The following is a 55,804-nucleotide window of genomic DNA, read 5'->3' on the forward strand; positions in this document are numbered from 1 at the left end:
CTGGGTGGCTCGCGCCCCCGGGGGGCCCTGACACAGACCACGTGCTCGAGAGGCTGGAGGGGGAAAAACACGATGTGAGAGGGGGGTCCGGGCGCAGCCCGGGGAACGGGCGAAGGGCGGGTAGGGGAACTCGCCCCCGCAGGGCACGGCCAGCCGCACCCGCCCACCGGCCCCCGCCCCGACGGCCGTGGCGGCAGGGCCGACCAGCCACCGCCGGACGGAGTTCGGCGCAGCGCGGCGAAGCCGGTAAGGCCCCAAGGGGCCGCACCGCGCGAGCCGCGCATTGGAGGGGTGACATGAAGGGATTCAGTCCGTAGGGTGCTGAATATGGATATGCACACTGTCGTGGTGGGAACGTCCGGGACCACCGCCGAAGACGTGATCGCGGTCGCCCGCGGCAACGCCCGCGTCGAGCTTTCCGGCGAGGCCGTCGCCGCGCTCGGGCGGGCCCGGGAGATCGTGGAGGCGCTCGCCGCGAAGCCCGAGCCCGTCTACGGGGTGTCCACCGGGTTCGGGGCGCTCGCCTCCCGGCACATCAGCCCCGAGCTGCGCGCGCAGCTCCAGCGCAACATCGTCCGCTCGCACGCCGCCGGCATGGGCCCGCGCGTCGAGCGCGAGGTCGTGCGTGCGCTGATGTTCCTGCGGCTGAAGACCGTCGCCTCCGGGCACACCGGCGTCCGGCCCTCCGTCGCGCAGACGATGGCCGACGTGCTCAACGCCGGGATCACCCCGGTCGTGCACGAGTACGGCTCGCTGGGCTGCTCCGGCGACCTCGCCCCGCTGTCGCACTGCGCGCTCGCGCTGATGGGCGAGGGTGACGCGGAGGGTCCCGACGGGACCGTGCGGCCCGCCGGGGAGCTGCTCGCCGAGGCCGGGATCGAGCCGGTCGAGCTGCGCGAGAAGGAGGGGCTCGCCCTCCTCAACGGCACCGACGGCATGCTCGGCATGCTGGTCATGGCCCTCGCCGACCTCGGCAAGCTGTACACCTCCGCCGACATCACCGCCGCGCTGACGCTGGAGGCGCTGCTCGGCACCGAGAAGGTGCTCCAGCCCGAGCTGCACGCCATCCGCCCGCACCCGGGCCAGGGTGTCTCCGCCGCGAACATGGCCGCCGTCCTGAAGGGTTCCGGGCTCGTCCGGCACTACCAGGAGGAGACCGCCCCGCGCGTCCAGGACGCCTACTCCGTGCGCTGCGCCCCGCAGGTCGCCGGTGCGGGCCGCGACACCATGGCGCACGCCGCCCTCGTCGCCTCCCGCGAGCTGGCCTCCGCCGTCGACAACCCGGTGGTACTGCCCGACGGGCGCGTGGAGTCGAATGGAAACTTCCACGGCGCCCCGGTCGCGTACGTCCTGGACTTCCTCGCCATCGCGGCAGCCGACCTCGGGTCGATCGCCGAGCGCCGCACCGACCGGCTGCTCGACAAGAACCGCAGCCACGGCCTGCCGCCGTTCCTCGCGGACGACGCCGGCGTCGACTCCGGGCTCATGATCGCCCAGTACACGCAGGCCGCGCTCGTGAGCGAGATGAAGCGGCTCGCGGTTCCGGCGTCCGCCGACTCGATCCCGTCCTCCGCCATGCAGGAGGACCACGTCTCGATGGGCTGGTCGGCCGCGCGCAAGCTCCGTACCGCCGTCGACAACCTCACCCGGATCATCGCGATCGAGATGTACGCGGCCACCCGCGCCATCGAGCTGCGCCACGGGCTCACCCCGGCGCCGGCCAGCCGGGCCGCCATCGCGGCGGCGCGCGCGGCCGGTGTGGAGGGTCCCGGGCCGGACCGCTTCCTCGCGCCCGACCTGGCCGCCGCGGACGCCTTCGTTCGTTCGGGTGCGCTCGTGGACGCCGTCGAGGCCGTCACCGGCCCCCTCGCCTGACGAGTGGATGAGTAGTCGTTCGAGCACGCGCGAAGGGTGCGGCCCCGGGGACATCCCCGGGGCCGCACCCTTTGCGCGTGTCTGCGGCGGTCGTTACGCCGTGCGCGAGCGGCGTACGGAGAAGGCCACGAAGCCGGCTCCGGCGCCCAGGAAGAGCGTGCCGCCGAGCAGGTAGGGCGTGGTGTCCACGCCGCCCGTGTCGGCGAGCTGGAGGGCGGGTGCGGGCGTTGAGGCGGCCTGGACCCGGGTGTTCGCGGCGGAGGGCGCGCCGGCGGCGGCCTTCGCGTGCTCGGGCGCGGTGGCGCCCGCCGAGGGGACGAACCACAGCGCGGCGAGGAGGGTGGTCGCTCCGAGAGCGGTGAGTGTTGATCGGCGTGCGGACACGGTGCGATCCCCCTTGTGGCAGCAGCGAATTGGCCCCGTGCGGTGATGCTACGGAAAGGGGCGGGTCGTGGGAAAGTCGGGGCTGCCGCGGGATTACTCTCCGTCGTATGGAACCTTCTGAGACCTCACGATACGTACGCCTTCGGGTTGATTTGGTACTTGAAGTGCCGGACGTCGACGCGCTCACCGGAGCCGCCCTCGCGCACATCAAGGCCGACGAGTTCATGCCGGACGAGGAGCGCGGCCACGCCGAGGCGGCCGTCCGGGAGGACGAGTCGGAGGCCCTGGCCTACCTGGTGGACCCCACTGACCTGGTCGCGGGGATCCCCGGGGTGGAGCTCGCGCAGGCCTCCTGGAGCAGCGAGCCCGTGGAATACGACCCCGAGTCCATGGAGTGGGACCTCGACGAGGAAGATGGGGAGCTCGAAGAAGAGACTGACAACGCCTGACGGTGGGGTTGACCACATTCGAACGGAATGTGGCAGCACCTCGGGGTGTAATGCGTTGTCAGGACGAGGCAGGGGGGTCATGCCCCCTGCCCGGGGAGTTCGGGGTTCCGGCAACGATGGAGTGGCGTGTGAGGACGGACAGTAAGCGTCGGAGAAGGTCCCTGGTGGCCATATCCGCCGTACTCGGCGGCGTACTGGTGCTCGCGGGATGCGGCGGCGACGACGGCGACAAGACGCCGAAGGGCAACGGTGAGGCGTCGGCCAAGTCCCAGGCGGACGTGGACGCGGCTGCGGCCAAGGACGCCTCCAAGGCCAAGATAGCCATCACGCCCAAGGACGGCGCCACCAATGTCGGCCTGAACGACTCGGCCAACGTGGCCGTCAGTGACGGCACGCTCACCGCGGTCGAGCTGAAGAGCTCCGAGGGCACGAAGGTGGCGGGCAAGATAGCCGCCGACGGCAAGAGCTGGAAGCCGGACGCCGCGCTGAAGCGCTCGACCAAGTACGCCCTGTCGGCGACCGCGAAGGACGAGGCGGGCCGCGAGGCGCACGAGAACGCCTCCTTCACCACCGTCTCCCCGCAGAACAGCTTCGTGGGCTCCTTCATCCCGGACGCGGGCCAGACCGTCGGCGTGGGCATGCCGGTCTCGATCACCTTCGACAAGTCGATCAAGGACAAGAAGGCCGTCCAGGCGGGCATCACCGTCACCTCCAGCAGCGGCCAGGAGGTCGTGGGCCACTGGTTCAGCACGCAGCGGCTGGACTTCCGCCCGGAGAAGTACTGGAAGGCCGGTTCCACCGTCACGCTGAAGCTGGCGCTGGACGGGGTCCAGGGCGGCCCGGGCATCCAGGGCGTGCAGAGCAAGACCGTCACCTTCAAGATCGGCCGGAGCCAGGTCTCCACGGTCGACGCGAAGAGCAAGAAGATGACGGTCACCCGCGACGGCGCGGTCCTCAAGACCATCCCGATCTCGGCAGGCTCTCCGGAGAACCCGACCTACAACGGCCAGATGGTGATCTCCGAGAAGTTCAAGGAGACCCGGATGAACGGCGCCACCGTCGGCTTCACCGACGACGACGGCAAGGGCGAGTACGACATCAAGGACGTACCGCACGCGATGCGCCTGTCGACCTCCGGCACCTTCGTCCACGGCAACTACTGGGGACCGGACTCGGTCTTCGGCAGCGCCAACACCAGCCACGGCTGTGTCGGCCTGAACGACGCCAAGGGCGCGAACGACCCGAACCAGCCCGCGGCCTGGTTCTACGACAACTCCCTCATCGGGGACGTCGTCACGGTCGTCAACTCCCCGGACAAGACCATCAAGCCGGACAACGGCCTCAACGGCTGGAACATGAACTGGGCGGAGTGGAAGGCCGGCTCGGCAGTCTGATCCGCCGGCACCGCAGCTGAACCCCGCGACGGACGGCGGGGAGCCCCGACCAGGGGGCTCCCCGCCGTCCGTCTGTGTGTGACCTGTGAGTTCGCGTTCTCATCCGGCTCTTATGGACGGCTTATCCGGCCGTCACGGGTGCTGCCTACTTTCGGCCGCATGTTCTTCACCTATCTCCGGCGCGAGCTGCGCCGCCGCAGGAAGGCGGCGCTCGTCGTCGCCTCCGGACTCGCGCTGGGCATCGCCCTCGTCATCGTCGTCACCTCCGTCTCGGCGGGCATGACACAGGCCCAGGGCAAGGTCCTCCAGTCGCTCTACGGCCTCGGCACCGACATGACCGTCACCAAGGCCCAGACCCCGCCCGCCGAGGGCGACACCGCGGCCCGGCCCCGCTTCCAGTTCGACGCGAAGGGCGAGAGCGACACCGACGCCGAGGCCGAGCAGAGCAGCGACCTGGTCATGCCGCAGGGCTTCCAGACGCTCGACGCCGCGACCGTGACGAAGGTGTCCGGGCAGACCGGCGTCGCGCAGGCCGTCGGCGGCCTGAGCTTGCAGGTGATGAAGGTCAACGGGCAGTTCAAGCGTGGCGAGTTCAAGCGCGCGGAGGGCGGCGGTACGGCCGCCAAGCCCGGCGCCACCGGAGGCGGTGGTGGTGGCGGTTCGACCGGCACGGTCGAGGGCGGCGGCGCCGACTTCGACGTCAACTCCTTCTCCGTGTACGGCGCGGACGTCACCCGGCCCGAGCTGGGCCCGCTCACCACCTCCAAGATCACCTCGGGTCGCACCTTCGCGGCCGGCGAGACGGACGCGGCCGTCGCCGTCGTCGACAGCGCCTACGCCACGAAGAACAAGCTCGCCGTCGGCTCCGAAGTCACCATCAAGAGCGTCAAGTTCAAGGTGATCGGCATCGCCACCGCCGACAGCGGCGACGCGGCCGCCAACGTCTACGTCCCGCTGGGGCAGGCCCAGACCCTCGCCGCCACCCCCGGCAAGATCACCACGGTCTACGTCCAGGCCGAGGACTCCCAGGCGATCGGCTCGGTCAAGCAGGCCATCCAGAAGAACGTCCCGGACACCACCGTCACCACCTCGGCCGACCTCGCCGACACCGTCTCCGGTTCGCTCTCCACCGCCGCCTCGCTCGCCTCCACGGTCGGCACGTGGCTCTCGTACGCGGTCCTCCTCGCCGCCTTCCTCGTCGCCGGCCTGCTGACCTCCTCGGCCGTGTCCCGGCGCGTCCGCGAGTTCGGCACGCTCAAGGCGCTCGGCTGGAAGAGCGGCCGCGTCACCGGCCAGGTCGCCGGCGAGGCCCTGGTCAACGGCCTCATCGGCGGAGCGCTCGGCATCGGCCTCGGGCTCGCGGCCGCGTACGCCATCACCGCGATCAGCCCGCAGCTGACCGCACAGCTCGCGGGCGGCGCCGGCCGGGGGCAGAGCCAGGGCGGCGGGGGCGGCGGGGGGATGATGCGCTCCGCGCAGCAGGGTGCCGGAAAGGCCCTCGACATCGCGCTCACCGCGCCCGTCTCGCTCTCCACCATCGGCCTGGCCGTCGCGCTCGCCGTCGCGGGCGGACTGATCGCAGGCGGCTTCGGCGGCTGGCGCGCTTCCCGGCTGAGGCCGGCGGACGCACTGCGCCGCGTCGAATAGCCCGCGGCCGCAGGTCCGTAAGGCCGTTGTCCGTGTGTCCGTACGGACGCCCCGTGCGCCTGCCCGCCCGTCTGCCCGTCCGTCCCACCGCCCCGCAACCCGAGGGAACGAACCAGAGATGTACCAGCTCACCGGAGTCACCAAGCGCTACCAGCGCGGCAAGGAATCCATCGACGCGCTCGCCGGCGTCGATCTGACCATCGAGGACGGCGGCCGGCTCGTCATCCAGGGACCCACCGGAGGCGGCAAGTCCACCCTGCTCCAGATGCTCGGCGCCCTGGACCGCCCGACGGCGGGACAGATCGTCCTCGACGGACTCGACCTCGCCACCGTCTCCGAATCCCGCCTCACCCGGGTCCGCGCGGAGAGCATCGGCTTCGTGTTCCAGTCCTTCAACCTGATCCCGACGCTCACCGCCCAGGAGAACGTCGAGACGGCCCTCGTCCCGCTCGGCCTGAAGGCCCGCGAGCGGCGCGACCGGGCCGCCGAGGCGCTGGACTCCGTGGGCCTCGGCGAGCGGATGGGCCACCTGCCCGGGGAGATGTCCGGCGGCCAGCAGCAGCGCGTGGCCATCGCGCGGGCGCTGGTGAAGCGGCCGAAGGTGCTGCTCGCCGACGAGCCCACCGGCAACCTCGACGAGTCGATGCGCGACGAGGTCATGGAACTGCTCGAAGGGCTGTGGAAGGAACACGGCCTGACCTTCGTCATGGTCACCCACGACAGCGCGCTCGCGAAGCGGGCCCCGCGGGTGGCGACGATCCGCCGGGGGAAGGTGACCGTCACCGAAAACGCCTGAGCGCTCCGCCGTGCTCCGCCGCGCTCCGGTTTAGGGTCCGGATCATGACGATCAACCCGCTCTCCGTACCCCCGACCGACACCGAGATCGACCACTGGTGGGCCGTCCTGGCCGCGGCCCGGACGGCGGACCTGCCGGGAACTCCGCCGCCCTCCCGGACGGAGGTGGCCGGAGCGCTGCGGGTGCCCTCGGTGCGGGGGCGCGAGGTGCGCTGGGCGACGGAGGACGCGGTCGCCTCGCTGGTCCTCTTCACGGACGGCGCCAACGACCACACGGCGTTCCTGGACGAGCTGACCGTACGGCCCGACGCGCGGCGCCGGGGTGTGGGAACGGCCCTGTGGGCGGCCGTCCGCGAGGAGCTGCGCGCGGACGGCCGGACCTCGGTGGCGGTGGAGGTGGACCTGGGGGGCCCGGGGCAGGCGTTCGCCGAGGCGGTGGGCTTCGAGAGCGTCCTGTCGATGGCCTGGTACGTGCAGGACGTGCGCGAGGCGCGGTGGGTGCAGGGGGCGAAGGCCGCGGAGGCCGGCCAGGGAGGATCCGCGTCCGCCCCGCCCGGCTACGAGCTGCACTGCTGGCCCGGGCTGGTGCCCGCCGACTGGGCGGACGCCGTGGCCGTGGCCCACGGGGCGATGGAGGACGCGCCGATGGGGGAGCTGGACCAGCAGATCCAGACCTGGACGGCGGAGCGCCTGCACGCGGCCCAGCGCAAGATCCTGGACCGGGGAGGCGCACTGACCACGGTCGCCGCCGTCACCCCGGACGGCGAGGTGGCGGCCTATACGGAGCTGGTCCTCCCTGACCCGGCCGGCCCGCGCGCGCTCCAGTACGACACCGTGGTGGTCCCCGCCCACCGGGGCCACGGCCTCGGCCGCGCGGTCAAGCTCCGCATGCTCGCGGAGGAGGCGACCCGCCACCCGGACCTGCGCACCATCGCCACTTCGGTGGCGGATGACAACACCCCGATGCTCGCGGTGAACGCGACCCTGGGCTACCGGCGCGAACGCGGGGTCGGGTACTTCCAGCTGAAGCTCCAGGCGGGGTAGGGCGGAGTGGAGCGGGGGCGGGCCGCGCGTCCTACGAAGCGGATTCCTCGACGGGGTCCGGGGCGAGGTCCCGGTCGAGGGCGGCACCGGTGGCGGTCGGTGACGCGGACCAGGAGGCGAGGAGGCTGAGGGCGTCGGCCGAGGGGGAGCCCGGGGGTGCGTGGTAGGTGACCAGGAACTGCGCCGGGTCGTCCGGGAGGGCCAGGGTCTCGAAGGAGAGCTGGAGCTCGCCGACCAGCGGGTGGCGCAGTCGCTTGACGCCGTGGATCTTGTTGTCCGCCACCGTGTGGGCCGCCCACAGCCTGCGGAACTCCTCGTTCTTCACGGACAGTTCACCGACCAGCGCGGACAGCCGTTCGTCGTCCGGGAACTGCCCGGCGTACACGCGCAGATTGCTCACCACCTCGCACGCCCGGCACTCCCAGTCCGCGTACAGCTCGGCCGTCGCGGGGTCCAGGAACACCAGCCGGACCAGGTTGCGCTCCGGCGCCGGGAGCTTCCCGAAGTCGCCGAAGACGGCCGCCGCCAGCCGGTTCCAGCCGATGACGTCCTGGCGCCGCCCGACCAGGTACGCCGGTACGCCGTCCATCGCGTCCAGCAGGGTCCGCAGCTCCGGCCGGACCTGCTGGGGGCGCGGGGCCTGGCGGCGCTTGCGCGGCTTGGGGCCGGCCAGGTGGCTCAGGTGCGCCCGCTCCGTGCCGTCCAGGCGCAGGGCCCGCGCGATGGCGTCGAGGATCTCCGCCGACACGTTCTGGCCGTGGCCCTGCTCGAGGCGGGTGTAGTACGCGACCGAGACCCCGGCCAGCTGCGCCAGCTCTTCGCGGCGCAGGCCGGGGACCCGGCGGTGGCGCCCGTAGTCGGGCAGCCCCACGTCCTCGGGGCGCAGTCGGGCACGCCGGGAGCGCAGGAACTCGCCGAGCTCGGCTCGCTGATCAAGCTGGTCCATTACCCCAGTATCACCGCGCGGGGGTGCGCGCCGGGGGCGTGAGCCTGACCCCGCCAAGGGTAGGTTCGCCAGACCTAGGCAGGGCAGGGGGATGGGTGTCCGGGCCGGGGGCGTGCAGGCTGTGAACACACAGCGGTTCCGCACAGCGGTCCCGCATCGCAGGTCCACACAGCAGTCCCGCACGGCAGTCCCGCATCGCAGTCCTCCGAGGAGCCCCATCGTGTCCGTCACCCAGGTCGCCGCCTACGCCGCTCCCGCGCCCAAGGCCCCGCTGGAGCGCATCACCGTCCCGCGCCGTCCGGTCGGTGCGCACGACGTCCTCATCGACATCAAGTTCGCCGGCATCTGCCACTCCGACATCCACCAGGTCACCGACGGCTGGGGCGAGGGCATCTACCCCATGGTCCCGGGCCACGAGATCGCCGGTGTCGTCACCGAAGTCGGCCCCGCAGTGACCAAGTTCGCGGTCGGTGACCGTGTCGGCGTCGGCTGCTTCGTCGACTCCTGCCGCGAGTGCGAGCAGTGCCTCGCCGGGCAGGAGCAGTTCTGCGCCAAGGGCATGACCGGCACGTACAACTCCCTCGACAAGAACGGGGAGCCCACGTACGGCGGTTACTCCACGCACGTGGTCGTCGACGAGAACTACACCGTCCGCATCCCCGACGGCCTCGCCCTCGACATCGCCGCACCGCTGCTGTGCGCCGGCATCACCCTGTACTCCCCGCTGAAGCACTGGAAGGCCGGCCCCGGCAAGCAGGTCGCGGTCGTCGGCCTCGGCGGCCTCGGCCACATGGGCGTCAAGATCGCCCACGCGCTGGGCGCCGAGGTCACCGTCCTCTCCCAGACCCTGCGCAAGCAGGAGGACGGGCTCAAGCTGGGCGCCGACCACTTCTACGCCACGAGCGACGAGGCCACCTTCAAGGAGCTGGCCGGCCGCTTCGACCTGATCGTGTCCACCGTCTCCGCGCCGCTCGCCCTCGACTCCTACCTGGGCCTGCTCAAGGTGGACGGCGCCCTGGTCAACGTCGGCGCCCCGGAGGAGCCGGTCTCGCTGAACCTGTTCTCCGTCATCGGCGGCCGCAAGACCCTGGCCGGCTCGATGATCGGCGGGATCGCCGAGACGCAGGAGATGCTCGACTTCTGCGCGGAGCACGGGCTCGGTGCGGACATCGAGCTGATCCGCGCCGACGAGGTCAACGAGGCCTACGAGCGCGTCCAGTCGGGCGACGTCCGCTACCGCTTCGTCATCGACACCTCGACCATCTGAACCCCGTCCATCTGACCGGCCCCTGACGGCGGCCCCCGGAACGCACGCCGCCCCGGGGGCCGCCGTCACATGCTTTTCATACCCTGTGCATGGTCTCGGCGGCCGCCCGCGCGGACGATCTTCCCATCAGCCTTCAGTCACAGGGGAGTTCGAAATGTCCAGCCGCCGCCACTTCCTCGCGGGTTCCGCGGCCGCCGCCGTCGGCCTCGCGGCCCTCCCGCAGGTCATCCGGCCCGCGCGGGCGGCCGCCGCCGACGGTGCGGAGGGTCCGCCGAACATCGTCGTGATCCTGGCCGACGATCTGGGCTACGGCGACCTGGGCGCGTACGGCCAGAAGCTGATCAGCACCCCGCGCATCGACCAACTCGCCGCCGAGGGGCTCCGCTTCACCGACGCCTACTCCGCGGCCGCCGTCTGCGCGCCCTCCCGCGCCGCGCTGCTCACCGGCCTGCACACCGGCCACGCCGCCGTCCGGGCCAACCCCTCCAGCGGCGGCCAGGGCAGCCTCGGCGCGGGCGACACCACCTTCGCGGAGGTGCTCCGGGCCCGCGGATACCGTACGGGCCTCTTCGGCAAGTGGGGCTTCGGACCGGAGCTCGGGGACCAGCCGAGCCACCCCATCGCGCGGGGCTTCGAGGAGTTCTACGGGTACATCGACCACAGCCACGCCCACCAGTACTACCCGGCGTACCTCTGGAACGGCAACGCCAAGGAGAACGTCCCGACGGGCACCTTCGCCCCCGACGCGATCGCCGCGCGCGCCCTCGACTTCATCGACGACCACGCCGCCGGCACCGCACCCTTCCTGCTCTTCCTCACCCCGAACCTCCCGCACGCCCCGAGCGAGATCCCCGACGCGAGCGCCTACGCCTCCCAGTCCTGGACGCAGGCGAACAAGTCGCACGCGGCGCAGATCAGCCTCCTCGACGCACAGGTCGGCGCGATCGTCGACCGGCTGAAGGAGAAGGGCATCGACGAGCGCACGGTCGTCCTGGTGGCCTCCGACAACGGCCCGCACGAGGAGGGCGGGGTGAACCCGGACCTCTTCGACGCCAACGGCCCGCTGCGCGGCTACAAGCGCAACCTGTACGAGGGCGGCGTCCGCGTCCCCCTGGTCGCCTGGTCCCCGGGCCGGATCGCCCCCGGCACCACCAGCGCCCGCCCCACCCCGCTCTACGACCTCCTGCCCACCCTCGCCGACCTGGCGGGCGGCGCCCCGGCCCCCTCCGACATCGACGGTCTCTCGGCGGCCTCCGTCCTGAACGGCAGCCCGGCGCTCGCCCCGGTCCACAACCACCTGTACTGGTACCGGGACGAGCAGGGCGTCACCAGCCGGGCCAACACCCAGGACGGCGGCCGGGCGAAGCAGGTCGCGGAGGCCATCCGCAAGGACAAGTGGAAGGCCGTACGGTTCGCCCCGGCGCGGGACCGCACGGTGGCGGACTCGGAGTGGGACTTCGAGCTCTACGACCTGACGGTGGACCTCGGTGAGAAGAACGACGTGGCGGCGAAGAACCCGTCGGTGGTCTCGTCGTTGACGACCCTGCTGCGTTCCTCCTGGGCGAACACGTACGTGCGCCGCCCTTGGGGCCTGACGGCGGTCGTCGACGCCGTCGCCTCGACGCTCGTCACGACCGTCTCGAACGGTACGACGCGCGCCTGGCCGGACGTCCGCGTCACCCTCCCGCTCCCGACGGGCTGGACGGCCACCGCGACGACCGCGGCGACCACGGCCTCCCTCGCCGCCGGCGCATCCCTGCAAACGACGTGGAAGCTGACCCCGCCCTCGACGGTGTCCGCACCCGTGCTCCTCGTTCCGCAGGCCACCACCTCGTCCTCCCTCGGCTTCACGGCACCCACCCGTTACACGCCCCTGCCGGCCCCGCCCACACAGGACAGCTACCTCAGCGACCTGCCCTGGGTCTCCGCGGCCAACGGCTGGGGCCCGGTCGAGATCGACCGCTCCAACGGCAGGCAGGCGGCGGGCGACGGCACCCCGATCGCCTTCGGCGGGGTCACGTACGCGAAGGGGCTCGGCGTGCACGCCCCGTCGGAGATCGTCTACCACCTGGGCGGCCGCGGGAACCGCTTCACGGCGCTGGTCGGCATCGACGACTTCTCGAAGAAGCAGTCGGCGTCCGGGGCCACTCGCGCGACCGTGCGCGGTGACGGGCGCGTACTGGCCACGACGGGGATCCTGACGGGTGCGTCGGGCCCGGCGGCGCTCGACGTGGACGTGAGGGGAATCCGTCTCCTGCACCTGGTGGTCGAGGACGCCAACGCGAACTCCGCCTTCGACCACACCTCGTGGGCGGCGGCCCGGGTGACGGTGGTGCTCTGAGGCAGCGCGCGGCGGAGAAATCGGTCCTGGACATTTACAACGCCGCGGACCGTGGGCATGCCGAGAAATCCGTCGGAGTTTTCGCCGAAAGGCGCGGCGTGAAGTTCGTGGAATTCTACGATTTCCTTCCCGCTCAACTCGTCGAACCGGCGGGTCCGATTCCATTCCTGTCCAGCCGGTGGAATCTTGTTGGCGACTGTCAACTCGCCTTGTAGGGTCGCGAATTCATCCCCTCTCTGATTGGAATTCCAGGAGACGTGTTGAAGACCAGAATGATCGCCGCCCCTTTCGCCGCCGCGCTGCTCGTGCTCGCCGGTGCCCAGGTCTCCAGTGCCGACACGGTCGACCCCGCCGCAGAGCAGGCCAAGGAGCAGGCCGATCGGGCCGGTACCAAGAAGTCCCGTGACGTCTTCGCGACGTACAAGGGCAAGAAGATCAACCTGACCAAGAACGGCTGGGGCACCGCCAAGAACTGTGCCGAGTACCCCGACCTCACCGTCAAGTGCTTCGACACCGAAGCCGAGGAGGAGGCCGCCACCAGGTCCTACAAGAAGGCCAAGAAGGGGACCAAGTACGCGATCGCCGAGGCGCCCGCGGGCCGTTCCGCACTGGCGACGAAGAAGGGCGAGCCGAACAAGGCCGGTTCGGCGGCCCTGTTGGTCGACGGTGACGGCTCCGGCTACACCCCGTTCGGCGCCACCCGCCTCTGGGCCCACACCTGGTACACCGGCCGCCAGCTCACCTTCTACAGCGACGGCTCGAAGAACCTGGGCGACTACACCTTCCGTGACCAGGCGTCGTCCGCCTGCAACAACGACGAGATAGGCGGCATGTCCCTCTACGACTGGCGGACCGGAATGCCGGACCCGTCCATCATCGTCGGACTGGCCGGATGCCTCGGAAACCTGCACAGCTATGCCTACCCGGCCGTTGGCCAGAACTGGGGCGACAAGGCCGACGAAGTGACCATGTAACACCCGGCTGTCACCCGAGCCCCCGCACTGACTACAGTGCGGGGTTCTCCCATCCAGCACCCGAGGAGCCCGCGTTGATCGCACGTCGTCTGCTGCTGACCGCATCCCTCCTCACACTTGCCGGATGCTCACTGGAGGCCAGTCCGAAGGGTGACCTCCTCGTCCCCGACCGTCTCACTCCCCAGCCCCACGGGTTCTACCTCCAGGAAGAAGCCAGAGAAGGCGAACCCTTCAAGACGTGGGCAGCTTCCGAGAACAATCCGGACTGGTCCGTCGTGAGTCATGTGAAGGCGGTTCAGCGCGTGGTGGAGGGAGAGGCGGCATACGTCTACATCCACACCGACCTGGATTCGGAGAAGGATGACCCCGGGGTACAGGCCCAGGTGATCGGGGGCGCGTATGCAAAATGGCCTCAGCGTGTCACGGACGCGGTCCGGATCGGCGTCTTCGACGTACAGGGCAAGCGCATGGGAAGGGCCGTGATGGTGGAGCCTCAGCGAAGCTGACGCCATCCGGGCCGGTCACGGTCCGCGCTGCCGGGTCGATGATTCCGATGGTCCCGCCGGCGGTGGTGGGCCTGCGGGAGCCGGGTCGGGCGGTCGTGCGCGAGCATCGGCCCGGCAGGCCGGTGGGCCTGCCGGGCCGGGTGAGCGGTGCGTGCGCGGGGTCGGGCAGCAGGGCGTCGCTCACTCCCCGGGGGCCTGGGCCACGCCGATCGGGCAGGAGACGCCCGTGCCGCCGATGCCGCAGTAGCCGCCGGGGTTCTTGTCCAGGTACTGCTGGTGGTGGGCCTCCGCGGGCCAGAAGGGGCGCTCCGAGGCCGGGAGGACGGCCGTGGTGATCGTGCCGTAGCCGGAGGCGGTCAGGACGCGCTGGTAGGCCTCGCGGGAGGCTTCGGCGGTGGCCTGCGCGGCGGGGGAGTGGGTGTAGACCGCCGAGCGGTACTGGGTGCCGACGTCGTTGCCCTGGCGGAAGCCCTGGGTGGGGTCGTGGGACTCCCAGAACAGCTTCAGCAGGGCTTCGTAGGAGACCAGGGACGGGTCGAAGACGACCCGGACCACCTCGGTGTGGCCGGTGCCGCCCGAGCAGACCTCTTCGTAGGTCGGGTTCTCGGTGAAGCCGCCCTGGTAGCCGGCCAGGGTGGTCCACACCCCCGGGGTCTGCCAGAACTTGCGTTCGGCGCCCCAGAAACAGCCGAGGCCGAAGTCCGCGACCTCCAGGTGGGCGGGGTACGGGCCCGCGAGGGGGTTGCCGAGCACGGTGTGCGCGGCGGGCAGCCCGAAGAGCGGCTCCGCGCGGCCGGTCAGGGCTTCCTCGCGGGTGGGGAGCTCGGGCGTGCGGCGGTACGAGAACATGGATTCCCTCCTAGTGGTCTACCGATAACCGCGGACGGCGGGCCGGGATTCCCGCGGCCGTCGCCGTGTGGCCGCGGCGTCGTGGGGCGACCACCGCCGGACGGAGTCCGGCGCAGCGGCCCCAAACCCATGCAGCGCTGCGAGGGGCGCGTCAGGACGGAGTCAGTGCGGCAGCGTCGCCGGGGAGCCGCCGTTGGCTTCGTACCCGGCCACCGCCAGGGCGCGGTAGACGGCGTACGAGGCCGCCGGGTCGGGGTCGGCGGACCAGGGGAGGGCGCCCACGTAGCCGTCGACGTGGCGGATCTGGTCCATCGCCTCGGCCCAGCGCTCGCCGCCGACCAGGAAGAGGATGAGCAGGTGGCGTACGTGCGCCAGCATCGGGTCGTCGGGACGCGCGCTGTGGACCGCGTACAGCGCGCCCTCCACCGCCCGGGTCACGGACGCGCTCTGGTGGAAGCTGCGGATCAGGACGACGTCCGGGACGTGCTCGTACAGGGCGAAGAGCGGGAGCGCCGCCAGCAGGGAGCCCTGCGGGGCGCGGGCCGCGGCGTGGTGGGTGAAGGCGTCGGCCTTCTCCCGGGAGCCGTGCCACTTCTCGCACCAGTAGTTCAGCGCGGCCAGGTGCGCGCCCATGTGCTGCGGCGCCCGGTCGATGATCTTCGCCCACAGGGCGTCGTACTCGGGCTCCGAGTAGTGCAGCATGCGGGCCACGGACAGCTCGACGATGTACGGGACCGGGTCGCCGGGGGCCAGCAGCGCGGCCTTCTGGCAGGACTCCCGGGCCTCCTCCGCGATGATCCGTACGTCCGCCTCGCTCATGCCCTCCGGGCGCCGCCACATCTGCTGCGCCAGCAGCTCGGCGTGCACCTGCGCACCGCCCGCGTCCTTCGGGGCCTCCAGCCGCCACGCCTTCAGCCAGCGCGCCCCGGCCCCGGGCTCCTCGGAGAGCTCCAGCGCCGCCGAACCGGCGAAGGCCTGGACGCGCTGCCAGCGCACCTCACCCTCCCGGGAGGTGCCGGCGAGCAGCTGGGAGGCGGCCTGCCACTGCCCGGTCCGCCGCACGTGGTCGAGGGCGTCCATCAGGTCCTGGTCGGGGCCGGGGATCCGGATGTCGAGCTCTTCCTGGAGGGCGAATCCGTAGTCCGCCGGGTCGGCGGCGTCCGGGCTCCCGGGCGTGACCAGGCGCAGGCCGCCGCGCCTGCGCCGCAGGAACGGTCCGACGGCGGCCAAGAGCAGGGCCATCGCGAGCAGGAACCACAGAATCTCCATCCCCCCAGCGAACCAGACCGACCCCGGGAATGGCCAATAGGAGGCAAAGGACGACCCGAAACGGTCTTCCGGCCGACGCCCTCGGAGACCACGTGCGCGAGCTCGTCCACGACCTCGTCCGCGACCCCCTCCGCGCACCCCGGAGGCGGGGCCGCGCAGCGCCCGGACGGGGCATAGCATCGGGTTCATGAGCGACGACAGCCACGAGCACCAGAGCTTCGAGACCCGTGCCATCCACGCGGGCAATACGGCGGACCCCCTGACCGGCGCGGTCGTGCCCCCGATCTACCAGGTGTCCACGTACAAGCAGGACGGCGTCGGCGGACTGCGCGGCGGCTACGAGTACAGCCGCAGCGGCAACCCGACCCGTACCGCGCTGGAGGAGAACCTCGCGGCGCTGGAGGGCGGCCGGCGCGGCCTCGCCTTCGCGTCCGGGCTCGCCGCCGAGGACTGCCTGCTGCGTACGCTGCTCTCCCCGGGCGACCACGTGGTCATCCCGAACGACGCGTACGGCGGCACCTTCCGCCTCTTCGCCAAGGTCGTCTCCCGCTGGGGCGTCGAGTGGTCGGTCGCCGACACCTCCGACCCGGCGTCGGTGCGCGCGGCGATCACCCCGAAGACCAAGGTCATCTGGGTCGAGACCCCCTCCAACCCGCTGCTCGGCATCACGGACATCGCCGTCGTCGCCGACATCGCGCGGACGGCCGGCGCCAAGCTGGTCGTGGACAACACCTTCGCGTCCCCCTACCTGCAGCAGCCCCTCGCGCTCGGCGCGGACGTGGTCGTGCACTCGCTGACCAAGTACATGGGCGGCCACTCCGACGTCGTCGGCGGCGCGCTCGTCGCCGCGGACGCGGCGCTGGGCGAGGAACTGGCCTACCACCAGAACGCCATGGGCGCGGTGGCCGGCCCCTTCGACTCCTGGCTGGTGCTGCGCGGCATCAAGACGCTGGCCGTCCGCATGGACCGGCACGCGGAGAACGCGGGCAAGATCGCCGAGATGCTGGTCCGCCACCCCAAGGTCCACACGGTCCTCTACCCGGGCCTGCCCGAGCACCCGGGCCACGAGATCGCCGCCAAGCAGATGCGCAACTTCGGCGGCATGATCTCCTTCCGCGTCACCGGAGGCGAGGAGGAGGCCGTCGCGCTCTGCGACCGGACCAAGATCTTCACGCTCGGCGAGTCCCTCGGCGGCGTCGAGTCCCTCATCGAGCACCCGGGCCGCATGACCCACGCCTCGGTGGCCGGCTCGGCCCTGGAGGTCCCGGGCGACCTGGTCCGCCTGTCGGTGGGCATCGAGAACGCCGACGACCTGCTGGCCGACCTCGCGCAGGCGCTGGGCTAGTCAGCCCGTACATCGCAACAGGTCTCCCCGTCCTACCAGGGCGGGGAGACCTCGCTCGAAGGCGCCGACCAGGCTCCGGTCAGCGAGGCCCACACCACGAAGGCCACCACGGCCGCCCACAGCAGGGCCCAGCCGGTCCGCTGCACGGCCCTGCGGCGTCGCAGCAGCCGGTCGCCGCGCGCGGCCGCGCCCGCCGCGAGATCGGGCGGAACCGCCGGGTACGGACCCTCCAGCAGCCGCTTGACCTGGGCTTCTCTGGGGTCGGGGCGGCTCATGCCGCCTCCTGGCGACGGGATGGGGGCCGGGGGCCGGGGGCGGCTCCGGGGCGGGTGCGCAGCTCGGCGACGGCCCGGTCGCACAGGGCCCTGACCCGATCGGGCGCCAGCCCCAGCTGCGCGGCCGTGACCTCCTCCGCGACCCCTTCGTAGAGCCGCAGCACCACGACGAGCCGCTCCAGCGGGCCCAGCCGCCCGAGCACCCCGCTGCCCCCGTGGTGGCGGCGGCCGGTGCGGGCGAAGGCGGCGCACAGCTCCTGGCGGGTGTAGTCGTACGGGTCGTCCCCGCGCAGCCTGCGCCAGTTCGCGTACGTACGGGCCAGCGCGCCGCCGAGCAGTCCGCGCGCGGCGGGGGCTCCGGCCGCGGCGACGGCGTCGGACGGGGCCGGGGTACCGGGCGGGGCCGGGGTACCGGGCGGGGCCGGGGCGCCGGACGGGGTCGGGGCATCGGCCGCGGCCGTCCCGGGCTCCGCCGTCAGCAGGATCGCGACGCGCAGAAGCCGCCCCGCCGCACCCGCGACGAAGGCTTCGAACTCCGCGTAGGGGCCCGGTCCGTGGTCCACACACCACATACTGCGGCCGGAGGGACCGCCTCGGAAGGGGTCTGGCGCCGCGAGGCAGACGGGAGTTCGACTAGGAGGCGGGGCCGGCCTCGGACCCGGGCTCGGAGCCGGCCGACATCAGCTCGGACAGCGAGACGTTGAAGCGGGTCAGCAGACCGGTGAACGCCTCGCGCTCGTCCTCGTTCCAGCCGTCCGTCACCCGGGCCATCAGCTCGCGCCGCGAGGAGCGGACCTCCTCCAGCCGCGCCAGCCCGCGCGGGGACAGCGCGAGCACGACGGCCCGCCCGTCCTCGGGGTGCGAGGTCCGCTTGACCAGGCCGCTGTCGACGAGCGGGGCGACCTGGCGGGTGACGGTGGAGGAGTCGATGCCCATCCCGCCGGCCAGCGCCTTGACGCCCATCGGGCCTTCCAGGTCGAGCCGGTTCAGCAGCAGGTACGCGGCCCGGTCCATGGAGTTGCGGGCCTGGCCGACCCCGCCCAGGCGGGTCTGCTCGGCGCGCCGGGCGAAGACCGCCACCTGGTGCTGGAGCGCGTCGAGGAGACCGGCTTCGGCGGGCGCGCCGGCCGGTGCGGGCAGGTCGGAACTGGCCGGGGTGGAGGGCATGGCCGTGGGCTCTCTTCGCATGGGGCCGACAAGGATGGGGGACAGAGTACGCGGCCGTGCGACGGCTCGTACTCCTCGTACAAGAACTGATACGGCAGCGGTGAAACGGCGACTACGAGCCGTCCCGCATGGCGAGATTTCGCCGCCGCGCACACCGCCGCGGACACCACCGCTGACCCGACGTGAACACCGCCGCTCACCCGCCGCGCACACCGCCGCTCACCCGTCCCGCCCAGCGCAGCGCAGCGCGCCACGGACCGGCTGCGAGACTGGCCGCATGAACTACCGCGTGCCGCAGCCCGTCCCGCAGGTCATCCTCGACGACATCCGGGGGGCCCAGAAGATGCTCTCCGGCGTCTCCCGGGTGACCGCGATGGAGGGCAGCCGGTACCTCTCCTCGCTCACCGGATCCCCGGTCCACTTCAAGTGCGAGAACCTCCAGCGCACCGGCTCCTTCAAGCTGCGCGGGGCGTACGTGCGCATCGCGGGCCTGCGCCCCGAGCAGCGGGCCGCCGGGGTCGTCGCCGCCAGCGCGGGCAACCACGCCCAGGGCGTGGCGCTGGCCTCCTCCCTCCTCGGGGTCCGCTCGACCGTGTTCATGCCGGTCGGGGCGCCCCTGCCGAAGGTGGCCGCGACCCAGGAGTACGGCGCCGAGGTGCGGATGCACGGGCAGGTCGTCGACGAGACGCTGGCCGCGGCCCAGGAGTACGCGGACCGTACGGGCGCGGTGTTCATCCACCCCTTCGACCACCGCGACATCATCGCGGGCCAGGGCACGGTCGGCCTGGAGATCCTGGAGCAGTGCCCCGAGGTCCGCACGATCCTCGTCGGCATCGGCGGCGGCGGGCTCGCCGCAGGGGTGGCGGTCGCGGTGAAGGCGCTGCGCCCCGACGTCCGGGTGATCGGAGTCCAGGCGGCGGGCGCGGCCGCGTACCCGCCCTCGCTGAAGGTCGGGCACCCGGTGTCCATCGAGAACCCGAACACGATGGCGGACGGCATCAAGGTGGGCCGGCCCGGCGACATCCCCTTCAAAATCATTGGCGAGCTGCTGGACGACGTCCGTACGGTGTCCGAAGACGCGCTCTCCAGCGCGCTGTTGCTCTGCCTGGAGCGGGCGAAGATGGTGGTCGAGCCGGCCGGGTGCAGCCCGGTGGCCGCGCTGCTGAGCGAGCCCGAACTGTACGGCGACGGCCCGGTGGTGGCCGTGCTGTCCGGCGGCAACGTCGACCCGCTGCTCCTGCAGCGGATCCTGCGCCACGGCATGGCCGCCGCCGGCCGCTACCTGTCGCTGCGGCTGCGGGTGACCGACCGGCCGGGGGCACTGGCCGGTCTGCTGGGGGAGTTGTCAGTGGTGGATGCGAACGTGTTGGACGTGAGCCACGTGCGGACGGATCCGCGCCTGGGGCTCACGGAGGTGGAGGTGGAGCTGCACCTGGAGACGAAGGGGCCGAAGCACTGCGCGGAAGTCGCGCGGGCGCTGCACGGCGCGGGGTACAAGGTCATGGGCTAGCAAGCCCACCCCTCGGGGCGACACTCCCCGATCCGGTGGCGAGACGCGATATGACGCGATAGGTTGTCGCCCGTTCGGCCGAGCGAGGTCGGCTCGGCGCCCATAGGATTCGCGTAGGAATGTCACGATTCAACCGGTTCGATTCGCACTGGGAGCACCCATATGCCAGGCGCCATCTACGCCGAAGGTCTGGTCAAGACCTTCGGTGACGTAAGGGCTCTGGACGGCGTTGACCTCGATGTACCCGAAGGCACGGTCCTCGGTCTGCTCGGCCCGAACGGCGCGGGCAAGACCACGACCGTACGCGTCCTGACCACCCTCCTCCAGCCCGACAGCGGCAAGGCGGTCGTGGCCGGGATCGACGTCCTCAAACACCCCAACGAAGTCCGGCGCTCGATCGGCCTCTCCGGCCAGTTCGCCGCCGTCGACGAATACCTCACCGGCCGGGAAAACCTCCAAATGGTCGGCCAGCTCTACCAGATGGGCGCCAAGGCGGCCAAGGCCCGGGCCGCCGAACTGCTGGAGCGCTTCAACCTCGGCGACGCCGCCGACCGCACCGCCAAGACCTACTCCGGCGGCATGCGCAGGCGACTCGACCTCGCCGCGGCCCTCGTCGTCAGTCCGCCCGTGATGTTCATGGACGAGCCCACCACCGGTCTTGACCCACGCAACCGCCAGGCGCTGTGGGGCATCATCCAGGAGCTCGTCGCGGGCGGCACCACCCTGCTGCTCACCACGCAGTACCTGGAGGAGGCCGACCACCTCGCGCACGACATCTGCGTGGTCGACCACGGCCGGGTCATCGCGCGCGGCACCTCCGACCAGCTCAAGGCCCAGACGGGCGGCGAGCGCGTCGAGGTCGTCGTGCACGAGCGCGAGCACATAACGGACGCCCGCGAGGTGCTCGCCGGCTTCGGCAAGGGCGAGACCACCGTCGAGGAGCACACCCGCAAACTGACCGTGCCGGTCTCCGGCGGAGCCAAGCTGCTCGCCGAGGTCATCCGCGAACTCGACGGGCGCGGCATCGAGATCGACGACATCGGCCTGCGCCGTCCCACCCTGGACGACGTGTTCATCTCCCTGACCGGCCACGCGGCGGAGCGAGACGCCGAGGAGAACGGAGAGGCCCCCGACGACGCGAAGTCCAAGGGCGGCCGCAAGGACCGCAAGGAGGCGGCGAAGTGACCCTCACCTCCACGACCCCGGAGCTGGCGGCGACCCGCCCGCGCGGCGGCATCGTCCAGGGGATCAACGACTCCCTGGTGATGGCGAAGCGGAACCTGATCCGCATGTCCCGCATCCCCGAGATGGTCATCTTCGGGCTGATCCAGCCGATCATGTTCGTCGTGCTGTTCAGCTACGTCTTCGGCGGCTCGATGATGATCGGCGGCTCGACCAGCGCGAGCGACTACCGGAACTTCCTGATGGCCGGCATCTTCGCGCAGACCGTCACCTTCGCCACCGCCGGAGCCGGCGCGGGCATCGCCGACGACATGCACAAGGGCCTGATCGACCGCTTCCGGTCGCTGCCGATGGCCCGCGGCGCGGTCCTCACCGGCCGCACCCTGGCCGACCTCGTGCAGACCGCCCTGACCATGGTCGTCCTGGCGATCGTGGCGCTCCTCGTGGGCTGGCGCATCCACGAGGGCGTACCGAAGGCGATCGCGGGCTTCCTCCTGCTCCTGCTCCTGGGCTACGCCTTCTCCTGGATCGGCGCCCTGATCGGCCTGTCGGTGCGGACCCCGGAGGCGGCCACCTCGGGCGGCCTGATCTGGCTCTTCCCGGTCACCTTCATCTCCAACGCCTTCGTGCCCACCGAGAACATGGCGGGCTGGCTCCAGCCCATCGCGGAGTGGAACCCGTTCAGCGCGACCGTGCAGGCCTGCCGCGAACTCTTCGGCAACCCGGGTGTGTCGCCGTCGGACGCCTGGCCGATGCAGCACCCGGTGTGGGCCTCGCTGCTCTGGTCCGTCGTGATCATCGTGGTCTTCCGCACCCTGGCCGTGCGCAAGTACCGCTCGGCGACGGCGTAGGCACCGCAGGCACCGCAGGCACCGCAGGCACCGCAGGCACCGCAGGCACCGCAGGCACCGCAGGCACCGCAGGTATCGCAGGCACGCAGGGGTCACCTCGCCCCGGAAACACCTCGCCCCGCCGGGCAGCAGCCCGGCGGGGCGAGGTGTTCAAAGAGAGGGGGTGATCAGCCGGTGAAGGGCTTGACGTCGAGGATCTTGACCGAGGCCTGCTTGCCGTTCGGCAGCTCGTACTGGGCGTCCTCGCCGATCTTCTTGCCCAGTACGCCGAGGCCCAGCGGGGACTGCGGGGAGTAGGTCTCGAAGTCCGAGGACGCGTACTCGCGCGAGGCCAGCAGGAACTCCATGGTGTCGCTCTCGTCACCGTCGAAGGCGATCTTGACCAGGGTGCCGGGGGCCACCTCGCCGTCGGAGGCGGGGGCGGTGCCGACCTTGGCCTTCTCCAGCAGCTGAGTGAGCTGGCGGATGCGGAGCTCCTGCTTGCCCTGCTCCTCCTTGGCCGCGTGGTAACCGCCGTTCTCACGGAGGTCACCCTCCTCGCGGGCGGCCGCGATCTTGATCGTGATCTCCGACCGTGCGGGACCAGAGAGGTACTCCAGCTCGGCCTTCAGCTGGTCGTACGCCGCCTGGGTCAGCCAGGTGACGCTCTCGCTCGTCTGGGTCACGGGTGCTCCTCGTCGGTACAGGGACAACAAAGCCGCCAGCGGCGGACGAAACCACGAGCCTAACAATTCGGGAAGAAAAGGGGGAGGACGCCAGGTGTGTGAACTGCGTCAGGTCAGCCCGCGGAACCGGCCACGCGGCAGCCGACCAGCTCGATCATCGTGGCGCGGTTGGTGGTCTTCAGCGTGACCATCTCGTCCACGCGCCCGCTCTTCTGCGCGAAGGTGAAATCGGCCCGGCCCACCTCGCCGTGCCCCTCGTCCTGGGAGCTCAGCGTGCACACTCCGGTCTCGGAGGCTTCCTTGCGCACCTCGAGGTGCACCTCGACCGCGGTGTCGGAGACGACCTTGAACTTGATGACCTCGGCGCTCACGCGCTGCCCGGCCACGTAGTCCCAGCCGATCCAGCCGACCACACCCAGCAGCCCGACCCCGAGGACCGAACCGATGATCTTGAGCTTGCGGTCCGCGCGTTCGTCCGCCGACCGGCCGTAGCGGCCCTCGGGCAGCTCTTCGCGCACCGCGCTCATCGATCGTTCCCTTCGAGGTGGGCGAACCATGGAAATCCCAGCCCGGGGAGGGCGGTCCCGCCATCGTAGACGCGGAGTACCTCGGTTCTCTTCGCACCCGCTGTGATCTGCGCTTTCCGGCATTGTCAGCGGGCTCGGTTAGGTTGATCGCATGACGGCAGGACAGGAGACGGAGGTGGCCGGGCTTGCTCGGTTCACCTACCGGCTTCGCGTGTCTTCCACCGCGCTCGCCGGGTTGTCGGGCGAGTGGGCGCGGTGCCGGTGGCTCTGGAACGAATGCTGTGCCCGGTCGCAGAAGGCCCGGGCCGAGAATGAGGAGTGCGGTCCGGCCCGGCTGGACAAGATGCTGACCGAAGCCCGCAACCGCAACACCTGGTTGGGTGACGGCAGCAGCGTTCCGCAGCAGCAGTTGGTGCGGGACTTCGGGAAGTCCCGTGCCAAAGCCTTGGAGGACATCAAGGCCCGGTTGCCGATGCGGCAGCGGGCGGGAATGCCCAAGTACAAGAAGAAGGCCAAGGCCGATCCGAGCCTGAACTACACCCGGCGCGGTTTTCGGATCAAGGACGGCCGCCTGCACCTGGCGGGCGGCATCAGCCTCACCGTGGTGTGGTCCCGCTTACTTCCGGCGGCCCCGTCGAGCGTGCGGATCTACCGCGACACCCTCGGGCACTGGTACGCGTCCTTCGTAGTCCCCGCCGAAGCCCAGCCGCTCCCGGGAACGGGCGCGGTGATCGGCATCGACTGGGGCGTGAAGGAGACCGCGACCACCACCAGCGACTCCCATGACCTCCCGCACGCCGAGCACGGCAAGAAGGCCGCTGACAGGCTCGCGCGCTATCAGCGGATGATGGCCCGCCGGAAACCGGCGAAGGGCAGGCGCGGGTCGAGGGGCTACCGGGCGGCAAGGAAGCTGACGGCGAAGCTCTATAAGCAGGTGGCCCGGCAACGCCAGGACGGCGCCCGGAAGTGGGCCAAGATGGTCGTCCGCGACCACGACGCCCTTGCTGTGGAGGACTTCCGCCCGAAGTTCCTCGCCAAGTCCGCCATGGCACGTAAAGCGGCCGACGCCGCGGTCTCCACCACTAAGCGTGAGCTGATCAACATGGCTCGCAAGCACGGGCGTATCGTGCACGTGGTCCATCCCGCGCACACCACGATGGATTGCGCGCAGTGCGGAGCGAGAACCAAGCACGCACTGCCTCTCTCGGAACGAACCTACACCTGCACCGTGTGCGGAGCGGTGTCCCCCAGGGACAAGAACTCCGCCCGCGTCATGCTGGTCCGGGCTGGTCTCAACCCGGCTGGTGCTGATCGTGTAAGAGCTGAGGGGCCGCAGGCCCACAGCCAACGTGAGCCAGGAATCCCCGGCCCTCAGGATCGGGGAGGATTCAATATAGAAGGCGCCCGCCTGAACGACTCAAAGAGGATCCTGTCTTGACCGAGCAGCTTCGACTGATGGCCGTCCACGCCCACCCCGACGACGAGTCGAGCAAGGGCGCGGCCACCATGGCCAAGTACGTGTCCGAGGGGGTGTCCGTGCTGGTCGTGACCTGCACCGGCGGCGAGCGCGGCTCCGTCCTCAATCCCAAGCTCCAGGGCGACAAGTACATCGAGGAGCACATCCACGAGGTCCGCGCCAAGGAGATGGACGAGGCGCGCGAGATCCTCGGCGTCGACCAGGAGTGGCTGGGATACGTCGACTCCGGGCTCCCCGAGGGCGACCCGCTGCCCCCGCTGCCCGAGGGCTGCTTCGCCCTGGCGGACGTCGACGAGGCGGCCGGCCGCCTGGTGAAGAAGATCCGCGCCTTCCGGCCGCAGGCCGTCACCACGTACGACGAGAACGGGGGCTACCCGCACCCCGACCACATCATGACCCACAAGATCACGATGGTGGCCTTCGATCACGCGGCCGACACCGAGAAGTACCCCGAGGCCGAGTTCGGCCCGGCGTACCAGCCGCAGAAGCTCTACTACAACCAGGGCTTCAACAAGCCGCGCACCATCGCCCTGCACGAGGCGCTGCTCGCCCGCGGCCTGGAATCCCCGTACGGCGAGTGGCTGGAGCGGTGGAAGGAGTTCGAGCGCAAGGAGCGGACCCTGACCACCCACGTGCCCTGCGCCGACTTCTTCGAGATCCGTGACAAGGCGCTCATCGCCCACGCCACGCAGATCGACCCCGACGGCGGCTGGTTCCGCGTCCCGATGGAGATCCAGAAGGAGGTCTGGCCGACGGAGGAGTACGAGCTCGCGAAGTCCCTCGTGGACACTTCCCTCCCCGAGTCCGACCTCTTCGCGGGCATCCGGGAGAATGCGTAGCTATGAGCGCTACGCACGAAGCAATCGTCCAGCTCCTCCCCCTGGCCGGCGACACCTTCGACAAGAACAAGGTGACCCCGGGCCTCCTCGGATTCGTCGTGTTCGCGGCCCTCGCCCTCGGGGTGTGGGGCCTGATGAAGTCGATGAGCCGCCACATGGGCCGCGTCGACTTCAAGGAAGCACCGGAGCCCGCCCCGACGGAGGGCACGCGCACCCCGTAGGGGCCGCCCAGGTGTGGTGACCGCCGCCCGGCCCTCCTTCGCGGCCCGGCGGCGGGTCTCCGCGCGCCCTACACCGAGGGCAGTGTCACCGGGACGCCCATGATCTCCCGCGAATGCAGGTTCGGTACGAGCGACAGCCGCCACGCCTGCCAGCCCTCCGCCGGGTCCACCCCGCGTCCCAGGATCACCGTGTAGGACTCCAGGCAGTCCTCCAGCCGCCCGTCCCGCATCGGGTGCGGGGCCGCCGCCAGCCGCGCCAGCTCCGTCCGCGCCTCGTCCGGGGCCGCCGGGAGCGCGTACGGCAGGAGCGTGCAGCGCAGGAAGCGCGCCCAGTCCTCCCCGCGCCGGTCCCCGTACGAGATGAACAGCCGCACCGCCTCCTCGCACAGGTCCAGCGCCTGCCCGGTCCGCCCGTTGCCCGCGTCCACCACCGCCAGCTCCAGGCAGGTCCAGGCCTCCCCGTGGGCCAGCCCGATCCGCCGGAAGTCCGCCCGCGCGTCCACCAGCAGCTGCCGGGCGAAGCCGGAGTTCTTCAGGTTCCCCGTCTGCGCCGCCCGCTGGTCGCGCGTGACCCGGCCCGAGTGGTGGCGGGCGTGCGCCAGCCCGTACACGTCCCGCATCCGGGAGAACATCGTGCGGGCCCGCTCCAGCTCCCGCACCGCCCGGTCCCGCTCCCCGGCCTCCTCCAGCGCCTGGCCCAGGTAGTACAGCGTCCACGCCTCGCCGCGCGCGTCCTCCGCCTCCCGGTGCCGGGCCAGCGCGTCCCGCAGCCGGTCCAGCGCCGGCCCCGGATCCCCGTCGACCACCCGGGCCCGGCCCAGCTGGGTCAGCGCCCACGCCTGGCCGCGGTCGTCGCGCGTGCGCCCGTACAGCTCCAGCGCCAGGCGCAGCTCCGCTTCCGCGCGCGGCACCTCGCCCAGGCGCAGGTACACCTGGCCGAGCTGCAGGTGCGCCCAGGCCTCGCCGTGCACGCTCTCGCTCTCGCGGTGCAGTCCCAGGGACTCGCGCAGCAGCCGCAGCGCCTCCGCGAGGTGCGCGCGGTCGCGCTCCACCGCGCCGAGCGCGTGCAGGCCCCACGCCCGGTCGCCCGCCAGCTCGTCCGGGGCCTGGAGCACCAGCGCCTCGCGGATGCGGGCCGAGGCCTCGGGGAGGTTGCCCTGGTGGTGCAGGGTGATGCCCAGCGAGACCAGGGCCATGCCCGCGCCGGCCTCCTGCCGGGCCTCCTTGTACTGGTCGACCAGCGAGGTCAGGGTGGTGCGGGACTTGTCCAGCTCGCCGAGCTGGCGGGCCGCGATGCCCGTACGCCACTGCACCGAGCGGACCAGCAGGCCCTGGTCGACGGCCTGCGTCAGCTCGTTGATCTCACCGAGCCGGTACAGGTCGCCGCGCAGCAGACAGAAGTCGCAGAGCGCGCCCAGCAGGTCCAGTACGGCCTGCTGGTCCACGCCCTCCGAGTGCCGCAGCGCCGCCGTGATGAAGCTCGACTCGTCGTCCAGCCAGCGCAGGGCCGCGTCCAGGGAGACGAACCCGTGCCCGCCGACCGTGCTCGCCTTGGACAGGGCGTTCGCCCGCGTGGACATCTTCCCGTCGACCATCCGGATCACCGAGTCGGCGAGCTGCGCGTACGTACGGATCAGCCGCTCGTGCGCTGCCGCGGCGTCGGCCCGGTCCTCGTCCTGGGCGAGGCGCGCGGCCGCGTACGCGCGCACCGCGTCGTGCATCCGGAACCGGTCCCCGCGTACGTGGTCCAGCAGCCCCGCCCGCGCCAGCTCGCGCAGCAGCCGCCCGGCCTCCGCCTGGTCCGCGTCGATCAGCGCCGCGGCGGCCGCCGCCCCCAGCGAGGCCCGGCCCGCCAGCGTCAGGCGGCGCAGCAGCCGGCGCCGCTCCTCGGGCAGGGCCGCGTAGGCCAGGTCCAGGGCTGCTTCCAGGGAGCCGCCGGACTCCGGGGACTCCCCGACACCCCCCAGCGGGGCCAGCACGCGCAGCGCCAGCGGCAGGCCGGCGCCGAGCGCGAGCAGCGCGCGTACGGTCTCCTCCGGGTACGGGGCCGCGGGCGCGGCCACGCCTGTGCCTGTGCCTGTGCCTGCGCCGGCGCCTGCTCCTGTGCCGGCGGGCGGCTCCGCCCCTGCGACGCCCACCTTCGCGTCTCCCGCCGCTGCGGCACCCGTAGCCCCGGCACCCGTAGCCCCGGCACCCGCGCCCGACAGGTCCGCGCCGCCCGCCGGAGCCGCGCCCACCGCCCGGAGCAGCTCCGCACCGGCCTCCTCCGCCAGCCGGGTCACCGGCAGCTGGTACACCCAGGCCGCCAGGTCCGCGGGCAGCTCCAGCGGCTCCCGGGCCGTGACCAGGACCAGGCTCTCGGAGCGCTCGGGCACGAGCATCCGTACCTGCGCGGCGTCCACGGCATCGTCCAGGACCACCGCCACCGGGGTCCCCTGCACATGCTGGTGGTACAACTCGCCGAGCCTGCGCACCTGTTGATCCGCCGACGAGCCCTCGCGGAACAGCAGCTGCTCACGGGGCGCGCCGAGCCGGTTCATCAGGTGCAGCAGCGCCTCGCGGGTCGGCAGCGGACTCTCGGAGGCTCCGCCGCCGCGCAGGTCGACCACGCAGGCGCCCCGGAACTGGTCCCGCAGCGCCTGCGCCGCGTGCAGTGCGAGCGTGGTGCGGCCCACCCCGGGCTCGCCGTGCAGCACCACGACCACCGGCCGGGTCTCGGTGCTCGCCCGGGCGCTGTGCACCCATTGGGCGATCCGGGCCAGCTCGGCCCGCCGCCCGATGAACGCACCTTCCAGTGCGGGGAGTTGACCGAAAGACTGCTCCAGCATGGCCCGCCGGCGGGCCTCGGCGCTGCGATTGGCGCCGCGGAGCTGGAGGGCGGAGCCGCCGTTGCCGCCGCTCCCGTTCACCTTGTGCGGGGCGTGCGAAGCCGCCGCCACCTTGCGCTGCTGCTCGAGGAAGGGGCGGATCCCGCGCACCTCCAGCGCCGACAGCCACTGCAGCTTGAGCTGCTCCGCGCCGCCGGGCCGGCCCGCCTCCCCGGCACGCCGGTTCGCCGCGGGCAGGTGCAGGGCGGTCACCTTGACCACGGTCGCCGTCGCCCCGGCCACGCCCACCACGGCGCCGGTGGTCAGCGAGGTGCCGACCGCCACGCTGAAGGCCAGGTCGGCCACGATCGCGGCGGCGGCCGCGACCCCCGTGACCAGCAACGCCGTAGAGGTGTTCGCCCGCCGGAAGGCCTCACCGAGCGACTCGTCCCCGGCCGCCGCCTCGTCCAGGGCGCGGGTGTACGCCTCGTACTCGGTGGCCGCACTCGCCGCGAGCGCGTCCAGAGCCTGCTTGCCGCGCGCCAGCAGCGCCGCCTTGGCCTCGGGAGTGCCCGCCGCCCCGCCCGCTCCCCGCCGGGACTCCTCCTCCACGGCCCGCCCCAGCAGCCGCTCGGCCTCACCGCGATGACTGTCCCGCATCGGCAATCCCCCTCAGAGAGCTCCGGCACCGTGCCACAAGTGTCCTTCGGGACGGTCGTAAGCGCGAGGGAATCTGAGCTAGTTCAGAGGGAGTTGGCGCGCAAGCGGTCGCTTATGGTGTGCCGATGACCAGACGTTGGGGGACTCCGGTACTGAGCGCGACGGCAACGGCCCTGCTCCTGGTGGCGACCGGCTGCGGGCTCCTGCCGCCGGAACCGGTGCCCACCCGCGGCTTCTGGCTCCACTACGAAAAGCCCGCGTCGGCCGACAAGGACGGCGCCCGGTTCCTCCGCAACTGGCAGCTCGCCGAGTTCACCCTCGCCGACCTCAACGCCTACGTCGACCTCCCCCACCTGGTCACCGTCCTCGCCAAGTCCTGCCACGGCGAAGGCACCGGCTACGACCCGGACACCCACACCATCGAGCTCTGCTACGACGACCTGACCGAGCAGCGCGAACACTTCGACGACGAGGACCTCTCGGAACTCGTCCGGGAGACGATCCACCACGAGGCGGGCCACGCCCTCATCGACGCCCTGGACCTCCCGGACGAGGGAGCCCGCGCCGAGGAGGACGCCGCCGACCGCTTCGCGCAGGTGGCCCTCCTGACCCGCGACCCCGAAGGCGACGAAACCCTCCTGATGGCCGCCCGCGCCTACGACCTGTCGGCCGCCGACGACCCCACCCCCGACCCCGCGGACGAACACGCCCCGGACGCCACCCGCGCCGAATCCCACCGCTGCGCGGTCCAAGGAGCCTTCCCGACCCGCCACACATCCCTGGCGACCCCGGAGCGCACCGACTGCCCCACCACGTGGACCCACACCCGCGACACCTGGACCCGTGACCTGGCCCCGCTGCTGCGGCACTGACCTGCGCGTCACCCGATCGTCGGCCCGAACCGGCGGACCGATGGCCCGGTCATGAGTCGGACCCCGGGTGGTGCGGCAGGATGGCCCCATGCCGAACCGCCTCGCGAACGAGACCTCGCCGTACCTGCTCCAGCACGCCGACAACCCCGTCGACTGGTGGCCCTGGTCCCCGGAGGCCTTCGCGGAGGCGCGGGAGCGCGGGGTGCCGGTGATGCTCAGCGTCGGATATTCGAGCTGCCATTGGTGTCATGTCATGGCCAACGAATCCTTCGAGGACGAGCTGACGGCCGTCTATCTCAACGAACACTTCGTCAACGTCAAGGTCGACCGCGAAGAGCGGCCCGACATCGACGCCGTCTACATGGAGGCCGTGCAGGCCGCCACCGGGCAGGGCGGGTGGCCCATGACCGTGTTCCTCACCCCCGACGCCGAGCCCTTCTACTTCGGGACCTACTTCCCGCCCGAGCCCCGGCACGGGATGCCCTCCTTCATGCAGGTGCTCGAAGGCGTGCGCACCGCGTGGGTCGGGCGGCCCGAGGAGGTGGCGGAGGTCGCGCAGCGGATCGTACGGGACCTCTCGGGGCGCCGGCTCGACTACGGGAAGGCCGGCACCCCGGGGCCCGAGGAGCTCGCGAAGGCGCTGCTCGGGCTGGTGCGGGAGTACGACTCCACGCGCGGGGGGTTCGGCGGGGCGCCGAAGTTCCCGCCGTCCATGGTGCTGGAGTTCCTGCTGCGCCACCACGCCCGGGCCGGGTCCGAGGGGGCGCTGGAGATGGCGGCCGACACGTGTGAGGCCATGGCGCGGGGCGGGATCTACGACCAGCTCGGCGGCGGGTTCGCGCGGTACTCCGTGGACCGGGACTGGGTCGTGCCGCACTTCGAGAAGATGCTCTACGATAACGCGCTGCTCTGCCGGGTCTACGCCCACCTGTGGCGCACCACCGGGGACGATCTCGCGCGCCGGGTCGCGCTGGAGACCGCCGACTTCATGGTCCGCGAACTGCGCACCCAGGAGGGCGGCTTCGCCTCCGCGCTGGATGCCGACAGTGAGGACCCGGAGACCGGGAAGCACGTGGAGGGCGTCTACTACGCCTGGACTCCGGCCCAGTTGCGCGAGGTGCTGGGGGAGGAGGACGGGGAGCTGGCCGCCGCCTGTTTCGGGGTGACCGAGGAGGGGACCTTCGAGCACGGGATGTCCGTGCTCCAACTGCCCGCGCAGGGGCCGGACATCGGTGACGAGCGGCTCGCGGGCTTCAAGGAAAGGCTGCTCGCCGCGCGGCAGGCGCGACCCGCGCCCGGCCGGGACGACAAGATCGTCGCCGCGTGGAACGGGCTGGCGATCGCGGCCCTCGCCGAGTGCGGGGCCTTCTTCGACCGGCCCGATCTGGTCGAGCGGGCCACGGAGGCCGCCGATCTGCTCGTACGGGTGCACATGGACGGGATGGCCCGGCTCGCGCGGACCAGCAAGGACGGGCGCGTCGGGGTCAATGCCGGGGTGCTGGAGGACTACGGGGATGTCGCCGAGGGGTTCCTGGCGCTGGGGGCCGTCACCGGGGAAGGGGTCTGGCTGGAGTTCGCCGGGTTCCTCGTGGACCTGGTGCTGGACCGGTTCACCGCCGAGGACGGCTCGCTCTACGACACCGCGCACGACGCGGAGCGGCTGATCAGGCGGCCGCAGGACCCGACCGACACCGCGGCCCCCTCCGGCTGGACCGCCGCCGCCGGCGCCCTGCTCTCGTACGCCGCGCACACCGGCTCGCAGGCGCACCGTACGGCGGCCGAGCGGGCGCTCGCCGTGGTGCACGCGCTCGGGCCGCGCGCTCCGCGCTTCATCGGGCACGGGCTGGCGGTCGCCGAGGCACTGGTCGACGGGCCGCGCGAGGTCGCCGTGGTCGGCCACCCGGAGGATCCGGCGCGGGCCGAGCTGCACCGGGTCGCGTTGCTGGGGACGGCCCCCGGGGCGGTCGTGGCGACGGGTATGCCGGGGGCGGCGGACGGCAGTGGCGGGGAGTTCCCCCTTCTGGCCGAGCGCACGCTCATGCACGACCTCCCCACGGCGTATGTGTGTCGACATTTCGTCTGCGCGCGGCCTACGACCGATCCGGTCGAGCTGGCGGAGCAGTTGGGGACGGTTCGCCCCTGAAAGTGCTGGAGTAGCGTCAATTCCGCTTGTTTGAAGGTCACTTCGGCAACGCGGTTTTTATCTGGAAAGCGCCTACACGTCATGTTCGGTGCCTAGTCTCGTGACTTCGGAGTCACCGATCGGTCACTGACAGCGCCCTCGGGCGCAGGGGAAGCGCGCACCGGGGGTTGCGCACGCGGGGGGAATGGGGGACGGGGCGAGGGCGGCGGGCTGGGGAGCCTGCCGCGCGTCCGTCCCCGGGGGGTCTGGGGAATCGCCGCCTGCGGTTGCGGCATGTCTGTGGGGGACGCTTTGTTCATATCCGTGTTCATTTGTGTCGTTTCGCTCGCACTCTTCTGGATGGCGGCGTTCACGCTCTGGTGGCAGATGCACGCCTGGCGGACGCCCGAGACGCTCGCCTCGACCCGTTTCGACCGCCCCGACGGCGGCGGCCGGCTGGCCTTCTCCCTGCTCCTGCCCGCCCGCCACGAGCAGGCGGTCCTGGAGCACACCATCGAGCGGCTCCTGGAATCGAGCCACCGCGACTACGAGATCATCGTGATCGTCGGCCACGACGACCCCGGGACGGCGGAAGTGGCCGAACGCGCGGCCGCCCGCGCGCCCGGTCTCGTACGCGTCATCACCGACCACCACGAGGTCAAGAACAAGCCGAAGGCCCTCAACACGGCCCTCCCGCACTGCCGGGGCGACATCGTCGGCGTCTTCGACGCCGAGGACCAGGTCCATCCCGAGCTGCTGTCCCACGTGGACCACGCCTTCCGCGCCACCGGCGCCGACGTGGTCCAGGGCGGGGTCCAGCTCATCAACTTCCACTCCAGCTGGTACAGCCTGCGCAACTGCCTGGAGTACTTCTTCTGGTTCCGCTCCCGGCTGCACCTGCACGCGGAGAAGGGGTTCATCCCGCTCGGCGGCAACACCGTCTTCGTGCGCACCGAAGTCCTGCGCGAGGCCGGCGGCTGGGACCCGAACTGCCTCGCCGAGGACTGTGACCTGGGCGTACGGCTGTCCTCCGTCGGCAAGAAGGTGGTCGTCGCCTACGACTCCGACATGGTGACCCGCGAGGAGACCCCGGGGTCCCTGGTCAGCCTGCTCAAACAGCGCACCCGCTGGAACCAGGGCTTCCTCCAGGTCTACCGCAAGAAGGACTGGCAGCAGCTGCCCGGCCGCGGCCAGCGCTGGCTGGCCCGCTACACGCTGATGACCCCGTTCATGCAGGCCACCTCCGGGGTCGTCATCCCGGTGAACTTCGCCGTCGCCGTCTTCCTCGACGTGCCCGTCGGCGTCGCGATCGTCACCTTCCTGCCGATGATCACCGCGATGGTGACCTTCGTCTTCGAAGTGGTCGGCCTGCACGACTTCGGCCGCCAGTACGGGCTGCGGGTGCGCTTCACGCACTACGTCAAGCTCGTGGTCGGCGGCCCGTTCTACCAGGTGATGCTGGCCGGCGCCGCGATCCGCGCGGTCTGGCGCGAGCAGCGCGGACGCAACGAGTGGGAGCTCACCAGCCACACCGGAGCCCACCTCGCGCCCACCGGCACCTCGAGCACCCTGACCCGAGAGGACAGCCCCCAGTGACCACCACTCTGCCCACGGCCACTGATCCCCAGCCCGGTGCTGCCACCACGACCGACACCACGACCGACGCCTCCACCGACGCCTCCACCGACGCCTCCACCGGGACCGCTCTCGTCCCGCGCCGGCGCTCCGGCGGACTCGGGGTCCGCCCGCCCGCGCCCGCCCGGCCGCTCGTCCGGTTCCGCTCCTCGCGCCCCGACCTGCTGCTGTGCGGGGTCCTGCTGCTCGCGATCCTGCTCGTGCAGGGCTGGAACATCACCAACTTCCCGACGCTCAGCGACGACGAGGGCACCTACCTCGCGCAGGCCTGGGCCGTCCAGCAGGGCAAGGGGCTGGCCCACTACACCTACTGGTACGACCACCCCCCGCTCGGCTGGATCCAGATAGCGGGCCTGACGTACCTGCCGTCCCTGTTCGTGCCCGACTCGATGACCGTCGCGCCGATGCGGTTCTCGATGCTCGCGGTCTCCGCCGCCAGCGCGGTCCTGCTGTACGTGCTCGCGCGCCGGCTCTGGCTGCCGCGCTGGGCGGCGGGTCTCGCCATGGGCCTGTTCGGGCTCTCCCCGCTCTCCGTCGTGCTCCAGCGGGAGATCTTCCTCGACAACATCGCCGTGATGTGGATGCTGCTGGCCTTCTGTCTCGCCGCGTCCCCCAGCCGCCACCTGTGGCACCACTTCGCCTCCGGACTGGCGGCCGCCACCGCCGTGCTGACCAAGGAGACGATGCTGGTGGTGCTCCCGGCGCTGCTGGTGACGATGTGGCGCCACAGCCACCGCGACACCCGCAAGTTCGCCGTCACCGGAGCGGTCACCGCCTGCGTGCTCATCGGGGTGACGTATCCCCTGTACGCGCTGCTCAACGCCGAGCTGATGCCCGGCTCCGGTCACGTCTCCCTCATCGGCGGGATCGTCTACCAGATGGGCCGGGCCGGTTCCGGCTTCATCCTCGACCCCGGCTCCGGCTCGCACGGGGTCTTCGAGTCCTGGCTCTACTACGACACCGTGCTGCCGCTCGGCGGCCTGGCCGGCGCCGTCCTGCTGCTCGTCACCATCCGCTGGTCGGTCACGGCGCGCGCGCTCGCGGGCCCGGCGCTGGCCGTGGTCATCCTCGGCCTGGTCGCCCTGCGGCCCTCGGGCTACCTCCCGGCGATGTACGTGATCCAGGCGCTGCCGTTCCTGGCGCTGGTCCTCGCCGGGGGCGCGGCCAGCGTCACCCACGCCGTGCTGCGCCGCCGCCGCGCGCCGGGGGAGCGGCGCGCCCTGGCCTACGGGCGGTGGGCGCTGATCGGCGTCCTGGCCGCCTCGGCCCTCGTGTACCTCGCCCCGCGCTGGTACGACGGCAACCGGACGGCGCTCACGGTCGACGCGAACGCCCCGTACCGGCAGGCCGCGGCCTGGCTCGGGCGCGAGGTGAGCGACCCCGCCACGACCCGGGTGCTGGTCGACGACGCGCTGTGGCTTGACGCCGTCCACCACGGGTTCGACCCGGGGCTCGGGGCCATCTGGTTCTACAAGGCCGACCTGGACCCGGCGGTCACCAAGACCCTGCCGGGCGGCTGGCGGGACATCGACTACGTGGTCTCCTCGCCCACCGTCCGGCGCGACGCGGCCCAACTGCCCAATGTGAAGGCCGCTTTGGAGAATTCGACGCCGGTCGCCGTCTTCGGCGAGGGCGAGGACCGCATCGAGATCCGGCGCACCGGCACCACGGCCAGCGCCGCCCCCACGGCCCGCACCGTCAACGGGAGTTGATCCGGCATGAGTGAAGACCTGTGGGTCCCGCACGCACCGCACGAGCCGCACGCGCCGCATGCCCCGCACCTGCCGGAGGCCGTCGTCCCGGCGCCCGCCCCGGGCAGTGTCACCCTCATCATCCCGACCTTCAACGAGGAGGGAAACGTAGCGGAGTTGCTGCGCAGGCTGGCCGCCGCGCTGCCCGCGCACCTGCCCTGCTCGGTGCTGTTCGTGGACGACTCCACGGACGACACCCCGGCCGCCATCGAGAAGGCGGCCCTGGAGTGCGCCTTCCCGGTGGCGGTCCTGCACCGCGAGACCCCCGCCGGAGGGCTCGGCGGGGCGGTCGTGGAGGGGATCGCGCGGGCGGACACGGACTGGATCGTCGTCATGGACGCCGACCTCCAGCACCCGCCCCACCTGGTTCCCGAGCTCGTCGGGGAGGGGGAGCGCACCGGCGCCGACCTGGTCGTGGCCTCCCGGTACATCGCCGGGGGCAGCCGGGCCGGGCTCGCCGGGAGCTACCGGATCGCCGTTTCGCGCGGAGCGACCTGGCTGACCAAGGGGCTCTTCCCGCGGGCCCTGCACGGGATCAGCGATCCGATGAGCGGGTTCTTCGCGATGCGCCGCTCGGCCGTCACCCAGGAGGCGCTGAAGCCGCTGGGCTACAAGATCCTGCTGGAGCTGGCCGTGCGCTGCCGGCCGGCGCGGGTCGCGGAGGTGCCCTTCGTCTTCCAGGAGCGCTTCTCGGGGGAGTCCAAGTCCACCGCCCGCGAGGGCCTGCGCTTCCTGACCCACCTGGCCTCGCTTCGGTCCGCGACCCCGCTGGCCCGCATGATCGGCTTCGGGCTCGTCGGGCTCTCCGGCTTCGTCCCGAACCTGGCCGCGCTGTGGATGCTCACGCACACCGGGATGAACTACCTGCTCGCCGAGGTGGTGGCGAACCAGGCCGGGGTGCTGTGGAACTTCCTCCTCATCGAGACCCTGCTGTTCCGCGACCGGCGGCGCCACCGCCGCTGGGCCGACCGGTTCGGGCGCTTCACGCTGCTGGCCAACGCCGATCTGCTGCTGCGGATACCGCTGATCGCGGTGTTCGTCGGCACGTGGGGCTTCGGCGTCATGTCCGCGACGGCGCTCGCGCTGGTCGTCACCTTCGTCCTGCGCTTCGCGGCGACGGAGGCACTCGTCTACCTCCCGCGCAAGGCGGGCTCCACCCGCACGAGCTGAGTCACACGAGCTGAGTCACACGAGTCGAGTCACCCGAGTTGAGCCGCACGAAGGGATGCTCCCCATGGAGAGGAAGATCCGGCGCAGGGCAGGGTGGCGGGCCGCTCTGCTGGCCGTCGGGGCGATGACCGCGGGCCTGCTGCTGACGGCGCCGCAGCAGGCCACGGCCGGTCCGCCCAACCTGCTCACCAACCCCGGTTTCGAGACGGCCGGCCCGGCCGGCTCCGACATGCCCTCCTGCTGGTCCAAGTCCGGCTGGGGCGACAACGACTTCACCTTCACGACCGTCGCCGACGCGCACTCCGGCACCAAGGCGATGAAGGTCTCGCTCACCCGCCGGGTGGAGGGCGACCGCAAGGCGCTGGTCACCGAGAACGGCACCTGCGCCCCGACGGTCGTACCGGGCCGGCAGTACGACCTGTCGGCCTGGTACAAGTCGAACACCCCGGACGTGTCGGTGACCGTGTTCCGCCACGACACGACCGCCGGCTGGCAGTACTGGACCGACCTGCAGAATCCCCCCGTCAGCGCCGCGTGGGCGCGTACGGAGGTCCGTACGCCGGCGGTCCCGCCGGGCACCGACAAGATCGTGTGGGGCCTGTCCGTCTACGGGGTGGGCACGCTCACCACCGACGACTACGCGCTGGAGGAGGTGGGCGTGCCCCCGCCGCTGCCCACCTGCACGGGCACGGCCACGGAGTGCGCGAAGGGCAAGTGGGAGGTGACCGCCGCCAAGAACCCGGTGCGCTCCATGCACGCCGTCGTGCTGAAGAACGGCAAGGTGCTGCTGATCGCGGGCTCGGGCAACGACATCGCCCAGTTCAACGCGGGCACCTTCACCTCCGCCGTGTACGACCCGGCGAACGGCTCGTTCAAGACGATCCCGACGCCCGTGGACATGTTCTGCTCCGGCCACGTGCAGCTGTCCGACGGCCGGGTGCTGGTGATGAGCGGGAACAAGGGCTATCCGTCGGCCGACGGCACGATCGGCTACCAGGGGCTGAAGGACTCGTACACCTTCGACCCGGCGACCGAGAAGTACACGAAGACCAACGACATGAACGGCGGGCACTGGTACCCGTCGGCGACGATCCTCGGCAACGGCGACGTGATCTCCTTCGGCGGGCTGAAGGAGGACTCCACGGGCAACGTGACGGCGGAGAAGTTCTCGGCGGCGCAGAACAAGTGGCTGCCGATGAACGAGGTCAACCAGACCTGGTCGTACTGGGGCCTGTACCCGTCGATGATCCTGATGCAGGACGGGCGGCTCTTCTACTCGGGCAGCCACACCTTCGGCAACGGCACCCAGGGGACCGGCGCCTCCGTCTACGACTACGCGGCCAACACCATCAGCGACGTGCCGGGCTTGCGCAACAAGGACCAGCGCGACGAGTCGGCGAGCGTGCTGCTGCCCCCGGCGCAGGACCAGCGGGTCCTGACCATCGGCGGCGGCAACAACGAGACCAATCCGGCGGCGAACCGGATCACCGACATCATCGACCTGAAGCAGCCGAGCCCCGCCTACACGGCCGGCCCGGACCTGCCGCAGGGCCTGGTCGACCAGGGAGCGGGCAAGCGCCCGCAGACCGGCGCCGAGGGCAAGATGTACGTGTCCGCCGTGCTGCTGCCGGACGGCAAGGTGCTGGAGACCGGCGGCGCCCTGCACGACCGGGCCGACCCGGTGTACGAGGCCTCGTTCTTCGACCCGGTGACCAACACCTACCAGCCGGGGCTGGCCGCCGACCCGATCCCGCGGGGGTACCACTCGGCGTCGTTCCTGATGCCGGACGGCCGCGTCATGTCGGTCGGGGACAACCCGGGCAACGGCACGTACAACCACAACGTCTCGATCTACAGCCCGCCGTACCTCTTCAAGGGGGCGCGCCCGCAGATCACCTCGGTGATCGACAACCAGTGGGTGTACGGGGACACGCAGCGGATCACCGTCAACCGGGCGGTCGCCAAGGCGGAGCTGATCCGTCCGGCGGCGGTCACCCACTCCTCGGACCCGAACCAGCGGTTCGTGGACCTGCCGCTGACGGTCGTCAACGGCACCACCATCGATCTGAACGTCACCAGCAACCCGAACCTGGCGCCGCCCGGCTGGTACATGCTCTTCGCGGTCGACGCGAACGGCATCCCCTCGATCGCGCAGTGGGTGCACCTGGGCGGCCCGTCCGCCCTGGCGGCCGCCGCCGAGCCGCCGAGCGCGCACGAGCACACCTTCGCGAACGAACTGGCCGCCCCGAAGAAGAACCCCGCGAAGCGGGACTCGGCCCCGGTGGCCCCGAGCGTGGCCGGCTGCGACCGGCACTACGGCACGGCCAACGTGTGCGTGCCCACGCGGTTCCCGGCGGAGGTGAAGGCGACGACGAAGGCCCGCTGCGACTGGCTGGCCGCCCACAAGTACCCCGGCCGCCTGAAGGTCAACGGCAGCGACCCGCTGCGCCTGGACCCGGACGGCGACGGCTACGCCTGCACGTAGGCGCCCGGTACGAGGCGGGGCCCTGACCGCTCGCGCGGCAGGGCCCCGCTTCGCTCAGTGGGTGTACGCGGCGATCGAGATGCCCACGTAGTGGGCGACGAAGGCGGCCAGGGTCAGGGAGTGGAAGACCTCGTGGAAGCCGAAGAAGCGCGGTGAGGGGTCCGGTCGCTTCATGCCGTAGATGACGCCGCCGACGCTGTAGAGCAGGCCGCCGACGATGATCAGGACCAGGACGGTGATGCCGCCGGTGCGCATGAAATCGGGGAGGAAGAAGACCGCCGCCCAGCCCATGGCGATGTAGCAGGGGGTGTAGAGCCAGCGCGGGGCGCCGACCCAGAAGACGCGGAAGGCGATGCCGGCGGCGGCCGCGATCCACACCGCCCACAGCAGGGTCCGGCCGGTGGAGTCCGGCAGGAGCAGCACGGTCAGCGGGGTGTACGTGCCCGCAATGATCAGGAAGATGTTGGCGTGGTCGAGCCGCCGCAGGACGGCCTCGCCGCGAGGTCCCCACGTACCGCGGTGGTAGACGGCGCTGACTCCGAAGAGCAGGCACGCGGTGAGGATGTACACCCCGCACGCCACCCGGGCCCGGGTGGAGTCGGTGAAGGCCATCAGGACGAGGCCGGCGATCACCACGGCGGGGAACATGCCGGTGTGGAGCCAGCCGCGCATGAGCGGCTTGGCCTCCTGATCGGCGGGTTCGACCACCGGAGCGGCCACGGCAGCGGCGTCAGAAGTCATGGCGGCCATGCTACCTACGGTTGCGTAGGTTTCCGTTAGTGCGCTTTACGGAAGATTGACCGGAGTGGCGATGCTCACGTGAGAGGCCCTCTGGACATATGCGCACACGCACCGGATGATCAGATGAGTGCGGTCGACACCGGATGAGCGGAGCGCGAAGCGTCCGGGTCGCGGCCCCCACGGGGCAACACAAATCAAACCCCTCAACAAGGAGCGATCGTGGCGCGCGACATCGCGGCTGGCACCACTTCCGAAGTCCCCACCAAGCACCAGGAGCTCGTCACCTGGGTCGGGGACATCGCTGCCCTGACCCAGCCGGACCGCATCGTGTGGTGCGACGGCTCCGAGGCCGAGTACGAGGCCCTCTGCGAGGAGCTCGTCTCCAAGGGCACCTTCAAGAAGCTGGACCCGGCCAAGCGCCCGAACTCGTACTACGCCGCCTCCGACCCCTCCGACGTCGCGCGCGTCGAGGACCGGACCTTCATCTGCTCCGAGAAGGAGGAGGACGCGGGCCCGACCAACCACTGGAAGGCCCCTTCCGAGATGAAGGAGCTGTTCGCGGGCAAGGGTGAGGATGGCGGCATCTTCCGCGGCTCCATGAAGGGCCGCACGATGTACGTCGTCCCCTTCTGCATGGGCCCCCTCGGCTCGGAGCTCTCCGCGATCGGCGTCGAGATCACCGACTCCGCCTACGTCGCGGTCGCCATGCGCACCATGACCCGCATGGGCCAGGCCGTCCTCGACGAGCTCGGCACCGACGGCTTCTTCGTCAAGGCCGTCCACACCCTCGGCGCTCCGCTCGCCGAGGGCCAGGACGACGTGCCGTGGCCGTGCAACACCACCAAGTACATCTCGCACTTCCCCGAGACCCGTGAGATCTGGTCCTACGGATCGGGCTACGGCGGCAACGCCCTGCTCGGCAAGAAGTGCTACGCCCTGCGCATCGCGTCCGTCATGGCCCGCGACGAGGGCTGGCTCGCCGAGCACATGCTGATCCTCAAGCTCACCCCGCCGCAGGGCGAGTCGAAGTACATCGCGGCCGCGTTCCCGAGCGCCTGTGGCAAGACCAACCTGGCCATGCTGGAGCCGACCATCCCCGGCTGGACCGTCGAGACCGTCGGTGACGACATCGCCTGGATGCGCTTCGGCGAGGACGGTCGCCTGTACGCGATCAACCCCGAGGCCGGCTTCTTCGGCGTCGCGCCCGGCACCGGCGAGCACACCAACGCCAACGCGATGAAGACCATGTACGCGAACACCGTCTTCACCAACGTCGCGCTCACCCCCGACGGCTCCGACGTCTGGTGGGAGGGCATGACCGAAGAGGCGCCCGCCCACCTGATCGACTGGAAGGGCAACGCCTGGACCCCGGAGTCCGACACCCCGGCGGCCCACCCGAACGCCCGCTTCGCCGTCCCCGCCTCGCAGTGCCCGACGATCGCCCCCGAGTGGGAGGACCCCAAGGGCGTCCCGATCTCCGCGATCCTCTTCGGCGGCCGCCGCGCCTCCGCCGTGCCGCTGGTCACCGAGTCCTTCGACTGGAACCACGGCGTCTTCATCGGCTCGAACATCGCCTCCGAGAAGACCGCCGCCGCCGAGGGCAAGGTCGGCGAGCTGCGCCGCGACCCCTTCGCCATGCTGCCGTTCTGCGGCTACAACATGGGCGACTACATGGGTCACTGGGTCGACGTGGCCAAGGACAAGGACCAGGCCAAGCTCCCGAAGATCTACTACGTGAACTGGTTCCGCAAGAACGACGCGGGCAAGTTCGTGTGGCCCGGCTTCGGCGAGAACAGCCGCGTCCTGAAGTGGATCGTCGAGCGCCTCGACGGCACCGCCGAGGGTGTGGAGACCCCGATCGGCATCCTGCCGACCGTCGCCTCCCTGGACACCGACGGCCTGGACCTGCCCGCCGCCGACCTGGAGTTCCTGCTCACGGTCGACAAGGAGGTCTGGCGCGACGAGGCCTCCCTGGTCCCCGCCCACCTGAACACCTACGGCGACCACACGCCGAAGGAGCTGTGGGACCAGTACGAAGCGCTCGTCGAGCGCCTGGGCTGATCGGCTGAACCAGCTGATCGAGCCCCCACCGAACCCCTGCGGCCGGCTGTCCCCGGCCACGGGCTGACGCGGGATTCCCCGACCTAGGATTCCCTGCGACCTTCCAAATAGGTCGTGTGCGTCTGCTGACGGCGGGCCTCCGTTTCACGGAGGTCCGCCGTCATGCGTTCCGCTTCCTCCCGCAGCAGCGTCAGCTGCCGCTCCAGGTGGCGCTCGGGCGACTCGCCGCCCGCCGTGAGCCGGGTCCACCAGCGGGTCCGGTTGTAGGTGTCCACGCACTCCGGCACGTCCGTGCGGATCGCCCGGGTCAGCGCGTGCACCGCCTCCGGGTCGGCGGCCAGGACCCCGGCCACCCAGCCCGGCTCCAGCATCGCCGCGTACAGCCCCATCAGTCCGGTCAGCACCTCGGCGGGCTCCGACGGCAGGTCCACCTCGCCGACGTAGTCCTGCAGCCGCGCGAAGTCCTCCCGTACGAAGCCCAGTTGCTCGGCGGGCTCCGGAGGTACCGGCGGCGCCGGCACCTCCGGCGGGGCGACGAGCGCGCCCGCCCCGTACAGCCCGGCGACCACCACCGGCCAGTACGTGCCGGCCACCCCGGTGAGGGTCAGGCCCACCCCGAGGAGCCCGCAGGCGCTGCCGGCCAGGTTCTTCTTCGATTCGAGGTACTTCAGAGCCCTACTGGTAGCCACGGATCTCCTCGAAGGCTCCGTCCAGCGAACCGTTGCCGTCGGTGGCGTCGAAGAGCCGCCCGCCGGTCAGTTCGGTGATGTGGGCGAGTTCCTTGCGGTCCGAGTCGCCGAACAGCACCGCGAAGACCGGCGTGTGCTTCTGCGCCTCGGGCAGCCCCGCGTAGAAGGCGTCGAAGTGCTTGGCCCCGACGCCGGCGGTGTTCTCGCCGTCCGTCATCAGCACGATCGAGGTGAAGGCCTCCGTGTTGCCCTTGCCGAGCTGCTGGTACGCCGCCTCCAGACTGCTGTAGATCGCCGTGCCCCCGTCCGGCTGCAGCGCCTTCACGTCTGCCCGGACCGCGTCCAGGGCGGGGCCGGGGTTGCCCGGCTCGACCGCGTGCGTGCGGACCTTCTTCACCTTGTCGCCGAAGGGCAGCAGCGTCACTTCCTCACGGTCCCGGAAACGCTCTCCGGTGCCCGAACTCCCGGTCCCCGTCAGATCGGTGAGCGCCGCCTTCAGCCGGCCGATCCGGTCCTCCTCGGCCATCGACCCCGAGGTGTCCAGCACGTACACCGTGCGCGAGGGCCGGCGCAGCTCGTTCTCGTAGCTGGCCAGCAGTCCGTCCGCCACCGCGCGGGTGCCCGGGAAGGGCAGCTCCCGCCGCTTGTCCGGGTTCAGTCCGGCCGCCGGGGTCACCCCGGCCGCGACGGGCCGCCGGAAGGTCTTCTCGGTGATCGCCTTCTGCGCCTCGGCGCCGCGAAGGTACTCGGTCAGCACGCGCCCCGACTCGCGGGCCCCGGCCGGGGCCGAGGTCAGCAGGGTCAGCGGGTAGTGGGCCGTGACCACGCCGTCGAGCGGCCGGATCACCGTCAGGTCCGTCTTCGCGTCCCGGTTCATGGACAGCAGCACCGACTCGTAGTTCACCAGCGCGTCCACGTTCCCGCGCTGCGCGTACGCCGTCGCCAGCCAGCCCGAGGAGCCCGAGGTCAGCTTCTGCCCGGTGAAGAACTCCTTCAGCTTCGGCTGCGCCTTCGCCACGTCCGCGTCGGTCAGCGCCGCCTGTGCGCCCGAGAGCCCGGAGGCCACCGAAATCAGCGCGGAGAAACCGGAGTTGGAGCGCACCGGGTCGGTCATCCCGTACGTCAGCTTCCCGCCGGCCACCGCCTCGTGGACCGCCGACCAGGTCACCGACTCGGGCTTCCAGCCCAGTCGGGCCAGCGCCTCGGGCTTCACGCCGAGGGCGACGGGCGAGGACATCACCGGGGTCTCGCTCGACAGCTTCCCGGCGGCCTCGGGTCGCAGCCGCAGGTAGTCGTTGGAGGAGAGCCAGACGGCGTCGTACTTGCCGTCCGCCTTGCCGGAGGCGATCTGCTCGACCGCGTCGAGGGTGCCCGACATGCTCAGCTCGACGGTGATGCCGGTGGCGGCCTTCGCCGCCTTCAGCACCTCGTCCATGTCGGACAGCTCGCTGGAGGCCAGTACGCGCAGCTTGCCCTCCTGGTAGGAGGTCTGCTCCGGCTTCGCGTGGTCGGGGTCCTGCGTGCACGCGCTCGCCCCGAGCAGGGTGGCGGCGAGCGCCACCATCGCGGCGAGCCGTCTGCGCATCACGGCGCCATGGATGCTCATGCCGTTCATCGGGCGTCGCCGCCTTCCAGGGCGCTCGCGGTGCGGGTGCGCGCCAGGTACGCGGACGCGTTCTGGAGTTCGCCGGTGAGGGACTCCACGGTGGCGGCCATGTTCTCGGTGGCCTGCACCTTGAAGGTGTCGATGGTGTCGAGCGTCTTGTAGATCTGGGCGAAGGCCGTCCGCAGCGTCTCCGCGCCCACGGCCGGGTCGGCGGCGATCCGCTGGATCTCCCCGCTCTGCGTGGACAGCATCTCCGCGTTGCCGCGGATCAGGCCCTCGGTGGTGTCGCGCAGGGTGTTGATCTGCTTGATCACCTCGCCCTGGGTGTTCAGTGCCTGCGCCAGCATCACGGCGATCCGCAGCGCGGACACCGTCGTGGTCGCGGCCCGGTCGACGCCCTTGATCAGCTCTTCGTTGTTGCGGCGGACCACGTCCATCGCCAGGTAGCCCTGGGCGCAGACGGCCAGCTGGGTCAGCAGGTCCTGGTGCTTCTGCCGTACCGGGAACAGCACGTCCACGCGCAGCGCGTCGGCCTGCTGCGGGTCGCTCTGGCCGGCGATCCGCTGTTCGACGGCGGAGTCCAGGGCCTCGGTGAGCACCGCGTACTCCTGGAGCTTGCCCATGGTCTCCCAGAGGCGGGCGCGCTCGGTGTGCAGGGCGGCGTTGTCGCGCCGCAGCTCGTCCTGGCCGCCGCGCAGCGCGCCGACGATCCGGTTGAGGGTGGCCTGCGAGGAGGCGTACTTGGCCACGTGGTCGCGGAACTTGTTGCCGCCGGGCAGCTTGGAGATGAGCTTGCGCATGCCCTTCGCCGAGCTCTCGCTCGGGTCCAGGTCCTCCACGGTGCGGCGCAGTTCGACCAGTGAGCCCGCGACGCGGGCCTGGGCGTCGCCGCCACCGTCGGTGCCGAGGGAGCGTACGGCCCGCTCGAGCATGCGGTTGGACTGCTGGGCGGCGCCGCGGATGTCGGCGGAGCCGAGGCCGGCGATCTCCCCGATGCGGCTGGCGAACTCGGGGGAGCGGCTGTCGATGCCGGCCAGCGAGCCGACGTACTCCCCGGCCCGGCGGGCCATCTCCTCGCGCACCCCGTCCTGGAGCGGTACCAGGCCGGAGGCCTGCTCCCGCTTGACGGGAGCCACGGGTTCGGGAGCGGTGAGGACGAGCGGAGCGTCCTCGGGCGGTGTCAGTGTCATGGTCTGTGTCCCCCCTATCCCTTGGCGCGCGCGGCCAGCGCCATCAGGACCTTGACGGTCGGTGCGCCGACCTGGCGGATGCCGGTCAGTTCCGATGTGAGGTACGCGGTGTGCGGCGCGGTGGCCGTGGTGAACTCGGCCACGCCCTCCGTGGGCCGGAACCCGTGGCGGACCACGAGCGAGCGCAGCTTCGGGTCGGTGGCCAGCAGGGTGCCGAGCTCCTTGGCCTTGTCGCTGATCGGCACGAAGGTGTGCGGGGAGTTGACGGTGGTGTCGGGGTACAGGACCACCATGTCGCCCGGATCCTGCTTCTGCTGGAGCAGGCTGGCCACTTGGGCCTCGTAGGCGAGGATGAGCGGTTCGCCGCTGCCACTGATGAAGGCGCGGAACGGGCCGTCCGTGCTCTGTTCCAGGGAGCCCTGGACCGAGATCAGCTTCTTCATCAGGGGCGCGGTCCGGTCGATGCCGGCGTCGTCGGAGACGACGGTCAGGCCGTTGGCGACGTTCGAGGCGGTGGCGAGGAAGAGCGCGCCCGAGTTGGAGGTGGTGGGGTCGGTGGTCTTGACGAACACCGTCCCGGCCAGCTCGGGGTAGGCGCTGGTCCCGCCCTGGAGCTCCTGCCACGTCTTGTCCTCGGCGGCGGCCTTCAGGAAGGGGCCGAGGAGGAGGGTGCCGGAGTTCTTGCCGGTCTTCTTCGCGAGGCCGTGGTCGGTGAGGACCTTGGCCGCGTTGGCCCGGGCGATGACGACGAGCGGGGAGAAGAAGGGCTTGGTGTTCTGCGCGCCCTTCACTCCGGCCGCCGCCTCGATCTCCGTGGCCGGCTCACTGCTGCTGGGGAAGGCGAAGTCGAACTCCTTGAGGGCGAGTTGATCCATCGCCCAGGAGCCCGAGGTTTCGGTCTTCACGGTGTAGCCCTTGTCAGCAAGGGCCTTGACGACGTCGGGGTCGCGGAAGAACTCGGACTTCTCCGAACCGATGACGCCACGCACGGTCTTCGTTGCCGTGCCCTCCGGCTTCTTTCCTCCGATGGCGATGACGGCTATCACGCCGCCGACCAGGAGGACCGCCAGGGCGATTCCTAGGATGCGTCTCACGGGTGCAGAGTGCTCGCGGAAACCCACATTCCGCGCTGAGTTGGGTGAACGCGAGGTGACGAGGCGGTCCCACTTCGAAATGCTGTGTGGGCCCGTGGGTGCTGGTGACCGGGGCGGGCTGCCGGGAGGATCGTGTCATGGGCGTGAGCGCGTTGAAGTGGCAGGGCTGGCTGGTCGCCCTGGTGTTCGTGGCGGGACTGCTGGTCTTCGCCCCGCTGGGGCTGTACGTGTGGGCGGGCGGTGCTCCTGCTGCGCGGCCGGCGGGGGCCGCGCGGGGCGATGTGCGGATCACCGACTGCCGGATCGACCCGACGAGCCGTCGCGTGGTCGCCTCCGTCGAGGCGGTCAACGGCTTCCCGGAGCCGGGCGCGTACGTCGTCACCGTGGAGTTCCGCGAACCCCCGGCCCCGAGCCCGGTCCAGCCGGGTGGCGTGGGCCCCCGGGGCCCCCAGGTGCTGGTGAAGATCCCGGGTGTTCTCCCGGCGGCGACGGAGCACGCGGAGGTTGTCGGCCCGGTCTGGCCCCCGGCCACGATCCCCTGGTGCGGCATTGCCGCAGCTGTCTTCGCCCCGGACCCTCCCTTCGCCCGTTCCCTGGGGCTCCGCCCCAGACCCCACGCCTCAAACGCCGGCGAGGCTGGATTTGCCGCTGCGCGGCATCTTCCAGCCCGCCCGACACCCATCAGCCTCGCCGGCGTTTGAGGCGCGGGTCAGGGCGGAGCCCTGGGAACGGTGGAAGGGCGGGTAGGGGACCTCGCCCCGCAGGGCCGGTCCCGCCGCGCAGGGGCGGCACGGCCGCCGGTCCCGCAGAGCCGATCCGGCTCCCAAGGGCGGGCGTGGCCGCAGGCCCGTACGGGCGGGGTGGTCTGCCGGCCGCGGCCGGATAAGGGGTGCACGTTCAAGCCCCGCAGGGCATGGCGCCCGGTCCGGAGCCTCCGCGGCCCCGGACCGGGGCCGTCAGTGGGCGCCGACGAGGTCGAGCGCGGCGGCGTGCGCGTCCATGCGCTCGGCGGCGAGGATCGCGACCGTGGTGTCGGCGCGGGACGCGGCGACGAGCAGGGCGCGGGCGGCGAGGTCGTGGGCGCGCTGGTGCAGCGGGGCAACGGCCTCGGCGCCGGGCTCCCGGCCGGGCCGCTGGGGCGCGCGGGCGGGCTGGGACCCGCGCAGGCGGGTCACCTGGGTGGCGAGGGCGGCGGCGGCATCGTCGAGGCCGAGCTCGTCGGTCACGGTGAGCAGTGCGGCGAGGTGCCCGGCGAGCTGGATGTCGAGGGCTTCGGCGCGGCTGCTGCGGGGGTAGTCGCTGCGGTGGGCGCCTATGCGGGGGTCGACCGCCTTGGTGCGAATCGGCTCGTACATGGGAGGCCTCCTGCGTGGTCAGAGGGCCATCCTACATTGGATCCGTTCTAAAGTTGAGCTGAATCTCGCCGCGGCGCGCGTCGCCATCTTGATCGCGTGCGTCGGCTTGAATGCGTCTTGTGACGGTCGAGGATCGGCCATCATTCTTCTCCTTTCGGTACCGACGGGGGGAAATCCCTGCGGGCCGACGTTCGTGAAGTTCGGGGTGGGCAGCAATGGCTGGGGTCAGAGACGTGCCGGACATATCCGGCAGATCCGCGGTAGAGGCAGTGGTGCGGAGCGATGCGGCGCTCCTGGAGGACGACCTGGCGGTCTTCCTGGCCTCCCTGACGGGGGCGGGGAAGGGCACGCGGACGGAGGCGGGTGCGGAGTCGGGGGAGTCCGCACCCGCCTCCGTGTACGAGGCGGTGCTGGGGCGTTCCCTGTACGCGCCGGTCGCCGACGCCGTCGGCTCGAAGGTGGGCCAGCAGGCCTTGGCTCCCACCGCGGCGGCGCCCGCGGGCCGGGCCCCGCTGCGCCCTTCGATGGTGTTCTGGGCCTACCGCAACTACCGGGGCTTCCCCGGCGGCGCCGGTGAGGAGGCCGCCGCGGCGGACCTGGCCGCGGTCCGCCGGGCGGCGGTGGCGGTACGCGTGCTGCTGAAGGCGGCGGTCGCCCTCGACGACATCCAGGACGGCAGCGGCCTCCGCTACGGCGAGCCGGCCCTCCACGCCACCCACGGCATCCCGCTCGCCCTCAACACGGGCTCCCTGCTGATCACCGCGGCCCTGGAGCACGCGGCCGAGCCGGCCGTCGTACGGAGCCTGCTGCGGTCGGTCGGCCGGGGCCTCACCGGCCAGGCCGTCGACGTCTCCACGCGCACCGCGCTCACGCGCGCCGAACTGGTGGCCGCGCCCCGCGCCGAGCGGGTGGCCTTCTGGGAGTCGATGGCCGCGCTCAAGACGGGCACGCTGTTCTGGATGCCGCTCGACGCGGCGGTGGCGGCCCTGGGCGTGGTGGAGGACGAGCGGCGGGTCCTGGACGGGGCGATGCGCGACCTCGGACTGGCCAGTCAGCTGTTCAACGATCTGACCGACTTCGTGCCCGAGTTCGCAGGCCGGGCCGCCCACGAGGACTTCGGCCAGTTGAGCAACCGGGTCTTCCTCGAACTGCTCGACTCCGCGCCCTCCGGACAGGGTGCCCCGGGCGAGCTCGTCGGAGCACGGCTGAAGGAGTTCGTGCTCGGCCACCCGGACCTGCGGGAGACGCTGCTGCGCCTCGCGGCCGAGGCCGTGGAGCTGAAGCGCGCGGCGATGGAGGCCGTGCGCGGGGTGTGCCGTTCCGAGCGGAGCGCCCGGTACTTCGACGTGACGATCGAACGCAAGGGACACCTCATCGACAGGCTGCACGCGACGCTCCTGAAGGGTGAAGGTGAAGGCGCATGAGCTCCACCGACTGCCACACGCTGGTCGAGCGCATCCGGGCGGGCACCCGCACCTGGCACGCGGACCTGGAGGGCACGGCCTTCTCCACCGCGATGCTCGCCGGGACGCTCCCGCTCGACCGGTACGTCGACCAGCTCGCCGCCTACCGCGTGGTCCTGAAGGCGCTGGAGGAGGAACTCTCCCGCGCCACGGGCCCGTGCGTGACCTCGGTGTGGTCGGCGGACCTGGTCAAGCTCCCCCTCATAGACCGCGACTTGATGTACTTCGCCGAGGACGGCGTGTTCCCGGCGTCCGTCGCGGCCGCACCGGCGGCCGCCTTCGCGCGCGAGATCCGCGCCGCCGCGGCCTCGGACCCCCGGGCGCTGCTCGGGTTCCTCTACGTACTGGAGGGCTCCACGATGGGCGGCATGATCCTGCGCCGCTACGTCACCGAGGCCTACCGGCTGCGCGACACGGACGGCGTGGCCTATTACGCCAGCGGCGACCGCGAGCGCTGGGCCCGCTTCACGGCGCGGATGAACGAGGTGCTCCCCGGGCCGGGCGGGCAGGACGAGGTGATCGCCGCCGTCGGGCGCGCCTACCACCACATCGCCGCGATCACCGGGGCGCTGTCCACCGGGCTCGTCGCAGTCCCGTAGAACGGCTCGGCCCCCGTGCGCGGCCCGTACTCACGGGTCCGTACACGGGGGCCGTCCACGCGGGCGGGACGCCGGACGGGGGCCTACGGCTGGCCGTACCCGTCGAGGAAGTTGCCGATCCGGGTGACCGCGTCGGCGAGGTCCTTCGCGTTGGGCAGGGTCACGATCCGGAAGTGATCGGGCTCGGGCCAGTTGAAGCCGGTACCGTGCACGACCATGATCTTTTCCTCGCGCAGCAGGTCGAGGACCATCTGCCGGTCGTCCTTGATCTTGTAGACGGACGGGTCCAGCTTCGGGAACAGGTACAGCGCGCCCTTGGGCTTCACGCAGGTGATGCCGGGGATCTGCGTCAGCAGGTCGTACGCCGTGTCGCGCTGCTCCAGGATCCGCCCGCCGGGCAGCACCAGGTCATCGATCGACTGCCGGCCGCCGAGCGCGGTGGCGATCGCGTGCTGGGAGGGCATGTTGGCGCAGAGCCGCATGTTCGCCAGGATCGTCAGGCCCTCGATGTACGAGGAGGCGTGCTTCTTGGGCCCGCACACCGCCATCCAGCCGGACCGGTAGCCGGCGACGCGGTAGTTCTTGGAGAGCCCGTTGAAGGTGAGCGTCAGCAGGTCGGGCGCGATCGCGGCGGTGTTCGTGTGCGTGACGCCGTCGTAGAGGATGCGGTCGTAGATCTCGTCCGAGCAGACGATCAGGTTGTGGCGGCGCGCGATGTCCGTGAGCCCGCGCAGCATCTCGTCGTCGTAGACGGCGCCGGTCGGGTTGTTCGGGTTGATGATCACGATCGCGCGGGTGCGGTCGGTGACCTTGCGTTCGATGTCGGCGAGGTCCGGCATCCAGTCGGACTGCTCGTCGCAGCGGTAGTGCACGGCGGTGCCGCCGGCCAGGCTGACGGAGGCGGTCCACAGCGGGTAGTCCGGCGCCGGGACGAGCACCTCGTCGCCGTCGTCGAGCAGCGCCTGCATGGACATCTGGATCAGCTCGGAGACCCCGTTGCCGATGTAGATGTCCTCGACGTCCAGCGCGATGCCCTTGGTCTGGTAGTGCTGCATGACCGCGCGGCGCGCGGAGAGCAGCCCCTTCGCATCCCCGTACCCGTGGGCGTTGCCCAGGTTGCGGAGCATGTCCTCAAGGATCTCCGGCGGGCACTCGAAGCCGAAGGCCGCGGGGTTGCCGGTGTTGAGCTTGAGGATGCGATGACCTGCTGCTTCGAGCCGCATCGCCTCTTCGAGCACGGGGCCGCGGATCTCGTAGCAGACATTGGCGAGTTTCGTTGACTGGATCACCTGCATGACGGGAGCTTACGGGTCCGGATGCGGGCGCGCTTCGTTATTCGGCCCGCGGTGGAGGGGCGGCCGGCGACCGATATGTCCCCTTTCACGCAAAGCTTGGGTGCGGGCGCCGCGAACCCTTGGAAACCGGGGCCTGCTCCCCGCCCCGACCTGCGGAATGAGCGGGTCGGGCGGAGGGGGCCGGACCGGTGTTGCGCTCGTCACCCTGTCGGCTCCTAAGGGGTCCGCGGCGCGCGACGGTGATCAAGGAGAGCGGGGGACGCGGGAGATGGCAAGGCCCAGGTGATCGTCGCGGTACCGGGCGGGGTGACCATCGCGCTGGTGCTGCTCCAGCTCATCGTGGCCGTGGCGGCGTCCTGGTCCGCCTGGCCCGTGTGGGCTGCGGTGACGGTGACGGCCCTGGCCGGGGCCTGTCTGGTCGCGGAGCGCAGCCGGTGGCGCGGGCTGCTGAGGGCGGCGCGGGCCTGAGGAACGCGAAAAGGGGCGGATCTCAGACTTGGACGGCCGTGGCTCCGGAGCGGATCCGGTGGATCCGGCCCTGGGCGTCCAGGTGTTGGAGGTCCCGGTGGATGGTCATCCGGCTGACGCCCAGTTCCCGTACGAGGTCCGAGACCCGTACGCGGCCCTGGGTCCGGACCGTGCCGGCGATCAGCTCGCGCCGCTCCTCGCAAGGCATTCCCCGTCCGGGGGTGCGCTGCGCCCGGGGCACGGTTACTTCGCCTCGGCCTTGAGGATCTCGGCGAGCTCCTCGTCGGACTCGCGGCCCGGCGTCGGCAGGTTCCACTTGGTGATCGCGAAGCGGAAGATGAAGTAGTAGAGCGCCGCGAAGCAGAGCCCGATGCCGGCCAGACCCCACGGGTTCGACGCGATGCCGAGGTTGAGGAAGAAGTCGATCGCGCCGGCCGAGAAGCCGAAGCCGTCCTTCATTCCGAGCGACCAGGTGAGCGCCATGGACACACCGGTCAGGACCGCGTGGATCGCGTACAGCACCGGGGCGATGAACATGAAGGTGAACTCGATCGGCTCGGTGATGCCCGTGACGAAGGCGGTGAGCGCGAGGGAGAACATCATGCCGCCGACGACCTTGCGGCGCTCGGGCCGCGCGCAGTGGGTGATGGCGAGGCAGGCGGCCGGGAGGGCGAACATCATGATCGGGAAGAAGCCGGTCATGAACTGTCCGGCGCTCGGGTCGCCGGCGAGGAAGCGGGCGATGTCGCCGTGCGCGCCGTTGTATTCGCCGGCCTGGTACCACGGGAAGGAGTTCAGCAGGTGGTGCATGCCGACCGGGATCAGCGCGCGGTTGGCGACACCGAAGATGCCCGCGCCGACGGCGCCGGAGTTGACCAGCCACTCGCCGAAGCCGTGGATGCCCTTGCCGAGCACCGGCCAGATCAGACCGAAGACGATGCCGGTGACCAGACCGGCGAAGGAAGACAGGATCGGGACGAGGCGGCGGCCGCCGAAGAAGCCCGCCCAGTCCGGCAGCTTGGTCCGGTAGAACTTCTGGTACAGCAGCGCGACGATGATGCCCATCACGACACCGCCGAGGACACCGGCGTTGACGGGCGCGTCGACCATGACGACCTTGTGGTCGACGATCGCCTCGACCTGCGGCACGGCGCCGTCGGTGAAGGTGCCCAGCACCTTGGCGAAGACCAGGTAGCCCGCGACGGCCGCGAGGCCGGTGGAACCGTCGGCCTTCTTCGCGAAGCCGATCGCGATGCCCACCGCGAAGAGCAGTGCCAGGTTGCCGAAGATGGCGTCGCCGCCGGCGGCCATGTACTTGGCTATCTCGTTGCACCAGCCCGGCAGCGAATCGCTGCCGAGCATGTCCGGCTGGCCGAAGCGCATCAGCAGCGCGGCGGCCGGCAGCACGGCGATCGGCAGCATGAGGCTGCGGCCGAGGCGCTGCATGACCGCCATGACGGCGGAGTTCTTCTTGGCAGACGGGGCCGTCTGCTCGGCTGTACTCACGGTGCTTCCTCCAGCGGAAACGGGGTGTGTTGCCAAGGCAGGCAGCGCTTGTGTGGGCTGGGCAACAGCTAAGGAAAATGCGCCATTTGCAGCGCGATGTTCCAGTTGTAACACGGTTAAAACCGCATAAACCCAAGGTCGGGCGGACTGTGGACCTACGACCCGAAGGCTGAGGTCCCAAGACCCCCGAGACCCGTGCCTTCCGGCTGGGCCACATCCAGCCTCGCCGGCGTTTGAGGCGCGGGGTCTGGGGCGGAGCCCCAGGGGGTCCGGGCGCAGCCCGGGCCCCCCAGCCCGTCCGGCGTTTGAGGACCGGGTCAGGGCCGGGCCGAGGCGCCGCCGCCCGCACCGGCGGCGAAGCCCTTGGTGATCAGCCACCCGGCCAGCGCCAGCTCCCAGGAGAACACCGGAAGGGCCGCCGCCGCACCCAGCGGCGAGAGCTGGTCGTAGGCGCCGAACATCACGGCGACAGCCGAGGCGCAGATCGGCGGTCCGCCGACCAGGCCGAGCACGGCGATGAACCGCGGTACGAGCCGTGCGCGGAACGCCAGGTACGCGAGCAGGACGGTGTTCAGCCCGAGGGCGATGTTGGGCCCCAGCAGGAATGTCCACTCGTGCACGGCCACCAGCGCGGCATCCGCGCCGTCCGCCGCCCCCGCGCCCGCCCCGGCCTCCGTGCCCCGCCGCAGCGTGACGAGCGCCAGGACCGAGACGATCCCGACGGCGATGACGGCCGCCTCCAGCAGTCGCCCGAAGGCGTACCCGAGCGCGAGCCCCTCGCCGTGGCGCCGCAGGACGGGGAACAGTGCCGCCCCGGTGCCGGCGACCGCCACCACGAGCACCACCTCGCAGAGCGCCCCGAGCAGTGCCTGTGTGTCGGCGCCCTGCGCGAGCCGGCCGTCCGCGGCGCCCAGCAGGGGGCGGTACAGCACCGCCCCGGCTATCGCGGAGACCTCGGTCAGCAGGAACAGCAGCCCGGCGGCCACTGCGGTTCTCCGGTCCGGACTCATCTTCTCGGCACCCCTCGCTCGATCGGAGGTGTACGCCGTACACCTTGAGGCGACCATAGGTGTACGGCGTACACTCGTCAAGGAGAGGGTGCCGCACAGGAGAGGGAAGGGGCCGAACCGGAATGACCCGGCAGGAAGCCACGGACAAGGCAGTCGCGCACGCGCAGCGGATCCCGCTGAACCGGGACCGCGTCCTGCGCGCCGCCGTCGCGCTCGCCGACGCCACCGGCATCGACGCGCTCAGCATGCGCAGGCTCGCCCAGGAGCTGGGCGTCGTACCGATGGCCCTCTACAAGCACGTGGCCAACAAGGAGGAGCTGCTCGACGGCATGACCGACGCCGTCGTCGGCGAGATCGACCCGCCGGCCGCCGGCCCCGACTGGCGGCCCGTGGTCCGCGGGCGGATCCTCTCGGCCCGGCAGGTCCTGCTCCGCCACCCCTGGGCGGCCCGGGTCATCGAGTCGCGGACCGGCCCCACCCCGGCCGTGCTGGCGTACCTGGACTCGATGGCCGGGTGCTTCCGCGGCGGCGGCCTCTCCGCCGACCTCACGCACCACGTCATGCACGCGATGGGCAGCCGCCTGCTCGGCTTCAGCCAGGAACTGTTCGACACCTCGGGCCCCCCGGGCCCGCCGGACCCCGCGCTGGCGGCGCACTACCCGCACATCGCGGAACTGGCCGCGACGGCCGCGCACGACGACGGCTCCACGGTCGGTGGCGGCTGCGACGACCAGTTCGAGTTCGAATTCGCCCTGGACCTCCTCCTGGACGGCTTCGAAAGCCTCCGCCGCCAGGGCTGGGCCAGCACGCGAGCCTGATGCGCGCCTGATCCGCGTCCGACGCGCGGCGTGCCTCGGGGCGGGCCGGGGAGCCCGGTCCGCCCCGGTCAGGGCCCGCCTAGGGGAGGTAGCGTTCGAGCGCCCTCGCGCCCTCCTTCTCGATGAGCTTGCGGGCCTTCTCGACCCGCTCCGGAGTCACGTCCTGGCCGCGAGCCATGACGAGGTCCTCGGGGTCGAACGGGTGCTCCGACCCGGTGTAGAGGTGGGCGGGGCGCTGGGGCTGCTGGTCCGATTCACTGTCCATCGCTACCTCCTGCTGTGTCCCCCTGGCCCCCATCCTCCGGCCGGGCCCCCATGAACGCACCTCGGGGCCACACCCCGGGGCCACACCCCGGGGCGCCGCTTCAGGAGCTGTTGATCGCCAGCACCGTCGTCAGCGCGACGACCGCCCCGCAGATGCCGAGGTTCACGATCTTGTGCTCCCAGAACACCGCCACGAACTCGCGGATCGTCGCGCTCGGCCAGAAGTACTTCGCCGTGGGCGAGCCCAGCACCTGGCCGTTCACGCCGGCCTTCCGGGCCATCATCGCGGCGCGGAAGGCGTGGAAGTTGTTGGTGACCACCACGCACCGGTAGGCGGGGTCGGC

51 protein-coding genes (1 of these 51 cut by a window edge) are annotated in these 55,804 nt (G+C 71.4%); 29 read left to right on the forward strand and 22 right to left on the reverse strand.

What is annotated here, in order from left to right:
* Nucleotides 1-333 precede the first annotated feature (333 nt).
* Nucleotides 334-1,875: a histidine ammonia-lyase gene (hutH, locus tag ACFWBW_RS14405; protein WP_385372311.1), complete on the forward strand. Its 1,542-nt coding sequence runs from the start codon at nucleotides 334-336 to the stop codon at nucleotides 1,873-1,875.
* A 93-nt stretch (nucleotides 1,876-1,968) separates the two neighbouring features.
* Here hutH and ACFWBW_RS14410 read toward each other — a convergent pair whose 3' ends face one another.
* Nucleotides 1,969-2,259, reverse strand: coding sequence for a hypothetical protein (locus ACFWBW_RS14410; protein WP_385372007.1), 291 nt, complete (start codon nucleotides 2,257-2,259; stop codon nucleotides 1,969-1,971).
* 164 nt (nucleotides 2,260-2,423) lie between these two features.
* Between ACFWBW_RS14410 and ACFWBW_RS14415 the strand changes: the two genes are divergently transcribed.
* The 5 genes from ACFWBW_RS14415 to ACFWBW_RS14435 all read left to right on the forward strand — a co-directional run bounded on the left by ACFWBW_RS14415 (nucleotide 2,424) and on the right by ACFWBW_RS14435 (nucleotide 7,588).
* A complete protein-coding gene (locus tag ACFWBW_RS14415) occupies nucleotides 2,424-2,708 on the forward strand; it encodes a hypothetical protein (RefSeq protein WP_266905171.1) in 285 nt (94 codons plus the stop codon).
* 116 nt (nucleotides 2,709-2,824) lie between these two features.
* Entirely contained in the window at nucleotides 2,825-4,102 is a 1,278-nt protein-coding gene (locus tag ACFWBW_RS14420; RefSeq protein ID WP_385372012.1) for an Ig-like domain-containing protein, read from the forward strand.
* Between the two features lie 159 nt (nucleotides 4,103-4,261).
* A complete protein-coding gene (locus ACFWBW_RS14425) occupies nucleotides 4,262-5,749 on the forward strand; it encodes an ABC transporter permease (protein WP_385372014.1) in 1,488 nt (495 codons plus the stop codon).
* Nucleotides 5,750-5,867: 118 nt separating this feature from the next.
* Nucleotides 5,868-6,545: an ABC transporter ATP-binding protein gene (locus ACFWBW_RS14430; protein ID WP_266880775.1), complete on the forward strand. Its 678-nt coding sequence runs from the start codon at nucleotides 5,868-5,870 to the stop codon at nucleotides 6,543-6,545.
* Nucleotides 6,546-6,589: 44 nt separating this feature from the next.
* On the forward strand, nucleotides 6,590-7,588 hold the full coding sequence (locus tag ACFWBW_RS14435; protein ID WP_385372018.1) for a GNAT family N-acetyltransferase: 999 nt from the start codon (nucleotides 6,590-6,592) through the stop codon (nucleotides 7,586-7,588).
* 31 nt (nucleotides 7,589-7,619) lie between these two features.
* On the opposite strand, the gene ACFWBW_RS14440 is transcribed toward ACFWBW_RS14435, so the two are convergent.
* Nucleotides 7,620-8,534, reverse strand: coding sequence for a helix-turn-helix transcriptional regulator (locus ACFWBW_RS14440; RefSeq protein WP_385372021.1), 915 nt, complete (start codon nucleotides 8,532-8,534; stop codon nucleotides 7,620-7,622).
* A 220-nt stretch (nucleotides 8,535-8,754) separates the two neighbouring features.
* On the opposite strand from ACFWBW_RS14440, the gene ACFWBW_RS14445 reads away from it, so the two are divergent.
* The 4 genes from ACFWBW_RS14445 to ACFWBW_RS14460 all read left to right on the forward strand — a co-directional run bounded on the left by ACFWBW_RS14445 (nucleotide 8,755) and on the right by ACFWBW_RS14460 (nucleotide 13,622).
* On the forward strand, nucleotides 8,755-9,801 hold the full coding sequence (locus tag ACFWBW_RS14445; protein ID WP_385372024.1) for an NAD(P)-dependent alcohol dehydrogenase: 1,047 nt from the start codon (nucleotides 8,755-8,757) through the stop codon (nucleotides 9,799-9,801).
* Nucleotides 9,802-9,955: 154 nt separating this feature from the next.
* Nucleotides 9,956-12,142 (forward strand): sulfatase-like hydrolase/transferase, encoded by a 2,187-nt coding sequence (locus ACFWBW_RS14450; protein WP_385372027.1) that lies wholly within the window; start codon nucleotides 9,956-9,958, stop codon nucleotides 12,140-12,142.
* 257 nt (nucleotides 12,143-12,399) lie between these two features.
* Nucleotides 12,400-13,116: a hypothetical protein gene (locus ACFWBW_RS14455; RefSeq protein WP_385372030.1), complete on the forward strand. Its 717-nt coding sequence runs from the start codon at nucleotides 12,400-12,402 to the stop codon at nucleotides 13,114-13,116.
* A 74-nt stretch (nucleotides 13,117-13,190) separates the two neighbouring features.
* Complete coding sequence (locus ACFWBW_RS14460; RefSeq protein WP_385372034.1) at nucleotides 13,191-13,622, forward strand: hypothetical protein; 432 nt, start codon at nucleotides 13,191-13,193, stop codon at nucleotides 13,620-13,622.
* A gap of 180 nt (nucleotides 13,623-13,802) precedes the next feature.
* Here ACFWBW_RS14460 and msrA read toward each other — a convergent pair whose 3' ends face one another.
* Both msrA and ACFWBW_RS14470 read right to left on the reverse strand, forming a co-directional pair.
* Nucleotides 13,803-14,471, reverse strand: a complete 669-nt coding sequence (msrA, locus tag ACFWBW_RS14465; RefSeq protein ID WP_385372037.1) for a peptide-methionine (S)-S-oxide reductase MsrA — start codon at nucleotides 14,469-14,471, stop codon at nucleotides 13,803-13,805.
* A 162-nt stretch (nucleotides 14,472-14,633) separates the two neighbouring features.
* Nucleotides 14,634-15,740, reverse strand: coding sequence for a hypothetical protein (locus ACFWBW_RS14470; RefSeq protein WP_385372040.1), 1,107 nt, complete (start codon nucleotides 15,738-15,740; stop codon nucleotides 14,634-14,636).
* Between the two features lie 187 nt (nucleotides 15,741-15,927).
* On the opposite strand from ACFWBW_RS14470, the gene ACFWBW_RS14475 reads away from it, so the two are divergent.
* A complete protein-coding gene (locus tag ACFWBW_RS14475) occupies nucleotides 15,928-17,085 on the forward strand; it encodes a cystathionine gamma-synthase (RefSeq protein ID WP_266905149.1) in 1,158 nt (385 codons plus the stop codon).
* Between the two features lie 32 nt (nucleotides 17,086-17,117).
* On the opposite strand, the gene ACFWBW_RS14480 is transcribed toward ACFWBW_RS14475, so the two are convergent.
* From ACFWBW_RS14480 to ACFWBW_RS14490, 3 genes are all read right to left on the reverse strand, one after another.
* Nucleotides 17,118-17,360 carry a hypothetical protein gene (locus ACFWBW_RS14480; RefSeq protein WP_385372044.1) on the reverse strand — a complete coding sequence of 81 codons (243 nt, stop codon included), beginning with the start codon at nucleotides 17,358-17,360 and terminating at the stop codon, nucleotides 17,118-17,120.
* Nucleotides 17,357-17,923: an RNA polymerase gene (locus ACFWBW_RS14485; protein WP_385372047.1), complete on the reverse strand. Its 567-nt coding sequence runs from the start codon at nucleotides 17,921-17,923 to the stop codon at nucleotides 17,357-17,359. The genes ACFWBW_RS14480 and ACFWBW_RS14485 overlap by 4 nt, the downstream gene beginning before the upstream one ends.
* A gap of 70 nt (nucleotides 17,924-17,993) precedes the next feature.
* Complete coding sequence (locus ACFWBW_RS14490) at nucleotides 17,994-18,527, reverse strand: MarR family winged helix-turn-helix transcriptional regulator (protein ID WP_385372313.1); 534 nt, start codon at nucleotides 18,525-18,527, stop codon at nucleotides 17,994-17,996.
* A gap of 277 nt (nucleotides 18,528-18,804) precedes the next feature.
* Here ACFWBW_RS14490 and ilvA point away from each other — a divergent pair, with 277 nt between their 5' ends.
* The 3 genes from ilvA (at nucleotide 18,805) to ACFWBW_RS14505 (ending at nucleotide 22,070) form a co-directional block, all read left to right on the forward strand.
* Nucleotides 18,805-20,037 carry a threonine ammonia-lyase gene (gene ilvA, locus ACFWBW_RS14495; protein ID WP_385372050.1) on the forward strand — a complete coding sequence of 411 codons (1,233 nt, stop codon included), beginning with the start codon at nucleotides 18,805-18,807 and terminating at the stop codon, nucleotides 20,035-20,037.
* A 162-nt stretch (nucleotides 20,038-20,199) separates the two neighbouring features.
* Complete coding sequence (locus tag ACFWBW_RS14500; protein WP_385372053.1) at nucleotides 20,200-21,222, forward strand: ATP-binding cassette domain-containing protein; 1,023 nt, start codon at nucleotides 20,200-20,202, stop codon at nucleotides 21,220-21,222.
* Complete coding sequence (locus ACFWBW_RS14505; protein WP_385372056.1) at nucleotides 21,219-22,070, forward strand: ABC transporter permease; 852 nt, start codon at nucleotides 21,219-21,221, stop codon at nucleotides 22,068-22,070. The genes ACFWBW_RS14500 and ACFWBW_RS14505 overlap by 4 nt, the downstream gene beginning before the upstream one ends.
* A gap of 167 nt (nucleotides 22,071-22,237) precedes the next feature.
* Here the strand turns inward: ACFWBW_RS14505 and greA are convergent, their stop codons facing one another.
* Together greA and ACFWBW_RS14515 are read right to left on the reverse strand one after the other, a co-directional pair.
* Complete coding sequence (gene greA, locus ACFWBW_RS14510; RefSeq protein WP_327304923.1) at nucleotides 22,238-22,735, reverse strand: transcription elongation factor GreA; 498 nt, start codon at nucleotides 22,733-22,735, stop codon at nucleotides 22,238-22,240.
* A gap of 113 nt (nucleotides 22,736-22,848) precedes the next feature.
* Nucleotides 22,849-23,262 carry a DUF4307 domain-containing protein gene (locus ACFWBW_RS14515; RefSeq protein WP_385372060.1) on the reverse strand — a complete coding sequence of 138 codons (414 nt, stop codon included), beginning with the start codon at nucleotides 23,260-23,262 and terminating at the stop codon, nucleotides 22,849-22,851.
* A 151-nt stretch (nucleotides 23,263-23,413) separates the two neighbouring features.
* Here ACFWBW_RS14515 and ACFWBW_RS14520 point away from each other — a divergent pair, with 151 nt between their 5' ends.
* Genes ACFWBW_RS14520 through ACFWBW_RS14530 form a run of 3 tightly spaced genes read left to right on the forward strand, consistent with a single transcriptional unit; the run spans nucleotide 23,414 to nucleotide 25,799 of the window.
* On the forward strand, nucleotides 23,414-24,700 hold the full coding sequence (locus ACFWBW_RS14520) for an RNA-guided endonuclease InsQ/TnpB family protein (RefSeq protein WP_385372063.1): 1,287 nt from the start codon (nucleotides 23,414-23,416) through the stop codon (nucleotides 24,698-24,700).
* On the forward strand, nucleotides 24,697-25,578 hold the full coding sequence (gene mca / locus ACFWBW_RS14525; protein WP_250751581.1) for a mycothiol conjugate amidase Mca: 882 nt from the start codon (nucleotides 24,697-24,699) through the stop codon (nucleotides 25,576-25,578). Before ACFWBW_RS14520 ends, mca begins: the two co-directional genes overlap by 4 nt.
* 2 nt (nucleotides 25,579-25,580) lie before the next feature.
* Nucleotides 25,581-25,799, forward strand: coding sequence for a hypothetical protein (locus ACFWBW_RS14530; RefSeq protein ID WP_385372068.1), 219 nt, complete (start codon nucleotides 25,581-25,583; stop codon nucleotides 25,797-25,799).
* Between the two features lie 68 nt (nucleotides 25,800-25,867).
* On the opposite strand, the gene ACFWBW_RS14535 is transcribed toward ACFWBW_RS14530, so the two are convergent.
* Nucleotides 25,868-29,266 (reverse strand): tetratricopeptide repeat protein, encoded by a 3,399-nt coding sequence (locus ACFWBW_RS14535; RefSeq protein WP_385372071.1) that lies wholly within the window; start codon nucleotides 29,264-29,266, stop codon nucleotides 25,868-25,870.
* A gap of 125 nt (nucleotides 29,267-29,391) precedes the next feature.
* On the opposite strand from ACFWBW_RS14535, the gene ACFWBW_RS14540 reads away from it, so the two are divergent.
* From ACFWBW_RS14540 to ACFWBW_RS14565, 6 genes are all read left to right on the forward strand, one after another.
* Complete coding sequence (locus tag ACFWBW_RS14540) at nucleotides 29,392-30,138, forward strand: DUF4344 domain-containing metallopeptidase (protein WP_385372074.1); 747 nt, start codon at nucleotides 29,392-29,394, stop codon at nucleotides 30,136-30,138.
* A gap of 88 nt (nucleotides 30,139-30,226) precedes the next feature.
* Nucleotides 30,227-32,281 carry a thioredoxin domain-containing protein gene (locus ACFWBW_RS14545; protein WP_385372077.1) on the forward strand — a complete coding sequence of 685 codons (2,055 nt, stop codon included), beginning with the start codon at nucleotides 30,227-30,229 and terminating at the stop codon, nucleotides 32,279-32,281.
* 291 nt (nucleotides 32,282-32,572) lie between these two features.
* Nucleotides 32,573-33,856, forward strand: a complete 1,284-nt coding sequence (locus ACFWBW_RS14550) for a glycosyltransferase (RefSeq protein WP_385372080.1) — start codon at nucleotides 32,573-32,575, stop codon at nucleotides 33,854-33,856.
* Entirely contained in the window at nucleotides 33,853-35,607 is a 1,755-nt protein-coding gene (locus ACFWBW_RS14555; protein WP_385372083.1) for an ArnT family glycosyltransferase, read from the forward strand. Before ACFWBW_RS14550 ends, ACFWBW_RS14555 begins: the two co-directional genes overlap by 4 nt.
* A 6-nt stretch (nucleotides 35,608-35,613) precedes the next feature.
* Nucleotides 35,614-36,816, forward strand: coding sequence for a glycosyltransferase (locus ACFWBW_RS14560; protein ID WP_385372086.1), 1,203 nt, complete (start codon nucleotides 35,614-35,616; stop codon nucleotides 36,814-36,816).
* A gap of 64 nt (nucleotides 36,817-36,880) precedes the next feature.
* Complete coding sequence (locus tag ACFWBW_RS14565) at nucleotides 36,881-39,301, forward strand: galactose oxidase-like domain-containing protein (RefSeq protein WP_385372088.1); 2,421 nt, start codon at nucleotides 36,881-36,883, stop codon at nucleotides 39,299-39,301.
* 54 nt (nucleotides 39,302-39,355) lie between these two features.
* Here the strand turns inward: ACFWBW_RS14565 and ACFWBW_RS14570 are convergent, their stop codons facing one another.
* Nucleotides 39,356-40,042, reverse strand: a complete 687-nt coding sequence (locus ACFWBW_RS14570; protein WP_385372092.1) for a hemolysin III family protein — start codon at nucleotides 40,040-40,042, stop codon at nucleotides 39,356-39,358.
* A 219-nt stretch (nucleotides 40,043-40,261) separates the two neighbouring features.
* Here ACFWBW_RS14570 and ACFWBW_RS14575 point away from each other — a divergent pair, with 219 nt between their 5' ends.
* On the forward strand, nucleotides 40,262-42,103 hold the full coding sequence (locus tag ACFWBW_RS14575) for a phosphoenolpyruvate carboxykinase (GTP) (RefSeq protein ID WP_385372095.1): 1,842 nt from the start codon (nucleotides 40,262-40,264) through the stop codon (nucleotides 42,101-42,103).
* A gap of 83 nt (nucleotides 42,104-42,186) precedes the next feature.
* Here the strand turns inward: ACFWBW_RS14575 and ACFWBW_RS14580 are convergent, their stop codons facing one another.
* Genes ACFWBW_RS14580 through ACFWBW_RS14595 form a run of 4 tightly spaced genes read right to left on the reverse strand, consistent with a single transcriptional unit; the run spans nucleotide 42,187 to nucleotide 46,682 of the window.
* Nucleotides 42,187-42,792, reverse strand: a complete 606-nt coding sequence (locus ACFWBW_RS14580) for a hypothetical protein (RefSeq protein ID WP_385372098.1) — start codon at nucleotides 42,790-42,792, stop codon at nucleotides 42,187-42,189.
* Nucleotides 42,779-44,377, reverse strand: coding sequence for a substrate-binding domain-containing protein (locus ACFWBW_RS14585; protein ID WP_385372317.1), 1,599 nt, complete (start codon nucleotides 44,375-44,377; stop codon nucleotides 42,779-42,781). Before ACFWBW_RS14585 ends, ACFWBW_RS14580 begins: the two co-directional genes overlap by 14 nt.
* Nucleotides 44,378-44,403: 26 nt before the next feature.
* Nucleotides 44,404-45,588 carry a toxic anion resistance protein gene (locus tag ACFWBW_RS14590; protein WP_385372101.1) on the reverse strand — a complete coding sequence of 395 codons (1,185 nt, stop codon included), beginning with the start codon at nucleotides 45,586-45,588 and terminating at the stop codon, nucleotides 44,404-44,406.
* Between the two features lie 14 nt (nucleotides 45,589-45,602).
* The gene (locus ACFWBW_RS14595) at nucleotides 45,603-46,682 is read right to left on the reverse strand and encodes a hypothetical protein (protein WP_385372104.1); all 1,080 of its coding nucleotides are present in this window, start codon (nucleotides 46,680-46,682) and stop codon (nucleotides 45,603-45,605) included.
* A gap of 143 nt (nucleotides 46,683-46,825) precedes the next feature.
* Here ACFWBW_RS14595 and ACFWBW_RS14600 point away from each other — a divergent pair, with 143 nt between their 5' ends.
* Complete coding sequence (locus tag ACFWBW_RS14600) at nucleotides 46,826-47,383, forward strand: hypothetical protein (protein ID WP_385372107.1); 558 nt, start codon at nucleotides 46,826-46,828, stop codon at nucleotides 47,381-47,383.
* Nucleotides 47,384-47,638: 255 nt separating this feature from the next.
* Here the strand turns inward: ACFWBW_RS14600 and ACFWBW_RS14605 are convergent, their stop codons facing one another.
* Nucleotides 47,639-48,037: a hypothetical protein gene (locus ACFWBW_RS14605; protein ID WP_385372110.1), complete on the reverse strand. Its 399-nt coding sequence runs from the start codon at nucleotides 48,035-48,037 to the stop codon at nucleotides 47,639-47,641.
* Between the two features lie 269 nt (nucleotides 48,038-48,306).
* Between ACFWBW_RS14605 and ACFWBW_RS14610 the strand changes: the two genes are divergently transcribed.
* The gene (locus tag ACFWBW_RS14610; RefSeq protein ID WP_385372113.1) at nucleotides 48,307-49,461 is read left to right on the forward strand and encodes a polyprenyl synthetase family protein; all 1,155 of its coding nucleotides are present in this window, start codon (nucleotides 48,307-48,309) and stop codon (nucleotides 49,459-49,461) included.
* A complete protein-coding gene (locus tag ACFWBW_RS14615) occupies nucleotides 49,458-50,099 on the forward strand; it encodes a biliverdin-producing heme oxygenase (protein ID WP_385372116.1) in 642 nt (213 codons plus the stop codon). Before ACFWBW_RS14610 ends, ACFWBW_RS14615 begins: the two co-directional genes overlap by 4 nt.
* 83 nt (nucleotides 50,100-50,182) lie before the next feature.
* On the opposite strand, the gene ACFWBW_RS14620 is transcribed toward ACFWBW_RS14615, so the two are convergent.
* Nucleotides 50,183-51,394 (reverse strand): pyridoxal phosphate-dependent aminotransferase, encoded by a 1,212-nt coding sequence (locus ACFWBW_RS14620; RefSeq protein ID WP_385372119.1) that lies wholly within the window; start codon nucleotides 51,392-51,394, stop codon nucleotides 50,183-50,185.
* 282 nt (nucleotides 51,395-51,676) lie between these two features.
* On the opposite strand from ACFWBW_RS14620, the gene ACFWBW_RS14625 reads away from it, so the two are divergent.
* Entirely contained in the window at nucleotides 51,677-51,862 is a 186-nt protein-coding gene (locus tag ACFWBW_RS14625) for a hypothetical protein (protein ID WP_385372122.1), read from the forward strand.
* 22 nt (nucleotides 51,863-51,884) lie between these two features.
* On the opposite strand, the gene ACFWBW_RS14630 is transcribed toward ACFWBW_RS14625, so the two are convergent.
* The 3 genes from ACFWBW_RS14630 to ACFWBW_RS14640 form a co-directional block, all read right to left on the reverse strand.
* Complete coding sequence (locus ACFWBW_RS14630; protein WP_385372125.1) at nucleotides 51,885-52,070, reverse strand: DUF977 family protein; 186 nt, start codon at nucleotides 52,068-52,070, stop codon at nucleotides 51,885-51,887.
* A 35-nt stretch (nucleotides 52,071-52,105) separates the two neighbouring features.
* Complete coding sequence (locus tag ACFWBW_RS14635) at nucleotides 52,106-53,317, reverse strand: PTS transporter subunit EIIC (RefSeq protein WP_385372320.1); 1,212 nt, start codon at nucleotides 53,315-53,317, stop codon at nucleotides 52,106-52,108.
* A gap of 368 nt (nucleotides 53,318-53,685) precedes the next feature.
* Complete coding sequence (locus ACFWBW_RS14640; protein WP_385372128.1) at nucleotides 53,686-54,378, reverse strand: DUF4386 domain-containing protein; 693 nt, start codon at nucleotides 54,376-54,378, stop codon at nucleotides 53,686-53,688.
* 122 nt (nucleotides 54,379-54,500) lie between these two features.
* On the opposite strand from ACFWBW_RS14640, the gene ACFWBW_RS14645 reads away from it, so the two are divergent.
* Nucleotides 54,501-55,196 (forward strand): TetR/AcrR family transcriptional regulator, encoded by a 696-nt coding sequence (locus ACFWBW_RS14645; RefSeq protein WP_385372131.1) that lies wholly within the window; start codon nucleotides 54,501-54,503, stop codon nucleotides 55,194-55,196.
* Nucleotides 55,197-55,275: 79 nt separating this feature from the next.
* Here ACFWBW_RS14645 and ACFWBW_RS14650 read toward each other — a convergent pair whose 3' ends face one another.
* Nucleotides 55,276-55,461 (reverse strand): hypothetical protein, encoded by a 186-nt coding sequence (locus tag ACFWBW_RS14650; RefSeq protein ID WP_243340661.1) that lies wholly within the window; start codon nucleotides 55,459-55,461, stop codon nucleotides 55,276-55,278.
* A 100-nt stretch (nucleotides 55,462-55,561) separates the two neighbouring features.
* Nucleotides 55,562-55,804, reverse strand: the 3' end of a protein-coding gene (locus ACFWBW_RS14655) for a YdcF family protein (RefSeq protein ID WP_385372134.1). 768 nt of this gene lie beyond the right edge of the window; only the last 243 of its 1,011 coding nucleotides appear in the window; the start codon falls outside the window, past its right edge; its stop codon occupies nucleotides 55,562-55,564.

The sequence above is a fragment of the Streptomyces sp. NPDC059957 genome (assembly GCF_042730015.1).
Classification (GTDB): domain Bacteria; phylum Actinomycetota; class Actinomycetes; order Streptomycetales; family Streptomycetaceae; genus Streptomyces.

Bases quoted from the DNA above. Each gene is read 5' to 3' on its own strand.
- hutH (WP_385372311.1), top strand. From the start codon at position 334: ATGCACACTGTCGTGGTGGGAACGTCCGGGACCACCGCCGAAGACGTG.
- ACFWBW_RS14420 (WP_385372012.1), top strand. From the start codon at position 2,825: ATGGAGTGGCGTGTGAGGACGGACAGTAAGCGTCGGAGAAGGTCCCTG.
- ACFWBW_RS14425 (WP_385372014.1), top strand. From the start codon at position 4,262: ATGTTCTTCACCTATCTCCGGCGCGAGCTGCGCCGCCGCAGGAAGGCG.
- ACFWBW_RS14430 (WP_266880775.1), top strand. From the start codon at position 5,868: ATGTACCAGCTCACCGGAGTCACCAAGCGCTACCAGCGCGGCAAGGAA.
- ACFWBW_RS14435 (WP_385372018.1), top strand. From the start codon at position 6,590: ATGACGATCAACCCGCTCTCCGTACCCCCGACCGACACCGAGATCGAC.
- ACFWBW_RS14440 (WP_385372021.1), bottom strand. From the start codon at position 8,534: ATGGACCAGCTTGATCAGCGAGCCGAGCTCGGCGAGTTCCTGCGCTCC.
- ACFWBW_RS14450 (WP_385372027.1), top strand. From the start codon at position 9,956: ATGTCCAGCCGCCGCCACTTCCTCGCGGGTTCCGCGGCCGCCGCCGTC.
- msrA (WP_385372037.1), bottom strand. From the start codon at position 14,471: ATGTTCTCGTACCGCCGCACGCCCGAGCTCCCCACCCGCGAGGAAGCC.
- ACFWBW_RS14470 (WP_385372040.1), bottom strand. From the start codon at position 15,740: ATGGAGATTCTGTGGTTCCTGCTCGCGATGGCCCTGCTCTTGGCCGCC.
- ACFWBW_RS14475 (WP_266905149.1), top strand. From the start codon at position 15,928: ATGAGCGACGACAGCCACGAGCACCAGAGCTTCGAGACCCGTGCCATC.
- ACFWBW_RS14480 (WP_385372044.1), bottom strand. From the start codon at position 17,360: ATGAGCCGCCCCGACCCCAGAGAAGCCCAGGTCAAGCGGCTGCTGGAG.
- ACFWBW_RS14490 (WP_385372313.1), bottom strand. From the start codon at position 18,527: ATGCCCTCCACCCCGGCCAGTTCCGACCTGCCCGCACCGGCCGGCGCG.
- ilvA (WP_385372050.1), top strand. From the start codon at position 18,805: ATGAACTACCGCGTGCCGCAGCCCGTCCCGCAGGTCATCCTCGACGAC.
- ACFWBW_RS14500 (WP_385372053.1), top strand. From the start codon at position 20,200: ATGCCAGGCGCCATCTACGCCGAAGGTCTGGTCAAGACCTTCGGTGAC.
- ACFWBW_RS14515 (WP_385372060.1), bottom strand. From the start codon at position 23,262: ATGAGCGCGGTGCGCGAAGAGCTGCCCGAGGGCCGCTACGGCCGGTCG.
- ACFWBW_RS14520 (WP_385372063.1), top strand. From the start codon at position 23,414: ATGACGGCAGGACAGGAGACGGAGGTGGCCGGGCTTGCTCGGTTCACC.
- ACFWBW_RS14530 (WP_385372068.1), top strand. From the start codon at position 25,581: ATGAGCGCTACGCACGAAGCAATCGTCCAGCTCCTCCCCCTGGCCGGC.
- ACFWBW_RS14535 (WP_385372071.1), bottom strand. From the start codon at position 29,266: ATGCGGGACAGTCATCGCGGTGAGGCCGAGCGGCTGCTGGGGCGGGCC.
- ACFWBW_RS14540 (WP_385372074.1), top strand. From the start codon at position 29,392: ATGACCAGACGTTGGGGGACTCCGGTACTGAGCGCGACGGCAACGGCC.
- ACFWBW_RS14545 (WP_385372077.1), top strand. From the start codon at position 30,227: ATGCCGAACCGCCTCGCGAACGAGACCTCGCCGTACCTGCTCCAGCAC.
- ACFWBW_RS14560 (WP_385372086.1), top strand. From the start codon at position 35,614: ATGAGTGAAGACCTGTGGGTCCCGCACGCACCGCACGAGCCGCACGCG.
- ACFWBW_RS14565 (WP_385372088.1), top strand. From the start codon at position 36,881: ATGGAGAGGAAGATCCGGCGCAGGGCAGGGTGGCGGGCCGCTCTGCTG.
- ACFWBW_RS14570 (WP_385372092.1), bottom strand. From the start codon at position 40,042: ATGACTTCTGACGCCGCTGCCGTGGCCGCTCCGGTGGTCGAACCCGCC.
- ACFWBW_RS14585 (WP_385372317.1), bottom strand. From the start codon at position 44,377: ATGCGCAGACGGCTCGCCGCGATGGTGGCGCTCGCCGCCACCCTGCTC.
- ACFWBW_RS14590 (WP_385372101.1), bottom strand. From the start codon at position 45,588: ATGACACTGACACCGCCCGAGGACGCTCCGCTCGTCCTCACCGCTCCC.
- ACFWBW_RS14605 (WP_385372110.1), bottom strand. From the start codon at position 48,037: ATGTACGAGCCGATTCGCACCAAGGCGGTCGACCCCCGCATAGGCGCC.
- ACFWBW_RS14615 (WP_385372116.1), top strand. From the start codon at position 49,458: ATGAGCTCCACCGACTGCCACACGCTGGTCGAGCGCATCCGGGCGGGC.
- ACFWBW_RS14620 (WP_385372119.1), bottom strand. From the start codon at position 51,394: ATGCAGGTGATCCAGTCAACGAAACTCGCCAATGTCTGCTACGAGATC.
- ACFWBW_RS14630 (WP_385372125.1), bottom strand. From the start codon at position 52,070: ATGCCTTGCGAGGAGCGGCGCGAGCTGATCGCCGGCACGGTCCGGACC.
- ACFWBW_RS14635 (WP_385372320.1), bottom strand. From the start codon at position 53,317: ATGGCGGTCATGCAGCGCCTCGGCCGCAGCCTCATGCTGCCGATCGCC.
- ACFWBW_RS14640 (WP_385372128.1), bottom strand. From the start codon at position 54,378: ATGAGTCCGGACCGGAGAACCGCAGTGGCCGCCGGGCTGCTGTTCCTG.
- ACFWBW_RS14645 (WP_385372131.1), top strand. From the start codon at position 54,501: ATGACCCGGCAGGAAGCCACGGACAAGGCAGTCGCGCACGCGCAGCGG.
- ACFWBW_RS14650 (WP_243340661.1), bottom strand. From the start codon at position 55,461: ATGGACAGTGAATCGGACCAGCAGCCCCAGCGCCCCGCCCACCTCTAC.